Source organism: Asanoa siamensis (genome assembly GCF_016862555.1).
GTDB classification, from domain to species: Bacteria; Actinomycetota; Actinomycetes; order Mycobacteriales; family Micromonosporaceae; genus Asanoa; species Asanoa siamensis.
Map to the genome: position 1 here is coordinate 111,536 of NZ_BONE01000006.1, position 55,754 is coordinate 167,289.

50 protein-coding genes and 3 pseudogenes (2 of these 53 running past the window's edge) are annotated in these 55,754 nt (G+C 73.1%); 28 read left to right on the forward strand and 25 right to left on the reverse strand.

Features of this window, described 5'->3' with window-relative positions; all coding sequences use genetic code 11:
- From Asi02nite_RS05895 to Asi02nite_RS05935, 9 genes and pseudogenes are all read right to left on the reverse strand, one after another.
- Window positions 1-496: the start of an FAD-dependent oxidoreductase gene (locus tag Asi02nite_RS05895; RefSeq protein ID WP_275410273.1), read on the reverse strand. Its footprint begins 1,877 nt before the window's first position; 496 of the gene's 2,373 nt are visible here — the first part of the coding sequence; the start codon lies at window positions 494-496; its stop codon lies beyond the left edge, outside the window.
- Window positions 486-1,685 carry a beta-ketoacyl synthase N-terminal-like domain-containing protein gene (locus Asi02nite_RS05900; RefSeq protein ID WP_203711117.1) on the reverse strand — a complete coding sequence of 400 codons (1,200 nt, stop codon included), beginning with the start codon at window positions 1,683-1,685 and terminating at the stop codon, window positions 486-488. Before Asi02nite_RS05900 ends, Asi02nite_RS05895 begins: the two co-directional genes overlap by 11 nt.
- The gene (locus tag Asi02nite_RS05905) at window positions 1,682-2,941 is read right to left on the reverse strand and encodes a beta-ketoacyl-[acyl-carrier-protein] synthase family protein (RefSeq protein ID WP_203711118.1); all 1,260 of its coding nucleotides are present in this window, start codon (window positions 2,939-2,941) and stop codon (window positions 1,682-1,684) included. The genes Asi02nite_RS05900 and Asi02nite_RS05905 overlap by 4 nt, the downstream gene beginning before the upstream one ends.
- Window positions 2,938-3,315 carry a cupin domain-containing protein gene (locus tag Asi02nite_RS41420; protein WP_239126520.1) on the reverse strand — a complete coding sequence of 126 codons (378 nt, stop codon included), beginning with the start codon at window positions 3,313-3,315 and terminating at the stop codon, window positions 2,938-2,940. Before Asi02nite_RS41420 ends, Asi02nite_RS05905 begins: the two co-directional genes overlap by 4 nt.
- Window positions 3,316-3,348: 33 nt before the next feature.
- Window positions 3,349-4,147: pseudogene (locus Asi02nite_RS42680) on the reverse strand (SRPBCC family protein); the annotation flags it as partial.
- Complete coding sequence (locus Asi02nite_RS05920) at window positions 4,144-5,511, reverse strand: acetyl-CoA carboxylase biotin carboxylase subunit (protein ID WP_203711120.1); 1,368 nt, start codon at window positions 5,509-5,511, stop codon at window positions 4,144-4,146. The pseudogene Asi02nite_RS42680 and the gene Asi02nite_RS05920, both read right to left, overlap by 4 nt.
- Before the next feature lie 9 nt (window positions 5,512-5,520).
- Window positions 5,521-6,006, reverse strand: coding sequence for an acetyl-CoA carboxylase biotin carboxyl carrier protein (locus tag Asi02nite_RS05925; protein ID WP_239126510.1), 486 nt, complete (start codon window positions 6,004-6,006; stop codon window positions 5,521-5,523).
- A complete protein-coding gene (gene accA / locus Asi02nite_RS05930; protein WP_203711121.1) occupies window positions 6,003-7,676 on the reverse strand; it encodes an acetyl-CoA carboxylase carboxyltransferase subunit alpha/beta in 1,674 nt (557 codons plus the stop codon). The genes Asi02nite_RS05925 and accA overlap by 4 nt, the downstream gene beginning before the upstream one ends.
- A complete protein-coding gene (locus Asi02nite_RS05935) occupies window positions 7,673-8,818 on the reverse strand; it encodes a class I adenylate-forming enzyme family protein (protein ID WP_203711122.1) in 1,146 nt (381 codons plus the stop codon). Before Asi02nite_RS05935 ends, accA begins: the two co-directional genes overlap by 4 nt.
- A 186-nt stretch (window positions 8,819-9,004) precedes the next feature.
- Here Asi02nite_RS05935 and Asi02nite_RS05940 point away from each other — a divergent pair, with 186 nt between their 5' ends.
- The 3 genes from Asi02nite_RS05940 (at window position 9,005) to Asi02nite_RS05950 (ending at window position 11,025) form a co-directional block, all read left to right on the forward strand.
- Entirely contained in the window at window positions 9,005-9,802 is a 798-nt protein-coding gene (locus Asi02nite_RS05940; protein ID WP_203711123.1) for an AfsR/SARP family transcriptional regulator, read from the forward strand.
- Between the two features lie 67 nt (window positions 9,803-9,869).
- On the forward strand, window positions 9,870-10,382 hold the full coding sequence (locus Asi02nite_RS05945; RefSeq protein WP_203711124.1) for a sigma-70 family RNA polymerase sigma factor: 513 nt from the start codon (window positions 9,870-9,872) through the stop codon (window positions 10,380-10,382).
- Window positions 10,375-11,025, forward strand: a complete 651-nt coding sequence (locus Asi02nite_RS05950; protein ID WP_203711125.1) for a hypothetical protein — start codon at window positions 10,375-10,377, stop codon at window positions 11,023-11,025. The genes Asi02nite_RS05945 and Asi02nite_RS05950 overlap by 8 nt, the downstream gene beginning before the upstream one ends.
- Here the strand turns inward: Asi02nite_RS05950 and Asi02nite_RS05955 are convergent.
- Window positions 11,022-11,945 carry a LysR family transcriptional regulator gene (locus Asi02nite_RS05955; protein ID WP_203711126.1) on the reverse strand — a complete coding sequence of 308 codons (924 nt, stop codon included), beginning with the start codon at window positions 11,943-11,945 and terminating at the stop codon, window positions 11,022-11,024. The genes Asi02nite_RS05950 and Asi02nite_RS05955 overlap by 4 nt on opposite strands.
- Window positions 11,946-12,006: 61 nt before the next feature.
- Between Asi02nite_RS05955 and Asi02nite_RS05960 the strand changes: the two are divergent.
- Window positions 12,007-12,873, forward strand: a pseudogene (locus Asi02nite_RS05960) (DMT family transporter); the annotation flags it as partial.
- A gap of 23 nt (window positions 12,874-12,896) precedes the next feature.
- Here the strand turns inward: Asi02nite_RS05960 and Asi02nite_RS05965 are convergent.
- Complete coding sequence (locus Asi02nite_RS05965) at window positions 12,897-13,313, reverse strand: hypothetical protein (protein WP_203711127.1); 417 nt, start codon at window positions 13,311-13,313, stop codon at window positions 12,897-12,899.
- 112 nt (window positions 13,314-13,425) lie between these two features.
- Between Asi02nite_RS05965 and Asi02nite_RS05970 the strand changes: the two genes are divergently transcribed.
- Window positions 13,426-13,848 carry a hypothetical protein gene (locus Asi02nite_RS05970; RefSeq protein WP_203711128.1) on the forward strand — a complete coding sequence of 141 codons (423 nt, stop codon included), beginning with the start codon at window positions 13,426-13,428 and terminating at the stop codon, window positions 13,846-13,848.
- Here Asi02nite_RS05970 and Asi02nite_RS05975 read toward each other — a convergent pair.
- Window positions 13,799-14,173, reverse strand: a complete 375-nt coding sequence (locus Asi02nite_RS05975; protein WP_203711129.1) for a nuclear transport factor 2 family protein — start codon at window positions 14,171-14,173, stop codon at window positions 13,799-13,801. The genes Asi02nite_RS05970 and Asi02nite_RS05975 overlap by 50 nt on opposite strands.
- Window positions 14,174-14,250: 77 nt before the next feature.
- On the opposite strand from Asi02nite_RS05975, the gene Asi02nite_RS05980 reads away from it, so the two are divergent.
- Window positions 14,251-15,033, forward strand: a complete 783-nt coding sequence (locus tag Asi02nite_RS05980; RefSeq protein WP_203711173.1) for a helix-turn-helix domain-containing protein — start codon at window positions 14,251-14,253, stop codon at window positions 15,031-15,033.
- A gap of 45 nt (window positions 15,034-15,078) precedes the next feature.
- Here Asi02nite_RS05980 and Asi02nite_RS05985 read toward each other — a convergent pair whose 3' ends face one another.
- Window positions 15,079-17,301, reverse strand: a complete 2,223-nt coding sequence (locus tag Asi02nite_RS05985; RefSeq protein WP_373312165.1) for a glycoside hydrolase family 9 protein — start codon at window positions 17,299-17,301, stop codon at window positions 15,079-15,081.
- Window positions 17,302-17,647: 346 nt separating this feature from the next.
- Between Asi02nite_RS05985 and Asi02nite_RS05990 the strand changes: the two genes are divergently transcribed.
- Window positions 17,648-19,861, forward strand: a complete 2,214-nt coding sequence (locus Asi02nite_RS05990; protein WP_203711131.1) for an ATP-dependent Clp protease ATP-binding subunit — start codon at window positions 17,648-17,650, stop codon at window positions 19,859-19,861.
- Here Asi02nite_RS05990 and Asi02nite_RS05995 read toward each other — a convergent pair.
- Window positions 19,849-20,685: a hypothetical protein gene (locus tag Asi02nite_RS05995; RefSeq protein ID WP_203711132.1), complete on the reverse strand. Its 837-nt coding sequence runs from the start codon at window positions 20,683-20,685 to the stop codon at window positions 19,849-19,851. The two genes, Asi02nite_RS05990 and Asi02nite_RS05995, sit on opposite strands and share 13 nt — an antisense overlap.
- 77 nt (window positions 20,686-20,762) lie before the next feature.
- Between Asi02nite_RS05995 and Asi02nite_RS06000 the strand changes: the two genes are divergently transcribed.
- Entirely contained in the window at window positions 20,763-21,095 is a 333-nt protein-coding gene (locus tag Asi02nite_RS06000; protein WP_239126513.1) for an L-rhamnose mutarotase, read from the forward strand.
- On the opposite strand, the gene Asi02nite_RS06005 is transcribed toward Asi02nite_RS06000, so the two are convergent.
- Window positions 21,088-23,673: an ATP-binding protein gene (locus Asi02nite_RS06005; protein WP_203711133.1), complete on the reverse strand. Its 2,586-nt coding sequence runs from the start codon at window positions 23,671-23,673 to the stop codon at window positions 21,088-21,090. The two genes, Asi02nite_RS06000 and Asi02nite_RS06005, sit on opposite strands and share 8 nt — an antisense overlap.
- 97 nt (window positions 23,674-23,770) lie before the next feature.
- Window positions 23,771-24,865, reverse strand: a complete 1,095-nt coding sequence (locus tag Asi02nite_RS06010) for a threonine aldolase family protein (protein ID WP_239126514.1) — start codon at window positions 24,863-24,865, stop codon at window positions 23,771-23,773.
- A gap of 137 nt (window positions 24,866-25,002) precedes the next feature.
- Here Asi02nite_RS06010 and Asi02nite_RS06015 point away from each other — a divergent pair, with 137 nt between their 5' ends.
- Complete coding sequence (locus Asi02nite_RS06015; RefSeq protein WP_203711134.1) at window positions 25,003-25,842, forward strand: MBL fold metallo-hydrolase; 840 nt, start codon at window positions 25,003-25,005, stop codon at window positions 25,840-25,842.
- A 52-nt stretch (window positions 25,843-25,894) separates the two neighbouring features.
- Here Asi02nite_RS06015 and Asi02nite_RS06020 read toward each other — a convergent pair whose 3' ends face one another.
- Window positions 25,895-27,325, reverse strand: coding sequence for a pectate lyase family protein (locus Asi02nite_RS06020; protein WP_203711135.1), 1,431 nt, complete (start codon window positions 27,323-27,325; stop codon window positions 25,895-25,897).
- Window positions 27,326-27,557: 232 nt separating this feature from the next.
- Between Asi02nite_RS06020 and Asi02nite_RS06025 the strand changes: the two genes are divergently transcribed.
- The 4 genes and pseudogenes from Asi02nite_RS06025 to Asi02nite_RS41425 form a co-directional block, all read left to right on the forward strand.
- Window positions 27,558-28,358, forward strand: a complete 801-nt coding sequence (locus Asi02nite_RS06025) for an alpha/beta hydrolase (protein ID WP_203711136.1) — start codon at window positions 27,558-27,560, stop codon at window positions 28,356-28,358.
- Window positions 28,355-29,146, forward strand: coding sequence for an MBL fold metallo-hydrolase (locus tag Asi02nite_RS06030; protein ID WP_239126515.1), 792 nt, complete (start codon window positions 28,355-28,357; stop codon window positions 29,144-29,146). Before Asi02nite_RS06025 ends, Asi02nite_RS06030 begins: the two co-directional genes overlap by 4 nt.
- Window positions 29,147-29,165: 19 nt before the next feature.
- Window positions 29,166-29,714, forward strand: a complete 549-nt coding sequence (locus tag Asi02nite_RS06035) for a QsdR family transcriptional regulator (protein ID WP_203711137.1) — start codon at window positions 29,166-29,168, stop codon at window positions 29,712-29,714.
- A 65-nt stretch (window positions 29,715-29,779) separates the two neighbouring features.
- Window positions 29,780-31,096: pseudogene (locus Asi02nite_RS41425) on the forward strand (alpha/beta hydrolase domain-containing protein); the annotation flags it as partial.
- Window positions 31,097-31,125: 29 nt separating this feature from the next.
- Here Asi02nite_RS41425 and Asi02nite_RS06040 read toward each other — a convergent pair.
- Window positions 31,126-32,478 carry a type I glutamate--ammonia ligase gene (locus Asi02nite_RS06040; RefSeq protein WP_203711138.1) on the reverse strand — a complete coding sequence of 451 codons (1,353 nt, stop codon included), beginning with the start codon at window positions 32,476-32,478 and terminating at the stop codon, window positions 31,126-31,128.
- A 17-nt stretch (window positions 32,479-32,495) separates the two neighbouring features.
- Here Asi02nite_RS06040 and Asi02nite_RS06045 point away from each other — a divergent pair, with 17 nt between their 5' ends.
- A complete protein-coding gene (locus tag Asi02nite_RS06045) occupies window positions 32,496-33,548 on the forward strand; it encodes an amidohydrolase family protein (RefSeq protein ID WP_203711139.1) in 1,053 nt (350 codons plus the stop codon).
- A 26-nt stretch (window positions 33,549-33,574) separates the two neighbouring features.
- Here Asi02nite_RS06045 and Asi02nite_RS06050 read toward each other — a convergent pair whose 3' ends face one another.
- From Asi02nite_RS06050 to Asi02nite_RS06060, 3 genes are all read right to left on the reverse strand, one after another.
- On the reverse strand, window positions 33,575-34,252 hold the full coding sequence (locus Asi02nite_RS06050; protein ID WP_239126516.1) for a polysaccharide deacetylase family protein: 678 nt from the start codon (window positions 34,250-34,252) through the stop codon (window positions 33,575-33,577).
- The gene (locus tag Asi02nite_RS06055) at window positions 34,252-35,445 is read right to left on the reverse strand and encodes an endo-1,4-beta-xylanase (RefSeq protein WP_203711140.1); all 1,194 of its coding nucleotides are present in this window, start codon (window positions 35,443-35,445) and stop codon (window positions 34,252-34,254) included. The genes Asi02nite_RS06050 and Asi02nite_RS06055 overlap by 1 nt, the downstream gene beginning before the upstream one ends.
- A gap of 160 nt (window positions 35,446-35,605) precedes the next feature.
- The gene (locus Asi02nite_RS06060) at window positions 35,606-37,231 is read right to left on the reverse strand and encodes a glycoside hydrolase family 43 protein (protein ID WP_203711141.1); all 1,626 of its coding nucleotides are present in this window, start codon (window positions 37,229-37,231) and stop codon (window positions 35,606-35,608) included.
- 214 nt (window positions 37,232-37,445) lie between these two features.
- Here Asi02nite_RS06060 and Asi02nite_RS06065 point away from each other — a divergent pair, with 214 nt between their 5' ends.
- From Asi02nite_RS06065 to Asi02nite_RS06075, 3 genes are read left to right on the forward strand one after another with little or no spacing between them, the layout of a single operon-like run.
- Entirely contained in the window at window positions 37,446-38,501 is a 1,056-nt protein-coding gene (locus tag Asi02nite_RS06065; RefSeq protein WP_203711142.1) for a LacI family DNA-binding transcriptional regulator, read from the forward strand.
- Between the two features lie 9 nt (window positions 38,502-38,510).
- Complete coding sequence (locus Asi02nite_RS06070) at window positions 38,511-39,155, forward strand: spermine/spermidine synthase domain-containing protein (protein WP_203711143.1); 645 nt, start codon at window positions 38,511-38,513, stop codon at window positions 39,153-39,155.
- Window positions 39,152-40,261 carry a winged helix DNA-binding domain-containing protein gene (locus Asi02nite_RS06075; protein ID WP_203711144.1) on the forward strand — a complete coding sequence of 370 codons (1,110 nt, stop codon included), beginning with the start codon at window positions 39,152-39,154 and terminating at the stop codon, window positions 40,259-40,261. The genes Asi02nite_RS06070 and Asi02nite_RS06075 overlap by 4 nt, the downstream gene beginning before the upstream one ends.
- Here Asi02nite_RS06075 and Asi02nite_RS42255 read toward each other — a convergent pair.
- Both Asi02nite_RS42255 and Asi02nite_RS06085 read right to left on the reverse strand, forming a co-directional pair.
- Entirely contained in the window at window positions 40,247-40,375 is a 129-nt protein-coding gene (locus Asi02nite_RS42255; protein WP_203711178.1) for an ATP-grasp domain-containing protein, read from the reverse strand. The two genes, Asi02nite_RS06075 and Asi02nite_RS42255, sit on opposite strands and share 15 nt — an antisense overlap.
- A gap of 34 nt (window positions 40,376-40,409) precedes the next feature.
- Window positions 40,410-40,940, reverse strand: a complete 531-nt coding sequence (locus Asi02nite_RS06085) for a TetR/AcrR family transcriptional regulator (RefSeq protein ID WP_275410277.1) — start codon at window positions 40,938-40,940, stop codon at window positions 40,410-40,412.
- Window positions 40,941-41,035: 95 nt separating this feature from the next.
- On the opposite strand from Asi02nite_RS06085, the gene Asi02nite_RS06090 reads away from it, so the two are divergent.
- Window positions 41,036-41,407, forward strand: a complete 372-nt coding sequence (locus tag Asi02nite_RS06090; RefSeq protein ID WP_203711146.1) for an LUD domain-containing protein — start codon at window positions 41,036-41,038, stop codon at window positions 41,405-41,407.
- A 7-nt stretch (window positions 41,408-41,414) separates the two neighbouring features.
- Here the strand turns inward: Asi02nite_RS06090 and Asi02nite_RS06095 are convergent, their stop codons facing one another.
- Window positions 41,415-43,928 carry an ATP-dependent Clp protease ATP-binding subunit gene (locus tag Asi02nite_RS06095; protein WP_203711147.1) on the reverse strand — a complete coding sequence of 838 codons (2,514 nt, stop codon included), beginning with the start codon at window positions 43,926-43,928 and terminating at the stop codon, window positions 41,415-41,417.
- 172 nt (window positions 43,929-44,100) lie between these two features.
- On the opposite strand from Asi02nite_RS06095, the gene Asi02nite_RS06100 reads away from it, so the two are divergent.
- From Asi02nite_RS06100 to Asi02nite_RS06115, 4 genes are all read left to right on the forward strand, one after another.
- A complete protein-coding gene (locus Asi02nite_RS06100; protein WP_203711148.1) occupies window positions 44,101-45,045 on the forward strand; it encodes a 4a-hydroxytetrahydrobiopterin dehydratase in 945 nt (314 codons plus the stop codon).
- A 131-nt stretch (window positions 45,046-45,176) separates the two neighbouring features.
- Window positions 45,177-45,905, forward strand: coding sequence for an NUDIX hydrolase (locus Asi02nite_RS06105; protein ID WP_203711149.1), 729 nt, complete (start codon window positions 45,177-45,179; stop codon window positions 45,903-45,905).
- Window positions 45,902-47,059, forward strand: coding sequence for a 5'-methylthioadenosine/S-adenosylhomocysteine nucleosidase family protein (locus Asi02nite_RS06110; RefSeq protein WP_203711150.1), 1,158 nt, complete (start codon window positions 45,902-45,904; stop codon window positions 47,057-47,059). Before Asi02nite_RS06105 ends, Asi02nite_RS06110 begins: the two co-directional genes overlap by 4 nt.
- On the forward strand, window positions 47,056-49,047 hold the full coding sequence (locus tag Asi02nite_RS06115; protein WP_203711151.1) for a hypothetical protein: 1,992 nt from the start codon (window positions 47,056-47,058) through the stop codon (window positions 49,045-49,047). The genes Asi02nite_RS06110 and Asi02nite_RS06115 overlap by 4 nt, the downstream gene beginning before the upstream one ends.
- Window positions 49,048-49,058: 11 nt before the next feature.
- On the opposite strand, the gene Asi02nite_RS06120 is transcribed toward Asi02nite_RS06115, so the two are convergent.
- Window positions 49,059-50,288: a D-alanyl-D-alanine carboxypeptidase family protein gene (locus Asi02nite_RS06120; RefSeq protein WP_203711152.1), complete on the reverse strand. Its 1,230-nt coding sequence runs from the start codon at window positions 50,286-50,288 to the stop codon at window positions 49,059-49,061.
- A 93-nt stretch (window positions 50,289-50,381) separates the two neighbouring features.
- Between Asi02nite_RS06120 and Asi02nite_RS06125 the strand changes: the two genes are divergently transcribed.
- The 6 genes from Asi02nite_RS06125 to Asi02nite_RS06150 form a co-directional block, all read left to right on the forward strand.
- A complete protein-coding gene (locus Asi02nite_RS06125; RefSeq protein WP_203711153.1) occupies window positions 50,382-51,524 on the forward strand; it encodes a sensor histidine kinase in 1,143 nt (380 codons plus the stop codon).
- Window positions 51,512-52,630 carry a hypothetical protein gene (locus Asi02nite_RS06130; RefSeq protein ID WP_203711154.1) on the forward strand — a complete coding sequence of 373 codons (1,119 nt, stop codon included), beginning with the start codon at window positions 51,512-51,514 and terminating at the stop codon, window positions 52,628-52,630. Before Asi02nite_RS06125 ends, Asi02nite_RS06130 begins: the two co-directional genes overlap by 13 nt.
- A gap of 111 nt (window positions 52,631-52,741) precedes the next feature.
- Window positions 52,742-53,530, forward strand: coding sequence for a S1C family serine protease (locus tag Asi02nite_RS06135; RefSeq protein WP_203711155.1), 789 nt, complete (start codon window positions 52,742-52,744; stop codon window positions 53,528-53,530).
- Window positions 53,531-53,541: 11 nt separating this feature from the next.
- The gene (locus Asi02nite_RS06140; RefSeq protein ID WP_203711156.1) at window positions 53,542-54,510 is read left to right on the forward strand and encodes an AAA family ATPase; all 969 of its coding nucleotides are present in this window, start codon (window positions 53,542-53,544) and stop codon (window positions 54,508-54,510) included.
- Entirely contained in the window at window positions 54,507-55,391 is an 885-nt protein-coding gene (locus Asi02nite_RS06145; protein ID WP_203711157.1) for a DUF58 domain-containing protein, read from the forward strand. Before Asi02nite_RS06140 ends, Asi02nite_RS06145 begins: the two co-directional genes overlap by 4 nt.
- Window positions 55,388-55,754 carry the start of a vWA domain-containing protein gene (locus tag Asi02nite_RS06150; RefSeq protein ID WP_203711158.1) on the forward strand. It continues 590 nt past the right edge of the window, so the window shows 367 of its 957 coding nt (coding positions 1-367); the start codon lies at window positions 55,388-55,390; its stop codon lies off the right edge, out of view. Before Asi02nite_RS06145 ends, Asi02nite_RS06150 begins: the two co-directional genes overlap by 4 nt.

The following is a 55,754-nucleotide window of genomic DNA, read 5'->3' on the forward strand; positions in this document are numbered from 1 at the left end:
ACGCCTCGTCCAGCCACTCCGCGAAGATGTGGTAGGTCCCGGTGCCCGGCTCGCGCAGCAGTTCCTCCCGCACGTGCCCGGGCGTGCCGCGCATCCGCTCGGCCACCTTGCGGTAGGCCTTCTCGTACGCGGCCTCCTCGCCCTCGGCCACGGTCACGGTGACCCGCACCCGGATCCGCGGGCCGTGGCCGATCACGGTCTGCAGCAGGTCGTACGTGCTCTTCTCGCCCGACTCCCGCAAATCCCGCAGCGCCGCGGTGAGCGTCTCCCGGGCCGCGCTGGGCCCGAACGCGTCGAGCGCCTCCTGGTCGCGCCAGTCGCTGATGATCAGGAAGGTCCGCGGGTCCTCCGCGTCCCGGATCAGCTCCTGGCGCAGGCTGCCCGGCACCCGGCTGATCTCGTCTGCGGCGACCCGCCAGGCGGCCTCGAACGCCTCGGCGCAGCCCTCCCGGGCCCGCATCCGTAGAATCGTCCGAACTGGACTGTCATCCGGCATCGCGCAGACCTTCCTCCCGGTGCCGCCGCAGGACGACGGAGCTGTTGAAACCACCGAACCCGCGCGCGTTGACCAGCACCACGTCGGCGTCGAGCCGGCGCGGCTCGCGCACGAGGTCCAGGTCGTGGCCGGGCCGGGCGAGGTTGCCCACCGCCGGCACGACGCCGTCCCGCAGGGCCAGCAGCGCGGTCGCCACGGTCAGCGCCGCACCGCCCGAGCAGAGCCGGCCGACGAACCCCTGCGGCGCGCTGACCGGCACGGGCCGGCCGAACACCGCGCGGATCGCCCGCGCCTCCAGGGCGTCCAGCGCCGGCGTGCCGGCGCCGTCGGCCATCACGAACCCGACCTCGTCGGGCGTGACACCCGCGTCGGCGAGCGCCTTGCGCATCGCCCGCTCCAGTTGCGCGGAGTCCGGCGCGGGCCGGTCCGGGTGGTACGCGTCGTGCGTCGCCGCGTAGCCGGCGATCTCGCCGTAGATCTGTCGCGCTCCGCGCACCGACGCGGTCGTGGCGTCCTCGACCACCAGCACCGCGCCGCCCTCGCCGGGCACCCAGCCGTCGGCGTCGGCGTCGAACGGCCGGTAGCCGCGCTGCGACAGCAGGCCGCTGGTGCGCTGGCATACGATGGCGTACGGCGACAGCGGCGCCTCGGTGCCGCCCGCGATCACGGTCGGCGTCCCGCGCCGGATGACCCGCCGGGCCGCGCCCAGGCTGTCCAGGCCGCCGGCGCCCTCGGAGACCAGCACCTGGTTGGGACCCTTCGTCCCGTGCAGGATCGAGGTCTGCCCGACGCTCGCGGCATAGAACCAGGCGATCGACTGGTACGCGGTGACCGCGCGCCGCCCCTGGCTCCACAGTGCCTGGATCTCCCGCTGGCCGAACTCGTTGCCGCCGGAGCCGCTGGCGAGCACGACCGAGGTGGCGTACGGGTCGTGCGCCGCCGGGTCGTACTTGGCGTCGTCGAGCGCCTGCCGGGTCGCGGCCAGCGACATCCAGGTCCATTTGTCGGTCTGGATGATCAGCCGTGGGTCGACGGCGCCCTCGGCCTGGAAACCGGCCACCCGCCCGGCCAGCGTGCCGTCCCGGCTGTCCACCCGCACCTCACCGGCCAGTGTGGAGCGCCAGTGCTCCTCGGCCGACAGGCCGCTCGGCGCCACGACGCCGATCCCGGTGACCACCGCCCGCGTCATGAGGTCCACCTCTTCAAGACAGCGGCGGACTGGAAGCCGCCGAATCCGCTACCCACGGACAGCGCGACGTCGATCCGCTGCTCCCGCGCGTTCTTGGGCACGTAGTCCAGGTCGCACTCGGGATCCTTGTTCTCCAGGTTCGCGGTCGGCGGGACCACGCCGTAACGGATCGCCAGCACGCAGGCGGCCAGCTCGATCGCGCCGATCGCGCCCAGCGAGTGGCCGACCATCGACTTGATCGAGCTGACCGGGACGTCGTACGCGTGCTGCCCGAGGCTCCGCTTGAACGCCGCCGTCTCGTGCCGGTCGTTCTGCTTCGTCCCGGAGCCGTGCGCGTTGACGTAGCTGACCGCGGTCGGGTCGAGCCGCGCCTGGTCGAGCGCCTCGGTGATCGCCTCCGCCATCTCCAGGCCGTCCGGCCGCAGGCCGGTCATGTGGAAGGCGTTGCTGCGGTTGGCGAACCCGCCGACCTCGCAGAAGATCTCCGCGCCGCGGCGGCGGGCGTGCTCGAGCTCCTCGAGGATCAGCACGGCACCGCCCTCGCCCATCACGAAGCCGTCCCGGGTCGCGTCGAACGGCCGGGACGCGTGCTCCGGGTCGTCGTTGCGCGCCGAGGTGGCCCGGATCGCGTCGAAGCACGCCATCGAGATCGGCGAGATCGGCGCGTCGGCCGCACCCGCGATCACGACGTCGGCGTCGCCGTCCTCGATGAGCTGGTGGCCGTGGCCGATCGCGTCCAGGCCCGAGGTGCACCCGGTCGAGATCACCGCGGCCGGGCCGTGCGCCCCGAACCGGCAGGCGACCTCGGCGGCCGCGCTGCTCGGCACCAGGGCCTGGTAGAGGAACCGGCTGCCGTAGCGCTCCTCGACCTCCCACAGCCGCCCGTGGTCGCTGACGGTGACGTACTCGTCCTCGAGCCGGGTCGTGGCGCCGACCGCGCTGCCGATGCTCACCGCCAGGTTGTCCCGGTCGACGGCCGCGAGGTCCAGCCCGCTCTCGGCGAGGGCCTCGTCGGCCGCCGCCAGGGCGAACTGGGTGAACCGGTCGCTGCGGTGGATCTCCTGCGGGGTCAGCCCGGCCGCCCGCGGGTCGAAGTCGCACTCGGCCGCGATCTGCGAGCGGAACTCGGCGGGGTCGAAGAACGTGATCCGCCGCGTGGCCGTGCGCCCGGCGGTCAGCATGTCCCAGAACGCGCTCCGGGTGACCCCGCCGGGCGCGACCACCCCGACGCCCGTCACGACCGTGCGACGGCTCATGGTGCGCTCCCCGGCAGCACTTCGGTGTCCACGTGCCCGAGCTCCGGCCGGGGCGCCAGCGGGCCCAGCGCGAAGACCAGGAACGCCGGCTCGGGGCCGTCGTTCATCAGCCGGTGCTTGACCCCGAGCGGGATGTGCACGCCCTCGTTGGCGCGCAGCGGCAGCTCCCGCCCGTCGAGCCGGACGGTGATCCCGCCGGAGACACAGAACAGGAACTCCTCCGAGTACGGGTGCCAGTGCTCGGTCACCACCTCGGCCGGCGCGAGCCGCAGCGTGCCCATGAAGCCCGCGGTCGACCCCACGGTGGCCGGCGACAGGATGACGCGGATGTCGCCGCCGCGCCGCCGGTTGCTGGGAACGTCCTCGATGGACACCGTCTTGACCGCGCGCTGCGGCCTGCTCGGCCCGCCGATCCCGTGCAGGGCCAGCCTCTCGACCTTGTCCTTGATGACGTCCATCTGGACCGCGGTGTTGGCGTTGATCCGGTCGGTCATGGCGGCCGTGTCGATCGGGGCGTCGGGGCGCATCCGGAAGTCCTGGATCCAGCGCATCCGGGTGCCCTTGCCCTCGGTCTCGTAGAGCCATTCGATGTTCATGAACTCGAACGGCCCCGGCTCGACCCGGCGGGCGACGACCCGGCGGGCCGCCTTGTCGGGCGTGCGCTCCGAGACCCAGCTCCACACCTTGCCGTTCTCGTCGGGGTGCATCGCGAGCCGGAACCGCACGGTGTCGCCGGACCGCTCGAGGATCTCGGCGGACGCGTACTCGGTGAACAGCTCGGGCCACTTCTCGACGTCGTTGGTCGCGTCCCAGACGACGTCGATCGGCGCCTCGATGAGGACGGAGTTGTCGACGTGTCCGATCGTGGGTGCGCTCATGCCGCCACCTCCCTGCGGTCGGCGGAGCAAGAGCGCCGGCGGCTGAGTTGACTGCGCTCGCTTCGCTCGCTCATGCCGCCGGCTCCCCGTCCCGCTCCAGGCGCTCGTTGATGGCCGTGGTCATCTCGCCGACGGTGAACGCCAGCGGGCGGTCGTCGGGCAGCTCGAAGCCGTACATCGCCTGCAGTTCCGACTGCAGCTGGAGGAAGGCCAGCGAGTCCAGGCCGAGGTCGCCGAACGTCTTGTCCGGGTCGGCCGTACGCATGTCCGACGGCAGCCCGACCTTCGTGACCAGCAGCTGCATCAGGTCGTCGATGGAGTACCTCATGATTCCTCCCGTGGGTGCGATGCGGTGAGCCGGTCGACGAGCGAGGTGTCGTGCGTACCGGCGACGAAGAGCGGGTGGTCCAACGCGGTGAGCAGGAAATCGCGGTTGGTGCTGATGCCCGGGCCCTCGACGGACAGCTCGGCGAGGGCCCGGCGCATCCGCGCCAGGGCCTGGGGGCGGTCCGGCGCCCAGACACAGACCTTGGCGAGCAAGGGGTCGTACGCCGCGGAGATCCGACCGCCGGCGACGGCGGCGGTGTCGACGCGGACGAACGGGCCGCCCGGCAGGTGCAGCCCGGTCAGCGGGCCCGGGGTCGGCAGGAAGCCGCGGGCCGGGTCCTCGGCGTTGATCCGGCACTCGATCGCCCAGCCACGGGCGGCGAGCTCCTCCTGGGACACGTCGAGCCGCTCGCCCGCCGCGATCCGGAGCTGTTCGCGGACGAGGTCGACGCCGTGGGTCAGCTCCGTCACCGGGTGCTCGACCTGGATCCGGCAGTTGACCTCCATGAAGTAGAACCGGCTCTGGTCGTCGACGAGGAACTCGACGGTGCCGGCGCCCACGTACCCGGCCGCCAGCAGGCCCCGTACCGCCGCATGGCCCATCTGCTCGACCAGCCCGCGCGGCAGGCCGGGCGCCGGCGCCTCCTCGATGATCTTCTGGCGGCGGCGCTGCACCGAGCAGTCCCGCTGGCCCAGGTGCACCCCGTTGCCGTGGCTGTCGCAGAGCACCTGGACCTCGACGTGCCGCGCGGCGGGCAGGTAGCGCTCGACGTAGACCCGGTCGTCGCCGAACAGCGACTGCGCCGTGCTGCGGATCTCCCGGTACTGCCGCGGCAGGTCGTCCGGCTCGTGGACCACCTGCATGCCGCGCCCGCCGCCGCCGGCGACCGCCTTGACGATGACCGGGTAGCCGATGTCCGCGGCGACCTTCGCGACCGCCTCCGCGTCGCCGACCGGCTCGATCGTGCCGGGCAGCAGCGGCAGCCCGGCGTCGGCCATCGCCGCGCGGGCGGTGGACTTGTCGCCCAGCCGGTCGATCACAGCCGGGGGAGGGCCGACGAACGTCAGCCCCTCGGCCTCGCACGCCTCGGCGAAGTCGGCCTGCTCCGACAGGAAACCGTAGCCGGGGTGGATCGCCTCGGCGCCGGTCTGGCGGGCGGCCTCCATGATCGCGGGCAGGTAGAGGTAGCTGTGCCGGGCAGGCCCCGGCCCGATGCACACCGCCTGGTCCGCGAAGCGGACGACGGCGCTGTCCCGGTCCTCGGTGGAGTACACGGCGGCCACGCGCAGGCCCATCTCGCGGCACGTACGGGCGACCCGCAGCGCGATCTCGCCCCGGTTGGCGATCAGCACGGTGTTGAACACGGCGACCTCCTAGGCGGCCTCGGGGTCGATGGTCATGAGCCGTTCGCCGAACTCGACGGCGGCGCCGTCGGCGACGTGCAGGGCCACCACCCTGCCGTCGGCGTCGGCCTCGACCGGGATCATCAACTTCATCGCCTCGACGATCCCCACCTGCTGGCCCCGCCGGACCTGGTCCCCTTCGGACACGAAGGGCGTCGCACCGGGTTCCGGGGCACGGTAGAACGTGCCGACGATGGGCGCGCTGACGCCGACGCCGGGCGGGGCGACCGGCGCCTGCTCCACAGGCGCCGGCGGCGGCGCGTCGGCCGCGGGTGCGGGTGCGGCCGACGGTGCCTGCTGCTCCGTCCACTCCATCTCGACGACGACGTCGCCCGCCCGGATCCGCAGCGCGCGGGGCCGGTGGCCGAGGTCGGCGAGGAGCGACTGCGCGCTGCGGCGGACCTCGTCGAGGGCCTCCGCGAGGGGCGCGGTGCCCGGTTCGATCGTTGCCGTCACTGGGATCCTCCTTGGCTGAGCGCGTCCGGTGCGGGTTGCGCGCCGAACCGGCGGAAACGGGCCCGCCGCTCGGCTACCAGGCGCGCGGGGTCGCGCGAGGCGAGGTCCTCGAGCTCGGCCCGGATCGCGGCGCGGACCAGGGCGGCCGCGGCGGTCTGGTCCGACTCGGCACCGCCCGGCGGCTCCGGCACCACGCCGTCGACCACGCCGAGGGACAGCAGCGAGCGGGGGTCGACGCGCAGCGCCCGGGCCGCGGCGGGGGCCGCGGCCGCGTCCTTCCACAGGATCGCCGCGCAGCCCTCCGGGCTGATCACCGTGTAGATCGCGTTCTCCATGATCAGGACCCGGTCGGCGACGGCGATGGCCAGCGCCCCGCCGCTGCACCCCTCGCCGGTGACGACCGTGACCAGCGGGACCGGCAGCGCGCCCATCAGGCGGATCGTCTCCGCGATCACGGTCGCCTGACCCTGCAGCTCGGCGTCCAGCCCCGGGTAGGCGCCCGGCGTGTCCACGAGCGTCACCACCGGCAGCCCCCACTTGGCGGCGAGCCGCATCAGCCGGGCCGCCTTGCGGTAGCCGGCCGGGTTCGGCATGCCGAAGTTGTGTGCCGCCAGGTCGGCGGGCGTGTGGCCCTTCTCGTGCCCGATCACCACGACGGGCTCGCGGCCGAGCCGGCCCACCCCGCCGACGATCGCGGGGCAGTCGCCGCCCACCCGGTCGCCGTGCAGCTCCTCGAAGTCGTCGAGGATCATCCGGATGTAGTCCGATGTGGTTGGTCGCCCAAGGTGCCGGGCCCGGCGCACCGCGTCCCAGGCGTCCTGCTCCGGCACCTGCTCGGGTGCGCGGATCACCACCTGCTCCGCCGGGCAGATGTCGGCGGCCGTGTCCCGGCGCGTGCCGATCGAGAGCAGCCGGCCCAGTCGCTCGCGCAGCTGCCCGCGCGGGCTGACGAGGTCGACGAAGCCGCGCTCCAGCAGGAACTCGGCCGTCTGGAACCCCGGCGGCAGCTCCTGCTTGATGGTCTGCGCGATCACCCGCGGCCCCGCGAAGCCGAACCGCGCGCCGGGCTCCGCGATCACGACATCACCCAGCATCGCGTACGAGGCCGCCACGCCCCCGTACGTCGGGTCGGTGATGACGCAGGCCGTGACCAGACCCGCCTCGTCGAGTTGCTGCATCGCCTGGGCCGTCTTGGCCATCTGCATCAGCCCGACCACGCCCTCCTGCATCCGCACGCCGCCGGAGGCGGTGACGAGCACGAGGGGCAGGCGCTCGGCCAGGGCGGTCTCGGCGGCCCGCGTGATCAGCTCGCCGACGGCGCCGCTCAGGCTGCCGCCCATGAACCGGAAGTCCATCGCCGCCGCCACGGCCGGTGTGTCCGCGATGGACAGTCGAGCGCAGATCACCGCCTCGGGCATCCCGGTGGCCGCGCGGGCCTGGGCCAGCCGGTCCGCGTACGGGCTGCCGTCGCTGAACTCCAGCGGGTCGTCCGACCGGACGTCGATGTCCAGCAACCGCAGCGAGTCCCGGTCGGCGAGCAGGTCGAGCCACTGCTGCGCGGTCAGCGGGAAACAGCCGCCGCACTGCGGGCAGACGCCGTGGTTGCGGGCCAGCCGCTTGGCGTAGACGACGGCGCGGCAGTGCCGGCAGAGCGCCCAGTCCCGGCTCATCGGGCCACCTCTCCCTCGACCAGGAACAGCGCGCCCGCCTCGTCGAGGTAGCCGAGGTCGCCGGTGCGCAGCCAACCGTCCGGGTCGGTCATCGCGGTGGCCACCTGGGGCCCGCGGACCTTCACCTGGCCGGGCTTGCCGCTCTCGCCGACGACGTGGCAGTCGGTGTCGGCCACGGGCCAGCCGACGGAGCCGGCGGTCGGGCCGTCGAGGCGGTCGCAGTGGGTCAGCGGGCCGCCGGCGGGGCCGTACCACTGCACCAGCGGCGCCCCGACCCGGTTGGCCAGACGCAGCGCCGCGGCCGGGGTCAGGCTGGCACCGCTGGCGAGCACCGCGCGGACGGTCGACGTGCGGGGGTGCGTCTCGCGGGGGTCGGCGGCCAGCTTGGCCAGCGGCGCCGGCAGGCCGCAGTAGTGCGTCGCCGCCTCGCGCCCGGCCAGGGTGACGCCACCGGCCGGGTCCGGGTCCGCGCAGAGCACCTGGGTGGCCGCCGCGTGCACGGCGGCGTTGAGGTACACCTGTTCGTACGTCGGCAACTGGTTGACCACGGTGGAGCCCGGCTCGAAGCCGTAGGCCCGGGCGGCCTGTGCGGCACCGACGGTGAGGTTGCGGTGGGTCAGCGGCACCAGGTCGGGGCGCACCCGCAGGCAGGCGACGGCGTCGAGGTCCGGGCCGCCCGCCGCCCGGCGCCCGGTGTGGGCGCGGGCCAGCGCGGCCACGGTCCGGCCGCCGTGCTCGCCCGGCTGGTCCAGGTAGATCACGGTCAGGTCGTCCCGCTCGATCCGCACGCGGCGCAGGCGGTCGGCCATGCCCGCGGTGGCCACCAGCACCGTGATGCCGGCCCGTTCGATCACCTGGTCGAGCGCGTCCTCGGTGGGATCGACGACGGCGCAGACGTGCCCGGCCCGCACGGTGCCGTAGTAGGCGACCGGGAACGCGGGATGCAGGGCGGCGGTGACACCCACGACGGTGCCGGGGCGGTGGCGCCGCAGGGCGGCGGCGAACCCGTCCGCCGCGCGGTCCAGGTCGCCGTAGGACAGCACGTGGGCACCGTGGCGGATCGCGGCCCGCGTGGGTGCGACCGCAGCGGCCCGCCGCAGCAACCCGTCCAGCGGCAGAGCCTGGGGTTTGGCTTCGGGCACGACGGGCTCCTTCAGGCCGGCTGTCTTACGGCCCTCCGACCGTCGCAGTTGTCCACTTGAGCCCGCCTGGAATGTCGCTGGAGTCCGCGAAATGCCTTTCATAATCGTACGATCAAGACCGAAAAGGTGAGTCATGTCGTGTTCGCACTTTAAGGTTCTTCACAGCGACGGTCGTACGGGGGCGCGATGATCTACCACGTTCTTGGTCCGCTGCTGGTGAAACCGGGCCCCGCGGATCAGCTGACCGCGCCGAAGCAACGCAAGGTGCTCGCGCTGCTCCTCCTGCACGCCAACCTGGTCGTGCCGGTCGAGACGCTGATCGCCGAGCTGTGGGGCTGCGAGCCGCCGGCCAGCGCGCAGACGACGCTGCAGACCTACATCCTCAAGATCCGCCGCATGCTCGGGCGTACGCTCTCCGCCTGCCCGGAGCGGGTGGCCAACGAGATCCTGGTGACCGCGTCCGGCGGCTACCGCCTCAACGTCGGGCCGGGGGAGCTGGACCTGCACGAGTACGAGCGGCTGGCCGCCGCCGGCCGGGCCGCGCTCGCCGCCGGCGACGACGTCTCGGGCTCCCGCCTGGTGCGCGAGGCGCTCGCGCTCTGGAAGGGCGGGGCGCTGGTCGACGTGCGCCCGGGCCCGGTGCTCCAGGCCGAGGTGCAGCGCCTGGAGGAGGGCCGGCTCGCGCTCTGGCGCCAGCGGATCGAGGCGGAGCTGCGGCTCGACCGGCACCAGGCGGTGCTGGGGGAGCTGGGCTGGCTGGCGGCCCGGCACCCGCTCAACGAGGACCTGCAGGCGCAGTACATGGTGGCCCTGTACCGGGCGGGCCGGCGCACCGACGCGCTGGAGGCGTTCCACCGGCTGCGCGGCACCCTCCAGGACGACCTGGGCCTCGAGCCGTCCCACCGCGTCCAGCGCCTGCAGCACGCGATCCTGACCGCGGACCCGTCCCTGGACGACCTCGACCTGGCGGTCGCCCGCGCCTGACTTCCCACCCGACGTCGTCCGCAGCAGTTCGCCCGCGGATGACGTAATAGAGGGGGAGGAGGTGCGCGTGGACCGCACGGAGTTCGAGGAGTTCGTGTCGGCGTCCCTGCCGGCGCTGACCCGCTATGCCCGGGCGCTGGCCGGTGATCCGCAGGACGCGCAGGACCTCGTGCAGGACGCGCTGCTGCGGGTCTGGCGGGCGTGGCCGGCCGTACGCCGCGACGGGAACCCGCTGGCGTACGCGAAGACCGTCCTCGTGCGGCTGCACATCGGCGCCCTGCGGCGGCTCCGGCGCCGGCTGGCTCCTGGCCCGGCATTGCCCGCGGCCGTGCCGGCGTCGGCGGTCGAGCGGGTCGACGACCAGCACCACCTGCGCGGCCTGCTGCGCACCCTCCCGCCGGTGCAGCGGGCGGTGCTCGTCCTCACCTACCTCGAAGACTGCGACGACCGGACCATCGCCGCCGCGCTGCGCCGGCAGCCGTCGAGCATCCGGGCCGCCCGCAGCCGCGCCCTCGCCCGGCTGCGCGAGCTGGAGCTCGCCGCGTCGTCCCGAGCGGAAGGGCTGCTTCCCCATGCGTGACCTCGAGGAACGGCTGCGCGCCGAGCTGGGCCGCGACACCCCGGAGCCGGCAGTGGGCGCTTCCGACGTGCTCGCGCACGTCTACGCCCGGCAGCGGGCGAGCATCGTCCGGCGTACCGTCGCCGCCGCGTCCCTGGCTGTCGCGGTGGCGATCGGGGTGCCGGTCGTGGTCGCGGGTACGGGCGACGACCCGGTCAACCTCCCGCCACCGGCGACGCAACCGGCCACGACGCCGCCGGCGAGCACGCCGCACGTGCCGCTCGGCAACCCGCCGCCGCGGACGACGGCCTTCCCGGGCGTGCCGTCCTACCTGACGATCACCGACACCCCACCCGACCCGCCGCACCGGATGCCGACCGGCGCCGCGACCCGGTTCTGGGTGGGCGACGCCGGCAGCCCGGTGGCGGGCTTGGTCTGGGTCCGGCAACCGAGCGAACCGTTCGGCCTGCCGGGGACGGTCGTCGAGTTGCCGCGCGGCATCGGCGGCGACACGCGGGCGCTCGTCACCGACGACCCAGGGAAGGACGTGACGCACATGCGGACCTACGACCCGAGCGGCGACCAGGACTTCGTGCTCGTCCACGGGGGCGACACCAGCGCCCGCCTCCAGGTCATCCGCTCGATCCTGGCCGGACTGCGTTAGGCGCGCCCGCTCCTGAGGCCCTTGGCCTGCGCGGAGACGGCCTCGAGAAGAGCGGTGAGGGCCGGCGCCGGCGGGGTGTCCCGCGTGACCAGGGCCAGGCGGCGCATCAGGCGCGTCTCGGCGACGTCGCGGACGGCGATCGCCGGGTCGTCCCGGGGCAGCGTCAGAGGCGGCAGCAGGGCGACGGCCGCGCCGGCCCGGACGAGCTCGAGCTGGACGTCGGCGTCGTTGGAGCGGTGCCGCAGGTCGGGCTCGTAGCCACCGAGGGAGCGGCAGGTGCCGATGACCATCGCCTGGTGGCCGGTGCCGTCGGCCGACGCCGTCCAGATCTCGTCGCGGAGCCGGGCGATCGCGACCGGTCGCCCGGTGAGCCCCGCCAGCGGATGCCGCCTCGGCAGCACCAGCTTGAGCGGCTCCTCGTGCAGCGGCGCGAAGCGCAGCCCGGCGGGGCGCGGGCGGGGGTGGCCGTCGTACTCGTCGCCGATCACCACGTCGACCGCGCCCAGCCGCAGGCCCGGCAGCGCCTGTTCGAGCTCGAGCTCGAAGATCTCCACCCGGACCCGGGGGTGGGCCGTCATCATGCCCGCCACGGCCGGGATCAGCAGGCGGCGGGCGGCCGACTGCAGCCCGCCGGCCCGGACCGTGCCGCGGACGTCGCCGCCCAGCGCGGCCAGGTCGGCCTCGGCCGCCTCGGCGGCGGCCAGCAGCACGCGGGAGTGGTGGGCGAGGAGGCGGCCGGCGTCGGTCAGGCGTACGCCCCGCCCGGCCTTCTCGAACAGCGGCGTGCCGGCGTCCTTCTCGAGCAGGGTGAGCTGCTGCGAGACCGCCGACGGGCTGTAGCCGAGCGCCGTGGCGACCGCGGCCAGGGTGCCGCGCTCCTCGAGCTCGCGCAGGAAGCGCAGGCGGCGCAGGTCGAACATGCGGAAATGCTAACGGGTACACTCCATAAACCGTCACTGGACCTGACGAGTCGCGTACCCGATGCTCGACGGTGTGGGTCCGCTTCTGTGTCTGCTCTCGGCCGCCTGCTTCGGCGCCATGTCCATCTTCGGCACGTTCGCCTACGACGAGGGCGTCTCGACCGGCGCGCTGCTGCTGGTGCGGTTCGGTCTCGCGGCGGCGGTGCTGGTGGCGCTGCTGATCGCGCGGCCGTCGCTGCGTCGACTGCCCGACGCTCCCGCGGCGCCCTCGATGTCGCGCCGGCGCGCGGTGGCGATCGCCTTCGGTCTCGGCGCCATCGGGTACGCGGCCCAGGCCGGCCTGTTCTTCTCGGCGCTGCACCGCCTGGACGCGTCGCTGCTCTCGCTGATCCTCTACACATTCCCGGTCCTGGTCACCGTGACCGCGGTGCTGCTGGGCCGGGAACGCCTGACGGGCCCGCGCCTGCTGGCGCTGACGGCGGCCTCGGGCGGCACGCTGCTGGTGCTGCTCGGGGCCGGTGGCGGCAGCTTCGACGCGCTGGGGGCGCTGCTGGCCTTCGGCGCCGCTGTCGTCTACACCGTGTACATCCTGGTCTCCGACACCGTCGTGCACCGGCTGCCGCCGCTCGTGCTGGCCGCGCTGGTGATGACCGGGGCCGCGGTCACGATCGGGGTGTACGCCGCGGTCACCGGCGGGGTCGACCTCAGCTTCCCGCCGGCCGGCTGGTTCTGGCTGGCCTGCATCGCGGTCGTCTCGACGGTGCTGGCGATGCTGCTGTTCTTCGCGGGCCTGCGCCGCACAGGCCCGTCGACGACGGCGATCCTGTCGACCTTCGAGCCGGTGGTGACAACGGCCTTGGCGGCGCTGACGCTGGGGGAGTTCCTGCGGCCGATCCAGTTGGCGGGCGGGGTGCTGGTGCTGTCGTCGGTGGTGATCCTGCGGATGCGCCGTCAGGACCCGTCGAGGCGGCGCCGGAGCAGGTCGCGCAGGGGGATCGAGTCGCCGTCGCGGCCGCCCTCGCCCACGACCAGCGGCGCCGGACCCGGTTCGGGGCGCACGCCGGACAGCCTCGACCGGACCGAGTTGGACGTGGTGAGCAGGTAGAACAGGCCGTCGGTGCCGACGGCGACGCTGCGCCGCCGGTCGAGGTACCAGCCCCGCAGGCCGGTGCGGTAGCGGACGTTGCCGCGGTGGGCGGGCGCGGTCAACGCCTCGGGCGCGATCCCGCGGGCCTCGGCGTCGGCGACGAACCGCGCGATCAGTGCGGCGGCCTGCTCCGCCTCGCGCGCCTTGCGGTCACGCTGAGCCCGGTCGTGCGCCTCGATGGCCAGCCGGCGCTGCTCGCGCCAGTCCTCGTCCGTACCCACGCGTCGGACCCTATATCGGTCGCGTGCCGCGACGGCGGGCCGCGAGAATCGCCGACGTGGTTCCGGTGCTCTGGCTCTACGGCCCGCCCGGGGTCGGCAAGGGGCGCGGTGCGTGGTGGTGCCGGGGGTGGTCGACGCGGCCCGCGGGGTCCCGTCCCTGCGGCACGGCGCCGTCACGGCGGTCCGGCTGCGCGCCGAGCCGGCCGACCTGCGGCGCCGGATCGCCGCCCGGCACCGGCCGCTCGACCGGCTCGACCCGGTGCTGCGCGAGGCGGCGGACGCCCGCCTCAGGGCGGCCAACCTGGCCGCGCTGTGGTCGACCTTCCACGCCCGCGGTGCGCGCCGGACGGTGGTCGTCGGTCACGTCGTCGACGTCCCGGCCTATCGGGCGGCCGCCGAGGCCGAAGCGCTGGAACGCGCCGGTCTCGGCGACCACCGCGTCGACACCGGCGGCCGCCCCGTGCCGGAGATCGTCGACGAGATCCTCAGGAGGTGGCCGACGGGACCCGGTCCAGGAAGCCCAGCACCTGGGTGAGCCGGCCGGTGTCGTCCGTGGTCACCACGTCGAAGCCCGCGATCGGGGCCTGCCCGCCTTCCGGGCCCAGCTCCCAGGTGAAGCGGGCCTGGTCGTGGTGGCCGTCGACCGGGCCCGCCAGCCGGAACGTCATGCCCGGGAACTGGCCCTGGACCGCGGCGACCGTGGCGTCGATCGCGTCCCGGCCCTCGGCGACCGCCAGCGGGTCGACGTAGCGGGCGTCGGGCGCCCACAGCTCGTCGATGCGCGCGCGGCGCTCCGCCGGGTCGGTCTCGTTCCAGATCGCGATGTAGCGCTCCGCCAAGGTGTCGTACGTCGTGGTCATCGTGCTCTCCTTCGTCGCTGTCTGATGGGAGAGATGGTTGCCGGCGGCAGGTCATGGTGTCGATTACCTCGCAGGTAATGGCCGCCGGGCCGGATCGGTCATTAAGGTCGGTGGGTGTGACGACCGCTGGGCACCTGCTGCGTGACTGGCGCCGCACCCGCCGGATGAGCCAGTTGGACCTGTCCATCGAGGCGGGGATATCGACGCGGCACCTGAGCTTCGTCGAGACCGGCCGGTCCCGGCCCAGCCCCGAGATGATCCTGCGGCTCGCCGAGCGGCTCGACATCCCGCTGGCCGAGCGCAACACGATCCTGCTCGCGGGCGGCCACGCGCCCGCCTTCCCCGGCCACGACGTCGACGATCCCGCGCTCGCGCAGGTGCGAGCCGCGGCGCGGCAGATCCTCGACGGGCACAGCCCCAACCCGGCCGCGCTGATCGACCGGCACTGGCACCTCGTCGAGGCCAACGCGGCCATCGCGCTCTTCACCGCGGGCGCCGCGCCGGAGCTGTTGGCGCCGCCGGTCAACGTGCTGCGGCTCAGCCTGCACCCGGACGGCATGGCACCGCGGATCGGCAACCTGCCCGAGTGGCGGGCGCATCTGCTCGACCGGTTGCGGCGACAGGCGGCGGCGACCAACGACTCCACATTGTACGACCTGCACGCGGAGCTGAGCGGCTATCCCGGCGGCGGCGCCGAGGTCGTGACCGGGCCGAGCGTGGTCGTGCCGCTGCGCTACCGGGAGCTGTCCTTCCTCAGCACCACGACGCTGTTCGGCACGCCACTGGACGTGACGGTCGCGGGCCTGGCCGTCGAGTCCTTCTTCCCGGCGGACGCCGCGACCGCCCGCGCGCTGGCCTGACCCCGGCCGCGGGTGCCGTCGCGGCCGGGGGTCAGGTGCGCGTCGCTAGCGGTCGCCCCGGTCGGCGACGAAGGCCGCGATCCAGGCCAGCGGCGCGTTCCAGTTGATGGTCAGCTCGTTGGTCGACCACGACTCGATGTCGTCGATGTAGCAGAACTGCGGCGCGCAGCCCTGCAGCTTCTGCTGGGCCACCGGGTCCTGGATGGACGAGTTCGGGCCGCCGGACAGCGTGCCCCGCGGCGGGTTCGGCAGGTCGGGGTTGAGCTGGTTCGCGTACCACCGGCTGTGCTGGTTCTCCGACGCCACCTCGCCGTAACCGGTCACATAGGACTGGTTGAGCGCGTTGCGGCCGAGGATGTAGTCCATCGTCTCCAGCACGCCGTCGCGGTACCGGTCCTTGTGGGTGAGGTCGTACGCCGCCGCCAGGACGACCGCGTTGTTGAGGATCAGGTTGTTCGAGCCCCAGTCGTAGGTGTTCTCGGCGGGGGCGTACGGAATCCCGTACGGGTGGGCCCGCTGCGTCGCGAGGTAGCGGTCGGCGCCCGCGACCACCGATGCGCGCACCCGGTGCCGGTCGGGCAGCTTGTTCGGCAGCATCGCCAGTTGCAGCCGGCCGAGCTGCGCAGTGTGGCCCCAGTCGAACCCGCGGTCGCGCCAGATGTCGCCGGTGTGGTGCGGCGAGGCGAGGATCGCGTCCCTGAACTCCCGCTCGCCCGTCGTGATGTACAGCTCGGCGGCCGCCCAGTAGAACTCGTCGGTCACGTCGTCGTCGTTGTAGGCACCGCCACCGACGCCGTCGGCCGGGTCGGCATAGCGCGCCGGGTCGGCCTTCGCCGCCGCCCAGGCCGCCTTCGCCGCGGCCAGGTTCCGCTGCGCGAAGCGCTTGTCGAACGGCTTGAACACCCGCGCCGCCTGCGCGGCCGTCGCGGCCAGGTTGAGCGTCGCCGCGGTCGAGACCGGGTGCAGCTCACGCGGCTGCGGGTCCAGGTGCGGCAGCAGCGGCAGGCCCGTCCACGCGGCGTCGTGGATCTTGTGGTGCGCCATCCCCGCGTGCGGGCGGCCCGCCGGCACCTGCATCCTCAGCAGGAACTCCTGCTCCCACCGGGCCTCGTCGAGGATGTCCGGCACCCGGTTGCCAGTCTCCGGGATGGACAGTGAGCCGGCGGTGCGGGACCGCTCGTACGTGCTCATCAGCTGGTGCACGGAGATGCCGCCGTTGACGACGTACTTGCCGTGGTCGCCGGCGTCGTACCAGCCGCCGGAGACGTCGAGCCGGTAGTCACAGACGCCCGGTTGGCAGGGCACACTGGTGTCGCCCTGGTTGGGCGCGACACCGACGTGCCCGGCGGGTCGCCCGTAGCCGGGCCGCAACGCGTCGTCGATCGCGATCCCGCTGCGCTGCGTGTAGTAGAACTTCAACGCGTCGAGCCGCAGCCGCTCGTAGAAGTCGCTGCCGATGTCGAACGGCCGGCTCGTCTCGCCGTCGGCGACGAGCGCGAATCCGCTGCCTTTCCGCGCGTACCCGCTGAAGTCGATCGTCTGTACATTCTGGCCGGACGACACGTCGACCCCGCGCGGCGTGGAGGTGCCCGCTGCCACGGTGCGGCCCGCGGCGTTCTTCAACTGCCACGGCAGGGCGGTGGTGGCGTCGGTGACGACGGTCGCCTTCTTGGGCCCGTGCAGCAGGTAGCCCACCTGGTTGACCCGCACCCGCGGCCCGGTGTCGGGTTCGTACACCTCGGGCTCGGCGCCGCCGCGCAACGAGATGTTGTCGAGACAGATCCGCCAGGGGTCGGCGCTGCCACCGATCTGGAAGGCGACCTGCGCGTTGGGCAGACTGACGGACGAGGTGAACGTGTACGTGTAGTCGTTGCCCGACACACTCAACTCGGGACTGGCGGACAGATACTGGGTGTACGGATCGACGGGAAGCTGGATGAGGGCCTTGCCGACCTTGGCCGGGGTGGCGGTGCCGAAGAACCGGAACGCGTAGGTCTCACCGGCGACCAGGGGCACGTTGTCGTAGCCGATGATGGCGTCCCAGGGGTTGACGGTCCCGCCGGGAACATCGGCACAGAGCTGCCCGCTGCTGGAGTCGAGGGTGAGATTGCCGGTCGCCCACCAGGGCGCGTGCCCGCTGTCGAACGTGCCGTTGGAGATCTGCTCGGGCCCTTCGGCCCCGGCCGGCGCGCCGGCCAACAAGGTGCCACCCAACACGACGACACCGACGGCCGCTGTCCGCCGCCGCCAGGAACGAGACGAAACCACAACAGTCCTTCCGATGGAGGGGGACGGAACATCGAAGGATATGAGATCACTGGGAGCGCTCCCAATGCCTCGGATGCTGGCACCCGGTGCGCCATATGTCAATGCCTCGATCACGGATCCCCGACCGCTGCGCTCGTGGTTCGCTGTCGGCGAACGATCTCCGCTAGGCCCCACGACCGCGCGGGCGTTACCGTCGACGTGGGCAGTGCGCCTGCCCGCGCCACGTGCGGCCGCCCACGCCGGTCGTCGACCATGGCCAAGAGGCTTCGACTCAGCGCCCTCGTTCCGCGCGGCTTCGTCGCGTCCTGGATCGGGGCGCGTGGGGCCCCGCGATGGGCGGCAAGCGATGTTCGAACGGTTCACTGACCGGTCCCGGCGGGTGGTCATCCTGGCGCAGGAAGAGGCCCGGGTCTTCAACCACGCGTCGATCGGCACCGAGCACCTCCTGCTCGGCATCCTCAAGGAGGGCGAGAACGCCGGCGCGCGGGCGCTGACCCGGATCGGCCTCTCGCTGGTCAGCGTGCGGCAGCAGGTCGAGGAGGTCGTCGGCGCCGGCGGGCAGCCGGCCGGCGGGCACATCCCGTTCACGCCGCGGGCCCGGCGGGTGCTGGAGCTCGCCCTGCGCGAGGCGCTGCAGCTCGGGCACGGGCACATCGGGCCCGAGCACCTGCTGCTCGGCCTGGTCCGCGACGGCGGCGGCGTGGGCGCCCAGGTGCTCGCGGGCCTCGGCGCCGACGCGCCGGCGGTGCGGCGGGCCGTGATCGAGGTGCTCGCGGTCAAGGACGACGACGGCCCGCCGCCGGGCAGCGCCGTGCTCGACCAGTTCGGCACCAACCTCACCGACGCCGCCCGCGGCGGCACGCTCGACCCCGTCGTCGGCCGCGCGAGCGAGATCCAGCGGATCATCCGCGTGCTCTGCCGCCGCACCAAGAACAACCCGGTGCTGCTCGGCGAGCCCGGCGTCGGCAAGACCGCGGCCGTCGAAGGGCTCGCCCAGCTCGTCGCCGCCGGGGACGTGCCGAACCGGCTGCGCGGCAAGCAGCTCTACACGCTGGACCTCGGCGCCCTGGTCGCCGGCTCGCGGTACCGCGGCGACTTCGAGGAGCGGCTCCGCAAGGTGATCAAGGAGGTACGCGGCCGCGACGACATCATCCTGTTCGTCGACGAGATCCACACGATCGTCGGCGCCGGGGCGGCCGAGGGGGCGTCGGACGCCGCGTCCATCCTGAAGCCGTTGCTCGCCCGGGGCGACCTGCAGCTCATCGGCGCGACGACGACCGACGAGTACCGGCGAATCCTGACCCGCGACCCCGCCCTCGAGCGCCGCTTCCAGCCGGTGGCGCTCGGCGAGCCGACCGTCGCACAGACCGTCGACATCCTCGTCGGGCTGCGGCGCCACTACGAGGCGCACCACGGGGTCGCCTTCACGGACGCCGCCCTGAGCGCGGCCGCTACGCTGGCCGACCGTTATGTCGCCGACCGGTTCCTGCCGGACAAGGCGATCGACCTGATCGACGAGGCGGGCGTCCGAACCCAGTTGCGCGGGGGTACGGAGGTCGGGGAGGACGACGTCGCCGAGGTGCTGGCCGACTGGGTGGGCGTGCCGGTGCGGCCGCTTTCCGCGGGCGAGACCGCCCGCCTCACCGCGATGGAGGCTCAGCTGTGCCGGCGGGTGGTCGGGCAGGACGAGGCGGTCGGTGCGGTCGCGCGCGCGGTGCGCCGTACCCGTGCGGGTCTGCAGGATCCCCGCCGGCCCGCCGGATCGCTCGTGTTCGCCGGACCCACCGGCGTCGGCAAGACGGACCTGTGCCGGGCCCTCGCGGAGTTCCTGTTCGGCAGCGACGACGCGCTGATCCAGCTCGACATGTCGGAGTTCCACGACCGGCACACCGTGGCCCGGCTGGTCGGCGCGCCGCCCGGCTACGTCGGCCACGACGAGGGCGGGCAGCTCACCGAGCGGGTCCGCCGCCGGCCGTTCTCGGTCGTGCTCTTCGACGAGGTGGAGAAGGCGCACCCGGACGTGCTGCTGACCCTGCTGCAGATCCTGGAGGACGGCGCGCTGACCGACGGTCAGGGCCGCAAGGTGGACTTCCGGAACACGGTGGTCATCCTCACGACCAACCTCGGCACGCGGGGCGGCGGCCCGCTCGGCTTCGGCGGATCCATGGTGGACGATCAGCGGGTACGCGCGGAGCTGCGCCGCCATTTCCCGCCGGAGCTGCTCAACCGGATCGACGAGACCGTCGTCTTCCGGCACCTGGGTGATTGCGACCTACTGGCGATCGCCGACCTCATGCTGGACCGGGTGGCGCGCCGCCTGGCCGCCCGCGAGATGACGCTGGTGGTCACCGACGCGGCGACGGCGCACCTGGTGCGGCAGGGATCCGACCCGGAGTACGGCGCGCGGCCGCTGCGGCGGGCGATCCAGACCTCGGTGGAGGACGCGTTGTCGGAGCGGATCCTGCTGGAGGAGCTGCGGCCCGGCCAGACGGTGGTGGTCGACCTCGGCGACGCGGACCTGTCGTTCCGGGTCGAGGAGCCGGTCGGTCAGGCGGGGTAAGGGCTTTCCTGCCGGGGCGGCACCACCATGTCGCCGGGCCGCACCCGCCGCGGCCCGGCGGCACCGTCCAGCCAGACGTCGTAGCCGACGGGCGGCCCGGTCCGCGCGGCCCAGCACAGCCCGACCACGGACCCGGCGGCGCCGCCGACCCGGACCCGGGTGCCGGGCGCGTGCCCGTCGTCGGCGACGACGAGCAGGGCGTCGAGGATCTGCCGTACGCCGGTCCAGGGTGCGCCGGCCTCGTCGCGGAAGGCGCGGAAGGCCTTCCGCAGGCCGGCCTGGCCGGTCGCGGTCAGTGCGCCGTCGACGCGGTCCCAGAGGATCGTCCAGTCGCCGTCCAGCAGCCGGCGGGCGGCCCGGTCGAGGTCGGCGCAGACCAGGTCGACGGCGGTCTCCTCGGCGGTCTCGGCGGCCCAGGCGCGCTCGCCGGCGACCGGCGCGCCGTCGGCGGCGACGAGGTAGAGCATGGCCAGCAGGGCGACCCGGCCGCGACCGCCGTAGAAGCCGGCGGAGGGTGGGAACCGCTCCGCGAGATGCCGTGCGCGGCCGCCGGGTAGGCGGGCGGCCCGCCGCGCGTCGGACAGCCGCACGGTGACCGGTCGGGCGGCGCGGGCGCCGAGCGACCAGCGGCCGTCGCCGCGGATCGCGAGTGGATAGACGGTGCGCCCGAAGTCGCCGCGCAGCTCGCCGGCGCCGAGCCCGGCCGCGGCGACCTGCCGGGCGGCGACCGAGTAGGCCACACCGGCGTGCGCGGCGTGGGCCCGGACCAGGCGCTTGCGCGCCCGCCCGGAACGGGGACGCCGGCGCGACAGCTCCTCGGTCATGGCGCTCCTTCCCGGGCCTGCCCTCCGACCGTAGCCCGCGACGACCACCCCGGGTACGGTGGGGCTCCGCTTCGCGAGTGGAGGGTGACGTGCGCCGGATCTGTTTCACGCTGCAGGTGCGGCCGGACCGACTCGACGAGTACCGCCGCCGGCACGCGGCCGTCTGGCCCGACATGCTGGCCGCCCTCCGCACCGCGGGCTGGCACGACTACTCGCTGTTCCTCCGCGACGACGGCCTGCTGGTCGGCTACTTCCTGACGGAGGACCTGGACGCGTCCCTGGACGCGATGGAGGCCACGGAGGTCAACGCCCGCTGGCAGGCGGAGATGGCCCCGTTCTTCGCGGACCTCCCGGGCGGCCGCCCGGACCGCGGCTTCCTGGTCCTGGAGGAGGTCTTCCACCTCAGCTAGGCGGCGCGTCGCGTTCGTGGGCCGCGGCGACCGCCTGGGGGCGGGTGAGGCCCGCACCCTCCGCGAAAGCGCCGTCGAAGCCGCCCGCGCCGAGGGCCTCGCGCAGGCGGCCCGCCAGGGCCTCCTCCGGCCGGCGCAGCGACGGGTAGACCCGCAATCCGGCCCGGCGGCGCAGGCCGTCCGCCGCGCCGAGGAGCAGGGCCGCGCGGGCCGGGCTGCCCTCCACCGCGGCCAGTTGGGCGAACGTCGCCAGGCAGAGCGTGACGAGCTGGGTGCTGTAGGCCGACAGGCTCAGGTCGAGCGCCTCGTCGAGCAGTGCCCGGGCCTCGTCGGGCCGGCCGCGGACCAGCGCCAGCGTGCCGAGCAGCACCAGCGAGGTGGCGGCCAGCCAGGCGTTGTCGAGGCGTACCCCGATGTCGTGGGCGTCCCGCAGGTGGTGCAGCGCCTCCTCGTACCGGCCGGTCGTGGTTTCCAACGACCCTGCCGTCAGCGCCGCCGAGGCCGTACCCAGGAACTCGTCCTGTTGGGTCCGGAACTCCGCCAGCGCCGCCAGGGCCTCCCGCAGCGCGCCGTCGAGGTCGCCGACCATCGTAGAGGTCCAGGCCATCGCGAGCAGCGACGCCGCGTGCAGGTACGGCTCGTCGAGGTCGGGCAGCAGCGGCTCGAGCCGGTCGCGGGCCGCCAGCGCCGCCCGGTCGTCGCCGATCTCCCGCGCCGTGACCGCCGCCGTCCACAACAGCTCCGCGCGCGGGTGCGGCGCCAGTGTGTCGGCGGTGGGCAGGAGCTGGTCGACGAACGCGCGGGCCTCGTTGAGGTGGTCGCGCTGCGACCAGAACGGCCACAGCACGCGGAACAGGTGCGGCAGCGGCGTCGGGTCGTGGGCGAGGTACCAGCGGACGGCCGCGGCGATGTTGCCCGCCTCCGCCTGCAGCCGGTCGACCCACTCGAGCTGGCGGGCGCCGCGCAGCGGCCGGTCGGCCTGCCGGGCCAGCGCCTGGAAGTGGTCGGCGTGCCGGCGACGGATCCCGTCGGCGTCGGGGCTCGCCGCGAGCCGCTCGGCGATGAACGTGCGGACCGTCTCCAGCATCCGGCACCGGATGCCCAGCTCGGTGTGGTCGAGCAGGATCAGGCTGTGCCGCACCAGGGCGTCGGTCAGGTCGAGCGTCTCGTCCTCGTTGAGCCCGGCGACGTCGCCCGCCGCGGCGATCGTCCAGCCGTCGACGAAGACCGCCGTCGCCTCCAGCAGCGACCGCTCCTGGTCGTCGAGCAGGTCGACGCTCCACTCGACCGTGGCGCGCAGGGTGCGCTGCCGCTCGGGCAGATCGAGCGCGCCGGTGCCGAGCGAGTCCAGCGAGGTGGTCAGGCGGTCCAACAGGGCCGCCGGATCCAGCAACCGGGTACGGGCGGCGGCCAGCTCGATGGCGAGCGGCAGCCCTTCGAGGCGCCGGCACAGCTCCGCCACCGCCCCGGCGTTGCGCTGCGTGAGGGCGAAGTCGTAGCGCACCGCGCGGGCCCGGTCGACGAAGAGCGCGACGGCCGGCGTGTCCGCGATCTCGGCCAGCGACGCGCCGGCGGGCAGCGACAGCGGCGGCACGGGATACTCCCGCTCGGCCCGCAGCTCCAACACCGTCCGGCTGGTGGCCAGGATCGTCACGCCGGGGCACCGGACGAGCAGCTCACCGACGTCGGCGGCGGCGCCGACGACCTGCTCCAGGTTGTCGAGGACCAGCAGCCACTGCTCGTCGCCGAGCTGGCCGGCCACCGCGGTCACGGGCTCGGCCGTGCCGCCCAGGTCGGCACCCACCTGCCGGGCGATGCCGTTCATCACCTGCTCGGGCTCGGTGGCGGCGGCGAGCGGCACGAACGCGACGCGCCCCGCGAGCTCCTCCTGGCACCGCCCGGCGGCGGCGATCGCGAGGCGGGTCTTGCCGACCCCGCCGGGCCCGGTCAGGGTGACCAGCCGCACGTCGGGCCGCGCGAGGAGGCCGGTCACCTCGGCGATGGCCTGCTCGCGGCCGACCAGCGAGGTCCGGCCGACGGGCAGCGGCTGCGGGCCGCGCGTGCTGGGCTCGGGCGCTGCTGACCCCCCGGCCGCGAACCGCCGGCTCAGCAGGGAGGCGAGATCGTCGCGGACGAGCTGGCTGAGCTCGGCGACGTCGCGGAAAAGACGGAACGAGACGGGGGCGGCGGCCCCGATCCGGTCGACCAGATCGGCGAGCCGCGGTTCCCGCTCGGGCGCGGGGTCCTTGACGTACACGAGCCGCGGAAGCGGCCCGGCGAGCGCGAACTCGTCCTCGAGGCCCGAAATGTCCATCCCGGTGCCGATCCAGCCGTACTGCTGCCAGTACAGGCCGACGAAGATGTCACTCTGCGCGAGATAGGCGCGATAGACCTCACGCGGCGGATGGGGCCGGGCGCCCGTTTCGAACATCACCGGCGTGAGCCGGAGGGCCTCGATCGCCTGGGCGACCGCGGCCCGCTCGGGGGCGAGCTCACCCAGCGTCGAACTGACAAAGACCCGCAAACGCTGATCCGGGGTACGGATCACCGAACCGGACCACTCCTCCGTACGCCCCACGGCCCCAGTCTCGTAGTTACCCGCCGGTGCTGCGCCGTCTTGACCGATGTGTCATCGATCATGCAATCGATTGAAGCGACTGTTTGCCCCGCCGGGTTCACAGGAGAGCGAGGAACCGCGACCCGGCGTCGGCGACGTCGTCGGCCGTCCAGTCCAAGGCCGGAGCGGTGACCGTGACCTCGGCCAGCGCCATGCCCGGCACCTCCGCGTCGCGCCAGCCGCCGACGAAGCAGATGCCGGCCGACTCCGCCAGCCTGAGCGCCGCGTCGTTGAGCGCGTCCGCCGGATGCGGCATCCAGAGCCGGAACTGGTGCGTGTGCGGCGGCGCCGGGAACACCCGCGCTCCCGGCAGCCCGGCCAGCGCCGTCGCCACCGTCGGGGCGTGCCGCACGTAGGACGGGACCCGGGGCAGCTCGCGGTCGAGACCGGCCAGCGCGCTCAGCGCGAACGGCCACTGCTGGAACACCTGCCCGCCGTGCCGGTGACGCCAGGCGCGGGCGTACGCGGCCAGGTCGGCGGTGCCCGCCAGCGCCGCGCCGCCGAGGCCGCCGAGGGTCTTGTAGAAGGAGACGTACGTGCTGTCCGCGAGCCCGGCGACCGCGTCGAGACCGTGGCCGAGGTGCGGCGTCGACTCCCAGAGCCGGGCGCCGTCGATGTGCACGCGCGCGCCGCGCGTCCGCGCCGCCCCGGTCACGGCGACCAGCGCGTCCCAGGTCGGCAGCACGAACCCGGCGTCCCGCATGGGCAGCTCCACGACCACGGTGCTCACCGGCTCGGCCAGCGCCAGGATCTCCGCCGCGGTCGGGTTGCGCGGCTCGGTCGTGGGCCAGACCGCGCGCAGGCCACTGAGCTGGGCGTACGCGAGCCGCTCGTGCATCTCCAGGTGACCCAGCGGGTGCAGCGCGACCGCCCCGGTGCCGCCGAACCGCAGCGCGACCTGCTGCGCCATCGTGCCCGTCGGGAAGAAGACCGCGGCCTCCGTGCCGAGCAGCCCCGCGACGCGCGCCTCCAGCTCGGCCACCGGCCCGTCGCTGCCGTAGTAGTCGGGCATCCCGTCCAGACCGTCCAGGCCGGCGAGCCGCTCCCGCATGGTCAGCGGCCGCTCGCCGGAGAGGATCCGCCCACACGCACGCACGGCGGCAACGCGACGCTGCCTCAGGTTGTCGGACACGAAGCCGATCTTCGCAGGCACCCGGCGAACCACCACCGGCGGCCGCGGCGACGGGGGCGCCGCCGCGACCGGTTCCGGAGAGATCAGCGCCCTGAATCGCCACGACCCGCGGTGATCGGTGCGAGCCTGGCGGAGAGGCACGAGCACGGGGAGTCGTCATGCCAGGACTCGCGTACGCGACGTATGTCGCGCCTGAGGCGCCGGTGGTCTCGGACGACCTGCCCGCCGGGGAGCGGCAGGAGGTGTGGTCGCCGACCACCGCCACCCTGATCCAGGGTGAGCGGGAGGCGGTGCTCGTCGACGCGCTGCTCACCGACCGGCAGGGGCACGACCTGGCCGACTGGGTCGAGGCGTCGGGGAAGGACCTGACGACGATCTACGTCACGCACGGGCACGGCGACCACTTCTTCGGTGCCGCCGCCGTCCTCGAACGGTTCCCCGAGGCGCGGCTCGTGGCCACGCCCGAGGTGGTCGAGGTGATGGCCGCGCACGTCGCCCCGGCGTTGCTGGACGGGTTCTGGCGGCCGCGGTTCCCGGACCAGATCGGCGATCCGGTGGTGGCCGAGCGGCTCGACGGCGACACGATCGGGATCGAGGGGGAGGAGCTGGTCGTGGTCCCGCTGGGGCACAGCGACACCGACCACACCACCGCCCTGCACGCGCTCTCGATCGGCCTGGTGGTGGCCGGCGACAGCGTCTACAACGGCGTACACCTCTATCTCGGGGAGGCCGGCCAGGACGGCCTCCACGACTGGTTCGGCGCCCTGGACACGGTCGACGGGCTGCGGCCGCGCGCGGTGGTGGCGGGCCACCAGGCGCCCGGCGCCGGCGACGACCCCGGGGCCATCGACGCCACCCGCGACTACCTGCGCGACTGGGAGGAGGCCGTGCGCCGCAGCACCGACGCGCAGGGCCTCTACGACACGATGATCGAGCGCTACCCGGACCGGATCAACCGGACCCTGGTCTGGCACAACGCCGAGGCGGCCAAGCCCTGAGGCGGGCCGGCGCGGCGGCGATCTCGCCGCCGCGCCGGGTCGTCCCTGCCGGTCAGACGGATATCCGTCCGGCGCCGGCCCCCGCGGTCACGCTTCCCTTGACGTTGCTCGCGCTCTCCAGGGAGTACGAGTACGGGATGCTCGCCACCGAGCCGCCGCCGCTCTCCGGTGAGCCGGAGCCGGTGAAGTAGTTGTTGCGCTGGACGACGGCGCCGTCGTCGGAGTCCGCGTAACCGACCAGGGTCGGCTCGTCGACGCCCTCGAAGTAGTTGCCTTCGACCAGCACGCCGGCGCCCATGGTGGACGCGACGCCGTACTCGTTGTTGTGGTAGTAGTTGTTGTAGACGTGCACCGGGTTGCCGAAGCGCACCCGCGGGTGCCGGGTCCCGGAGCCGTCGAACCAGTTGTGGTGATAGGTGACCCGCAGCCGGCCGCGGTCCTCGCTCGCGTTGTCGTCGCTGTGACCGAGCAACATGGACTTGTCGTGGCCGTAGACCCGGTTCCACGAGATCGTCACGTAGTCCGAGGCCCGCTTCACGTCCACCGCGCCGTCGTACCCATTCGTGAAGCTGTTGTGGTCGACCCAGACGCGCGTCGAATATTGCACGTTGATCGCGTCGTCGTCCCAGTCCCGGAACGAGATGTTGCGGATGATCACGTTGCTGGCGTTGGACACGTTGAGCCCGCAGCCGTCGACAACCGCCCCGGAGTTGCCCAGGATGGTCTTGTTGGACCCGACCGAGATCATGCCGGAGCAGGAGATCGTGCCGGAGATCCGGACCACCCGCGCGGTCGTGCCGGAGACCGCGCTGGACAGCGCCGACGAGCTGGTCACGGTCGTCGCGGCGGCGCTGCCGCCCCCGGACGTGCCGCCACCCTGGGTCGCCCAGCCGACGAGGCCGGTCTGCGGCGTGCCGCCGCCACCACCGCCACCGCCGCCGCTGCCGACCCGGTTCAGCGACCACTGCTGGTTGAAGCCGCCGAGGTCGGCGTACTGCGCGATCCGGCCGCCGTCGGCGGTGGACCATTCCCAGACGTCCAGGGCCTTGCCGCTGTGCCGGTTGAGGAACTTCACGAAGCCGCTGTCGGTGTCGCGGACCGCGAAGTGCTGGCGGGTCGTGCCGTTGTCGGAGTTCGCGACGAGCTGCGTGCCGTCCGTCGCGTTGGGCAGCTCCAGGAACTTGCCGCTGTGCCGCGAGCGGAGCTTGTAGTAGCCGTTGCCGGCGTCGACGAACTGCCACTGCTGCGCGTTGTTGTCGTTGCGGGCCCACTGCACGATGGGCGCGCCGTCGGCCGTGTTGAAGTTGTAGAGGTCGACGGCCTTGCCGCTGTGCCGGGAGACCAGCACGTAATAGGCACCGGTGTCGATGGTCGCCGCATGCGCGGGTGCGGCCACCACCTGCGTGACCGCGACGGCCGCGAGCAGGCCGAGGGCGGCCGCCAGCAGCGCGCGTACGCGGCGCGCGGGAGCGGAGTGTCGCATTTCGAAAGAACCTCCATGTGCCGATGCGCCGGCGGGGCTGGTCGCCGGCGTGCCGAGATCGGATAGGAAAGCGCTTTCCTCGGGCAACGTAGGGCTTAACAACTATGTTCGTCAATGCTTTGACGTGTGCAGGAAGTTTGCAGTGCGTTCGGTCGAGGACACGTGCGGTGTCCGGGTGCGATGATGTCGCCGTCCGCCGGCGCCCGACTCGACCTTTCCGGAGAGCCTGAGCATGAGCGAAAAGCCCGACACGATCGTTCTCATCCATGGTTTCTGGGTCACCCCACGCAGCTGGGAAAACTGGAAGACGCACTACGAGGCCAAGGGCTTCACGGTCCTGACGCCCGGCTACCCGGGGTTCGAGGTCGAGGTCGAGGCGCTCAACGCCGACCCGTCCCCGATCGCCGCGCTGACCGCGCCGCAGGTGATCGCGCACCTGTCCGAGGTGGTCGGGGCGCTGCCCAGGCCGCCGATCCTGATCGGCCACTCGGCGGGCGGCGCGTTCACGCAGGTGCTGCTCGACCGCGGCTACGGCGCCAGCGCGGTGGCCCTCAACTCCGCACCGACCGAGGGCGTCCGGGTCACGCCGCTCTCGCAGCTCAAGTCCACGTTCCCGGTGCTGAAGAACCCGGCCAACCGGCACCGCGCGGTCGGCTTCGACTTCGAGCAGTGGAACTACGCCTTCACCAACACCTTCGCGCAGGACGAGGCAAGGGCGCTCTACGAGCGCTACGCGATCCCCGCCTCGGGCGGCATCCTCTGGAACAGCGTGCTGGCCAACCTGATGCCCGGCCCGCAGGACATCGCCGTCGACTACCACAACGAGAAGCGGGCGCCGCTGCTGTTCATCTCGGGCACCGAGGACCACATCATGCCCCCGAGCGTGCAGCGCTCCAACGCCGCGCACTACAAGGGCGAAACCATCACCGAGGTGAAGGTCTACGAGGGGTACGCGCACCTGCTGCCCGCCCAGGAGGGCTGGGAGGAGATCGCCGACTACGCCCTGGACTGGGCGCTCGAGCACGCCCGGTGACCGAGGTTCGCATCACGCACGTCGGCGGCCCGACCACCCTGGTCGAGGCCGCCGGCTGGCGGTTGCTCACCGACCCGACCTTCGACCCACCGGGCCGGCGGTACGGGTTCGGCCTGGGCACCTCGTCGCGCAAGCTGACCGGCCCGGCCGTCGACCTCGACGCGCTCGGGCCGATCGACGCGGTGCTGCTGACCCACGACCACCACGCCGACAACCTCGACGACGCGGGCCGCGAGCTGCTGTCCACCGTGGACGAGATCGTCACCACGGAGTCCGGCGCCCGGCGGCTGGGCGGCCGGGCGCGCGGGCTGCGGCCGTGGCAGGCGCTGACCCTGTCCCGGCCGGGGCGCCCCGCCGTCGAGGTGACCGCCACGCCGTGCCGGCACGGCCCGCCGCTGAGCCACCCCCTGGTCGGCGACGTGATCGGGTTCGCGCTGACCTGGCCGGGGCAGCGGCACGGCGCGCTCTGGTTCACCGGCGACACCGTCCTCTACGGCGGTGTCCGCGAGGTCGCCGCCCGGATCGACGTCGGCACCGCGGTGCTGCACCTCGGCGGGGTGCGGTTCCCGATCACCGGTCCGGTCCGCTACTCGATGACGGGCCGCGACGCGGTCGAGCTCTGCGAGCTGGTGCGGCCACAGATCGCGATCCCGGTCCACTACGAGGGCTGGAGCCACTTCGCGGATCCCCGGCCGGAGGTCGAACGCGCGTTCGCCTCCGCGCCGGCGCCGGTCCGTGCCGCCGTGCGCTGGCTGCCGATCGGCACATCGGTGGAGATCTCCGTCTGACCGTCCTATCGTCACCGGTATGCGAGTGGTCAGCCAGGAACGCGTCGTGCGTGGCGGCTGCGCGTTCTTCCTGCGGCACGCCACTGTGGACATGGCCGCGCTGGCCGAAACCCTTTCGGTCAGCCGCGCCACGCTCTACCGCGTGGTCCCCGGGCGGGATCCGCTGCTCGGCGACGTGCTGTGGCGGTTCGGTGGCCGGATGCTGGCCCGCGCCCGCGCACAGACGTCGAGCCCCGGCATCGAGGGCGTCCTGGAGACCACCCGGCGGTTCGCCGACGGCGTCCGGCAGGCCGAGGCGTTCGTCGCCTTCCTGCGCGCGGAGCCGGCGACCGCGGCCCGGGTGCTGTTCACCCCGGCCGGCGACGTGCACGCCCGGGTGGTGCGGGCACAGCGCGACATCCTGGCCGAGGCCGCCGACCCGACCTGGACGCCCGGCGACCTCGACGGCGCCGCGTTCCTCTACGTGCGGGTCATCGAGTCGGCTCTCTACGCGGAGCTGCTCCGCGGCCGCCCCGCCGACCCCGACACCGCCGAACGCGCCGCCCGCGCCGTGCTGGAGGCCTGCTGAGACGGCCGTCGCAGCTTCGCCGCGGTCCGTAGCCGCCCGCATCGACGGCTGCTTATGGTGCCGGCATGAGCCGTCCCTGGCGCCGTGCCGCGCTCGCCCTCGTCCTGCTCTGCGCGTCGCTGACCGCGGCGCCGGCGGCCGCCTCGACCTCGACCGGGCGGGAGCCGGTGGCCCGGCCCACGGTGCGCGGACCGATCCCCGGGACGGCGCCGGGCGACCCGCGCTCGCCCGACCTCGCCGACACGTACCCGTTCTTCTCGACGCCTTTCGACCTGGCCCGGCACGGCTACGTCGAGCAGGAGTTCTACCTCTCCGGCGTCGCCGACGGGTGGGACACCGCCGGGACCCGGGTGGCCACGGACGTGCCCTACCAGACCCGGCTGGTCGTGCGCCGGCCGGCGAGCGCCCGGCAGTTCAGCGGCACCGTGCTGGTCGAGTGGCAGAACGTCACCGCCGGCTACGACCTCGACGCCCTGTGGAACGCCGAGGCGACCACCCGCGCCGGGCACGCCTGGGTCGGCGTCTCCGCGCAGCGCGTCGGCGTCGACCAGCTCCGCGGCTGGAGCCCCACGCGGTACGGCGCGCTGGACGTCACGGGCGGCGGGCGGTTCGTCGGCGACGAGCTCTCGTACGACATCTTCGCCCAGGCCGGCACGGCACTCACGGACGGCCCGCTCGGCCGCCTGAAGCCCCGCACCGTGCTCGCGATCGGGGCCTCGCAGTCCGCGTCGCGGATGACCGTCTACTACGACAAGGTGCTGCCGCAGGTGCGGCCGGTCTACGACGGGTACAGCTTCATCGTGGGGTCGGCGCCGACCCGCGCCGGCGCCGAGCCGGTGTTCCAGGTGCTCTCCGAGACCGACGTGCGCACGCCGGTGCGGCCCGCCGACACCGACCGGTTCCGGCGCTGGGAGGTGGCCGGTGGTGCGCACAGCGGCTGGAACGGAAAGGTCTACCGGGCGCCGATCCAGGAACGCAACCTCGGCGCCGCGCCCGTCTACACCTGCGCGCAGCCGCCGTTCAGCCGGATCCCGGTGCAGCACGTGACCGCCGCCGCGTACGCGCACCTCGAGCGCTGGGTGGAGCGCGGCACGCCGCCGCCGACCGCGGCGCCGATCGCGTTCAACGCCGACGGCACCAAGGCCCGCGACGCGCTCGGCCTCGTCCGCGGCGGGATCCGGCTGTCGCAGATCGACGTGCCGCGGGCGCTCAACACGGGCGACAACGCCGGCGAGTCGTTCTGCTTCCTGTTCGGCACGCACCAGCCGTTCGACGAGGCCACACTGGACGGTCTCTACCGGACCCACCTGGGCTATGTCGCCCGCGTGGTGGCCACGGACCTGCGCAACATCCGGGCCGGCTACCTCCAGCCGGCGGACGCCGCGCAGAACCTGCGCGAGGCGGTGCGGGCTCAGTGGCGCCAGCGGGTCGCGGCCACCACGGCTTCGTCGTCGGCGCCGTCGAACAGCGCGATCTCGCCCCGGCGGACCGCGGCGACCGTGTCGACGACGGCCGGGCCCAGCGCCTCCGCCAGCACCTCGTCGGACTCGAAGGCGACCACGGCCGCGGTCAGCGTCTCCGGCAGGCGGTCGATGCCCCGGTCGGCGCGCTCGTCGGGCGCCAGCACCGACGGGTCGACAGGCACGGGGTCGGGCAGCCGCGCGCCCGCCGCGAGCCCCGCCCGGCCCGCCGCCAGCAGGCCGGCGAGCAGCAGGTAGGGGTTGGCGGCCGCGTCGACGCACTTGACCTCGAGGTTCGCGGTGGGGCCGGCGATCAGCCGCAGGGCCGCCTCGCGGTTCTCCAGACCCCAGCACGCGTACGCGCCGGCCCAGCGCGCCGGCACGAGCCGCAGGTAGGAGGCGACCGACGGGGCGCCGAGCGCGAGCAGAGCGGGCAGCCGGGCCAGGATGCCGGCCGCGAACGCCTCGCCGTCGCGGTCGAGCCCGTAGGGCCCGGTGCCGCCGGACATCCCGCTCGCGCCGGCGCGCAGCACGCTGAGGTGCACGTGCCGGCCGTTGCCCACCTGGCCGGCGACCACCACGGGCGCGAACGTCGGGCGCAGCCCGTGCGCGGCGCTGACCGCGCGCACGGTCTCCTGGACCAGCACCACGGTGTCGGCCGCGCCGACCGGGTCCTGCGGCGCCACCGAGACCTCGAACTGGCCCTGGGCGTACTCGGGATGGATCTGCTCCACCAGCACGCCCTGTGCGGTCAGCGCCGCGAGCACCGCACGCAGGTAGGGCGCCAGCTCCACCAGCCGGATCATCCCGTACGCGGGGCCGGTGGTGGCCGGGACGAACTCGTCACCGATGCCGGCGGACACGCACCACTCGACCTCGAAGCCGCAGCGGACCTCCAGCCCGGCCAGGCGGGCCATCTCGCGGCGCAGCAGGAAGCGGGCGTCCAGCGGGTGCGGCTCGCCGGCCTGGTCGAACCTGTCGGCGGGCGACCAGGCCCAGCCGGGCGAGGCGGCCAGCGGCACCAGCCGGTCGAGGTCGGGGTGCAGCCGCAGGTCGCCGACCGGGCCGCCGGCGTACGCGCCCAGCACCGAGCCGTCGTCGACCAGGAACGTGTCGAACACCGGCGACGCGCCGGCGCCCCAGGCGGCGGCGTGCGGGAGGCGGGCCAGCGGCACCGCCTTGACCCGGGTCACCCCGCTGGTGTCCACCCAGGTCAGCGCGACGCCGTCGATGCCCTCGGCGGCGAGCCGGTCGGCGGCGTCGCGGGCCCGCTCGGCCCGGCGGTCGCGGTCGGTGGCGTCCACCGACCTAGGTTAGGACGATGGAGCTGCTGGTGGACCATCATTGCCACGGCGTCGTGCGGCGGGATCTCGATCGGGCGACGTTCGAGTCATGGCTCACCGAGGCGGACGGCCCGGCGCCGGGCACCACGCTGTTCGACTCCGCGCTGGGGGAGGCCCTGCGGGAGCACTGCTTCCCGCTGCTGGGCGCGGCGACGCCGGCCGAGTATCTCGGGCGGCGGGCGGAGCTGGGGCACGCCGAGGTGGCCCGGCGGCTGCTGCGGGCCGCCGGGCTCGCGGCCGTGCTGGTCGACACCGGGTTCGCGCCGGAGCCGCTGACCGCGCCCGCCGAGCTGGGCGCGCTGGCCGGGGCGGCGTCCTACGAGGTGGTCCGCCTGGAGGCCGTGGCCGAAGGGTTGGCACCCGGTGTCACGGCGAGCGGGTTCGGCGCCGCCGTCCGCGACGCACTGGCCACGGCGGCCGCCCGACCCGCCACGGTGGCGTTCAAGTCGGTCGCCGCCTACCGGGTGGGGCTCGCGCTGCGTCCCGAGCGGCCGTCGGTCCGGGACGTCGCGGTGGCCGCCGGGCGGTGGCTGGCCGGCGGTGGTGGGCGGTTGGCCGACGAGACGCTGCACCGGTTCCTCGCGTTCGCGGCCGTGGACACCGGGCTCCCGGTGCAGTTCCACACCGGACTCGGCGACCGCGACGTCGACCTGCGCGCCTGCGACCCGCTGCTGCTGGCACCGTGGCTGCGGGCCGTCGAGCTGGCCGGGGTGCCGGTGCTGCTGCTGCACTGCTACCCCTACCAGCGCAACGCCGGTTATCTGGCCCAGGTCTTCCCGGCCGTACACCTGGATCTGGGGCTGGCCACCCACAACGTCGGCGCGCGGGCGGGCGCCGTGCTCGCCGAGGCGCTGGAGCTGTGCCCCTACGGCAAGTTCCTCTACTCCTCCGACGGGTTCGCCCTGCCGGAGCTGCACTTCCTGGGTGCGGCCCTGTTCCGCGCGGCGGCCGGCGCCGACCTGGCCCGCCGGACGACGGAGAACGCGCACCGCGTCTATCCCGCGGTGGGCGGAAGGGGCCCCGGCCGATAGGGTCCCTTCCGCCTCCTTACCGCGGTTCAGCAGCCTCGCGGCAGCGTGAACCGCCAGCGCTGTGCCTTCAGCACCGGGATCACCCGGTCGACGGCCGCGACGGTCTGACTCCGGTCGCCGCCCCCGTCGTGCGCCAGGACGACCGCGCCCGGCGTGAGCCGGTCCAGGAGGCGCTGGACCAGCACGTCCGTGCCGGGCGGTTCCCAGTCGGCGATGTCGTACCGCCAGCCCAGCGGCCGCATCCCGAGCGACGCCGCCACGTCCGCGCTCGCTCCCCAGGCACCGTACGGCGCGCGGAAGAAGGGAATCCGGGCGTGTGGCACCGCCCGCCGGATCGCGGCGCTGGTCGCGCGCAGGTCGGCCGCGATCTGTTCCGGCGTCAGGGCGGTCAGGTCGTCGTGGTGCATGCTGTGGTTGCACAGCGTGTGCCCCGCCCGGGCGATCGCCCGGACCACCTCGGGATGCGCGACCACGTGGTCGCCCCAGAGGCAGAACACGGCCTTGACGCGGTGCCGCCGCAGCACGTCGAGCAGGGCCGGCGTGTCGGGCGGGTTCGGCCCGTCGTCGAACGTGAGGCTGACGACGTTGCCGCGCCCGCTCGCGGTGTCGACGATGTCGGGGCTGACCCGGCCGTGCGCGCCGGCCGGCGCCGCGGCGCCGAGCAGGAGACCGACCGCCGCCACCATCGTGACCAGGCTCCGCATCAGCGGCGTGGCTTCTGCGGGACGCGCGGCAGCACGTACGGCGGTCCACTGTGGATCAGGTCCGCCTTCATCAGGTTGTACGCCCGCTTGGGCTGGTAGTTCTCGTCCATGATGGTGGCGAGGCCCTCGGGCGGGTCACTGAACCAGCCGGGCACCCACGAGTGCCGGTCGGTGAAACCCCAGACGGTGTACGAGAGGCAGTGGCGGTCGGCCAGGCACGCCTGCAGCAGCACGCTGTAGTTGGCCGCCGAGGCCTGCAGGCGCGGGTTGATCTCGTTGCTGTCGCCCGCCTGCACGCCGGCCGTCAGCTGGCTGCGCACGTCGACCTCGGTGAACGCGGTCGCGAGCCCCAGCCCGGCGAACTGCTTCAGCGCGGCCGTCACCTGGAGGGTGTCGTAGTTGCCGTACTGGGTGCCGAGGTGGCCCTGGCTGCCGATGCCGTCGATCGGCACGCCGTCGCGCAACAGTTGCTTGGCCATGTCGTAGACGAACTGCGTCTTGTCGTTGGCCGGGTCACCCGAGCCGAACGCCTCGATGTTGTAGTCGTTGTAGAACAGCAGCGCCTTGGGGTCGGCGGCGCGGGCCCAGCGGAACGCGTCGGCGACGTAGCCCGGGCCGAGGTGCTGGGCCCAGAAACCCTTGTAGTGCAACGTCGGCGGGTTGTCCCACGGGTCGCTGACGGCCTCGTTGACGACGTCCCACTGCCAGATCTTGCCCTTGTAGCGCTTGACCACGGTGGTGATGTGGTTCTTCAGGATGTCGCGGAGCTCGGCCTTGCTGATCGTGCCGTCGTTGGCGCCGGTGGTGAGCCAGGTCGGCAGCTGGTTGTGCCAGACCAGCACGTGGCCGCGGACCTTCTGGTTGTTGCGCTTCGCTGCGGCGATCAGCTCGTCGGCCGGCGCCCAGTTGTAGGTGCCGCGGGTCGGCTCGAGCTCGCCCCACTTCATCACGTTCTCGGCGGTGACCGAGTTGAACTCGCGGGAGACGATCTGCCGGTACTGCGGGTCGGCCGGGTCCGCCAGGGCGGCCATGTCGACCGCGGTGCCGATATACAGGTCGTGCCGCATGCCCAGCTGGCGCAGGCTCTGCTGGGACGGGTCGACCGGGTGGCTCGCCGTGGCGGGCACCGCGCCCGCCACCGCACCGGTCGCGAGCACGACCGCGCCGGCGGCAAGCCATCGTTTCAGCTGCATGTGCGCTCCTCTCGGGGTGATCGGCCACAGTGCCGATCGCGAGCGACGCCGATAGTTACGGATCGAGTTCCGTAACTTTGCCGAAACGTAACGGCCGAGATTGCCCCGCGTCAATCCAAAAGAGTTCCGGAAATCGGGCACAGCCTCAGCGCTTGCCGGTTTATCGCTCCCGGTAGGTGGCCTCGTCGAAGTCGGCGTGAATGCCGTCCGCGCCGAGGTCCTGCACCCAGAGGCCGAGGAACGCGCCCGTGAACCCCCACGCGGCGGGCTCCCCGTCGACGATCAGCGCGGCGTGCTCGTCGGAGAGGATCGTGGCGTCCAGCGCGATCGGCAGCTCCCGCCAGCCCGAGCCCAGGTCGTAGCCGAAGCGGACCACCGGGCCGTCGAACTCCGCGCGCAGCCCGACCCGGGTCGCGCCGCCGGTGTCGACGGTCAGCCCCGGGTGGGCCGTGCGCCGGCCGCGGTCGCTGCTCAGCAGCTCGAGCACGACGCGGCCGTCGTCGGACCGGGTCACGTAGAGGAAGTGCCAGTTGAGGGTGTTGTAGTAGGCCGTGACGCCGGCGAGCTGGCGGTGGTCGGCCGGGTCGAACTCGACCACGGTGGACAGCTCGCAGCCCGGCGCCCCGACCCGGTGTGCGACCAGGCTCGGCGCTTGCCGGCCGACCGGCGACTGCCCGCCGCGGACGCGCAGGTGCGACGGGCGGGTGGTCAGGTCGATCCACTCCGGACCGGCCGGTCGGCGCAGCGTCGCCCATCGCGACCCCAGCACCGGCTCGTCGAAGTGGTCGGTCGCCGGCTCGTCCGGCCAGGGGTGGTCGGGCAGGCCGGGCGCCGCGACCTCGTCGGCCGGGACGCCACCGGCGATCCGCGGCCAGCCGCCGTCGGGCCAGTCGACGCGCTGGATGGCGGTCTCCCGGCCGAGCACGCAGTTGCCCAGCGGGGTGGCGGGCCGGGCCGCCAGGTGGGCCAGGTACCAGCCGCCGTCCGGCGTGCGGACCAGGCTGCCGTGCCCGGCCTTCTGCAGGCGCAGGTCGGGCCGGCCGGCCGAGGTGAGCAGGGGACCGGCCGGGTCCGCCTCGTACGGCCCGAACAGCTCCCGTGCCCGCGCGACGGTGACCTGGTGCTCCCAGCTCGTCCCGCCCTCCGCGGTCACGAGCCAGTACCAGCCCTCGTGGCGGTAGAGGTGCGGGCCCTCGGTGAGCCCGGCGGCCGTGCCGGTGAAGATGATCCGTGGCGCGCCGACGAGCTCCCGTGCCGCCAGGTCGTACCGCTGGATCTCGATGCCGCCGAAGCGGTCGCGGCCGGGCCGCCAGTCGGTGCTCAGGTTGAGCAGCCAGGTGCTGCCGTCCTCGTCGTGGAACAGCGACGCGTCGAAGCCCCGGCCGTGCAGCGGTGTCGGGTCGTCCCACGGCCCGTCGACGCTCGGCGCGCTGGTGTGGAAGTTCCGCGGGTCCCAGTAGCCGCTGGCGAAGCTGGCCACGTCGCTGTAGATCAGGTGGAACCGACCGTCGTGATAGGTCAGGTCGGGTGCCCAGACGCCGTTGGAGTCGCCGGCGCCGCGCAGGTCGAGCAGCCGCCGGTCGGTGATGACGCCGCCGCGTGGCCGCCAGTGCACGAGGTCCCGGGAGTGGTGCAACCGGACGCCTGGATACCACTCGAACGTCGAGGTGGCCACGTAGTAGTCGTCGCCGACGCGCAGGATCGACGGGTCCGGATGGAAGCCGGGCAGGACCGGGTTCTGGATCGACCGGGCGGCGGTGGCGGTGGCTGCGGTCTCGATCGACATGGGCAGCTCCCCTTCGGGTCCGCGCTTCCGGCCATTTCCGGAAGCCGCTCGGCCTCGGGATCGGCGAGCGTTCCGAACAAGGTACCGATTCACATCGAGATTCGACAGTTCCTTGACCGGCCGTTGCGCACGTCGTAACGTCGCTGCATACCGGAAATCGACCTGAAAGTTTCGGCGGGTGTGCTGGACTGATCGACGGGCCTAGGCTCCACCCATGACGAAAGGGCGAACCGTGGCCTCGCAGGAGTCGGCCTCCGAGGACAAGAGGACAGTGACCATCGCGGCGATCGCACGCCTGGCGGGAGTGTCGGTGCCGACCGTGTCGCGGGTCCTCAACGGCCGCGCCGACGTCTCGCCGCACACCCGCAAACGGGTGGAGGACCTGCTCAGCCAGCACGGCTACCGGCGCCGCCCGCCGAGCATGCGGGCCAACTCCGGCCTGGTCGACCTGGTCTTCAACGACCTCGACAGCCCGTGGGCCGTCGAGATCATCCGTGGCGTCGAGGACGTCGCACACTCCTCCGGCGTCGGCACCGTCGTGTCGGCCATCCACCGCCGCACCTCGTCGGCCAAGCAGTGGCTCGACAACATCCGCACCCGGTCGACCGAGGGCGTCATCTTCGTGACGTCCACGTTGGAGCCGCCGCTGCAGAGCGAGCTGCGCCGGCTCAACATCCCGGTCGTGATCGTCGACCCGGCCGGCGTGCCACCGCAGGAGGCCCCGACGATCGGCGCGACCAACTGGGTCGGCAGCCTGCACGCCACCGAATACCTGATCGGTCTCGGCCACCGGCGGATCGGCTTCATCGGTGGCCCGCCACACCTGATGTGCAGCCGGGCCCGGCTCGACGGCTACCGGGCGGCGCTCGAGTCGGCCGGCATCGCGCTCGACGACGCGCTGGTGCGGCCGGGCAACTTCTACCACGAGGCGGGCTTCGCCGGGGGCACCGAGCTGCTCGCGCTCGACGCGCCGCCGACGGCGATCTTCGCCTCCAGCGACCAGATGGCGCTCGGCGTCTACGAGGCGGTGCGGCAGCGCCAGTTGCGGGTGCCCGACGACGTCAGCGTGGTGGGCTTCGACGACCTGCCCGAGGTGCGCTGGTGCTCGCCGCCGCTGACCACGGTGCGGCAGCCGCTGGCAGAGATGGGGCTGCTGGCCGCGCGTACCGTCCTGCGGTTGGCCCGTGGCGAGCAGATCGAGAGCCCGCGGGTCGAGCTCGCGACGGAGCTGATCGTCCGCGACAGCGCGGTGCCTCCGTCGAAACAATAGGCTCGGGGGATGGAGATCCTCGAGCGGGTCGTGACCGACCGCGGCGAGCTGGTCCTGCGCGGCGACGCGGGTCACTACGAGCTGATCAGCAACGGCGTGTTCCTGATGGACACCCGGTCCGGAGCGTCCGAGCGCGCCCTGGTGCGCGCCGCCGCGGGCGCGGTCGAGCCGGGGGCGCGCCTGCTCATCGCCGGCCTCGGCGTGGGCTTCTCGCTCGCGGAGGCGGTGCGTGACGACCGGTGGTCGCAGATCGTGGTGGTCGAGATCGAGCCGGCCGTCGTCGCCTGGCACGCCACCCACCTGGCGGCGTTCAGCGGGTCGGCGCTGCGGGACCCGCGGGTGCGGGTGGTGACGGCCGACCTGGGGGAGTGGCTGGTGTCCACCGACGAGCTGTTCGACGCCATCTGCGTCGACGTCGACAACGGTCCCGACTGGACGGTGTTCGACACCAACGCCGCCCTGTACGGCGACGCCGGCACGGCCCTGCTCCGCGCCCGCCTGGCGCCCGGCGGCGTGCTGGCGGTCTGGAGCGCGGCGGCGTCGCAGGCGTACGAGGCCCGCCTGGCGGCGACGATCGGGCCGGTGTCCACGGTGCTCACCGAGGTCGACCGCGGCGAGCCCGACGTCGTGTTCGTGGCCCACCTGCGCGCGTGACGATCAGCCCGCGCCAACTCAACAGGGCGACGCTCGCCCGGCAGTCGCTGCTGGAGCGGTCGCGGCTGCCGGTGCCCGAGGCCGTACGGCGGCTGCTGGCATTGCAGGCGCAGGAGCCGGCGTCGCCGTATCTCGCGCTCTGGAACCGGCTCGCGGACCTCGACGCCGCCGACGTGGACCGCGCGTTCGCGACCGGCACGGTCGTGCGGTCGACGCTGCTGCGGGTCACGCTGCACGCGGTGCACGGCGACGACTGGGCGGTGCTGCACGCGGCGATGACACCGCTGCTGCGGGCGTCGCGGCTGGCCGACTACCGCTGGCTGGAGAGCGACCTGACCAACGCGGAGGCGCTCTCGGCGCTGGCGGACGTCGCGGCGTTCACGGCGGACGGGCCGCGCTCGGGCGACGAGATCAAGGCGATGCTCGCGGGCCGGGTCGGCGACCCGGCCCAGATGTGGTGGGCGCTGCGCACGTTCGCGCCGCTGCGCCACGTGCCGACGGGCGGCCCGTGGTCGTTCCGCCACCCGGCGTCGTTCGAGGCGGCGTCCGGCGGGGCCTCGCACGAGCCCTCGGTCGCCACGCTGGTGCACCGCTACCTGTCCGCGTACGGCCCGGCCTCCACATCGGACATCATGCGCTTCACGATGCTCAACAGCGCCCGCGTGAAGGCGGCGGTGGCGGCCCTGGACCTGACGCGCGTCGACGGCCTGCTGGACGTGCCGGACGCACCACCGCTACCGCCGGACGACACGCCGGCCCCACCCCGCCTGCTGCCGATGTGGGACAACGTCCTGCTGGCGTACGCGGACCGCACGCGCCTGATCCCCGCGGCCTACCGCCCACTGGTCGTCCGCCGCAACGGCGACGTGCTCCCGACGCTGCTGGTCGACGGCTACGTGGCAGGCGTCTGGCGCCCGACCGACGACGGCATCGAGGCCAGCGCCTTCCACCGGCTGGACGACGGGACGTGGGCCGCGCTCGCCGCCGAGGCGGCGGCCCTCACGGCCTTCCTGGCGGACCGCGACCCGGCCGTCTACAGCCGCTTCCGCCACTGGTGGACCAAGGGCATCCCGGCGGCCGAGGTCCGCGTCCTACCGGCGGGCTGACTGCCCGCTCAACGCCGCGAGCAGCGCCTCCGGGGCGACGGTGGGCGGGCGGTCGCTGACCTGGCCGTCGCCGAGCTCGATGACGCGCCACGCACCGTCCGCGCGCAGGGCCAGGCATCGTGCCCGACCCGCGAGGCGTGACGCAGCCCTATAACGGCCGGCAGACGCGTTCGACCAGGTCCTGCCAGCCGCGGGCCAGGGACTGCTCGGCGGCGCCCACGTCGGCGGCCGAGACCCAGAGCAGGAGCGGGCCGTCCAGGGCCGCCGTCAGCTGGACCGACAGCATGTCGAGGTCGACCGGGCCCATGGGGATCAGGCCCAGCAGCATCCGGATGTGCGACCGGGACATCGGCGACTCGGCCCCGGCCGGGATCGGCTGCCGGGCGTCGAGGGCCGCCCGGGCCAGCTCGTGGTGCTCGACGAGGAAGCGCACCCGAGCCCGGCCGTACGCGACCAGCCGGTCCAGCGGTGGTGCGCCCGGGCCCAGCGGTGGCGGGCCCGCGAGCACCCGCTGCTGGAACTCGTGCTCGCCGTCGTCGAGCAGTGCCTGGAAGATGCCGGCGCGCGTGCCGAAGCGGCGGAAGACGGTGCCCTTGCCGAGGCCCGACCGCTCCGCGAGCGAGTCCATGGTCAGCCGCTCGGGGTCCTCGGCCAGCATCTCGCGCGCGGTCGTGAGCAGATGCCGCCGGTTTCGCGCGGCATCGGCGCGTTCGACCGGTCGGGCTCGACGCCGCCGTCAACGAGAGCGGGTCCTACGACTCCGCCCGCCGCCGGATGGCCGCGCTCGACTTCCGGACCCAGGCGCAGGAGATGAAGATCGTCTCCGGCCAGACCGACTACGCGCTGGGCAGCGTGCACGCCGTCACCCAGGACGGCGCGCTCGTCATCGCGTCGGCGTCCGGCAGCCAGATGGCCAGCTACGCATGGGGCGCGGCCAACGTCGTCTTCGTCGTCGGCGCGCACAAGATCGTGCCGGACCTGGCCGTCGCGCACGAGCGGATCCGCCGGCACAGCCTGCCGCTCGAGGACGTCCGGGCCCGGGCCGCGTACGGCATCCACAGCAGCGTCGGCAAGGTCCTGGAGATCCACCAGGAGCAGCCCAGTCGGATCCACGTCATCCTGATCCGCCAGGTCGTCGGTTTCTGACCTTGTCCTACGCCGTCACCGGTGACTCGACCTCGAACGTCAACTGGCCGTCGCGCTCGTCCACCCGTACCTTCTGGCCCGGCGAGACGCGGCCGTCCAGCAGCATCTCCGACAGGCGGTTGTCGACCTCGCGCTGGATCGTCCGGCGCATCGGGCGCGCCCCGTACGCCGGCTCGTAGCCCCGATCGACCAGCCACCGGATCGCCGCCGGCGTGAACTCCGTCGCGATGTCCTGTGCGTGCAGCCGCCGCCGCGTCTGCTCCAGCATCAGGTCGGTGATCCGCACGAGCTGCTCGGGCTCCAGTCGCCGGAAGATGACGACCTCGTCGATCCGGTTGATGAACTCCGGCCGCAGCTCCTCGCGCAGCCGGCGGGTGATCCGGTCCCGCAGGTCGCGGTCGGCGTCGCCGCTGCCCGCGGTCGCGAAACCGACCGACGGCTGCTCCGCGGTGATCAGCTCGGAGCCCAGGTTGCTCGTCATGATCAGCACGGTGTTCTTGAAGCTGACGGTACGGCCCTGGCTGTCGGTCAGGCGCCCGTCGTCGAGCACCTGCAGCAGCAGGTTGAACACGTCCGGATGCGCCTTCTCGATCTCGTCCAACAGGATCACCGAGTACGGCGCGCGGCGCACCGCCTCCGTGAGCTGGCCGGCCTCCTCGTACCCGACGTAGCCGGGAGGGGCCCCGACCAGCCGGCTGACCGTGTGCCGCTCCTGGAACTCGCTCATGTCCAGCCGGATCATCCGGTCCTGGTTGCCGAACAGCGTCTCCGCCAGCGCCCGGGCCAGCTCGGTCTTGCCGACGCCGGTCGGGCCGAGGAACAGGAAGCTGCCGATCGGCCGGTTCGGGTCGCCGAGCCCGGTGCGGGACCGCCGGATCGCCTGCGCGACCACGCGTACCGCCTCGTCCTGGCCCACGAGCCGTTCGTGCAGGCGCTGCTCCAGATTGGTCAGTCGCTCCTTCTCCTCTTCGGACAGTTGCCGGGCCGGGATGCCGGTCGCCCGCGAGACGACCTCGGCGATGTCCTCGGCGGTCACCTCCTGCACGTCACCGTGCCCGTCTGCGTTGCGGTCGTCCAACTGCTTGCGCAGCTCGGAGGCCTGGTCGCGGAGCTCGCTTGCCCGCTCGTACAGCTCCGCCGCGACGGCCTGGTCCTTGTCCCGGCAGATCTGGTCGATCCGCTGCTCGATCTCGCGCTCGTCCTTGGCGACGGACCGGCTGCGCAGCTGCACCCGGGCGCCCGCCTGGTCGATCAGGTCGATCGCCTTGTCGGGCAGGAAGCGGTCGGTCAGGTAGCGGTCCGACAGCTCCGCCGCACCGATCAGCGACTCGTCGGTGTAGCGCACGCCGTGGTGCGCCTCGTAGCGGTCGCGCAGTCCACGCAGGATCTCGACGGTGTCCTCGACGCTCGGCTCCGGCACCAGGATCGGCTGGAACCGCCGTTCCAGCGCGGCGTCCTTCTCGATGTACCGACGATATTCGTCCAATGTGGTCGCACCCACCGCGTGCAGCTCGCCGCGGGACAGCGCCGGCTTGAGGATGTTGGCCGCGTCGGTCGCGCCCTCGCCGGCTCCGGCGCCCACCACGGTGTGGATCTCGTCGATGAACACGACCAGGTCGTCGGCGTGCGTACGCGCCTCGTCCAGCAGGTTCTTGAGCCGTTCCTCGAAGTCGCCCCGGTAACGGGTGCCGGCGACCAGGCCCGTCACGTCGATCTGCACGAGCCGCTTACCGGCCAGCGTGCGCGGCACCTCACCGTCGACGATCCGCTGCGCCAGCCCTTCGACGATGGCCGTCTTGCCGACGCCGGCCTCGCCGATCAGCACCGGGTTGTTCTTGGTGCGCCGGGCCAGGATCTCCACGCACTGCTCGATCTCATTCGCCCGGCCGACCACGGGGTCGATCCGGCCCTCGCGGGCCATCGCGGTCAGGTCACGCCCGTACTGGTCGAGGGTCGGTGTGCCCGTCTCCGGTTGCGGCGGCGCTGTCCGCGGTGCGGTGGCGCCGCCGGGCCGGGCCGCCGCCTGCAGCGACTCGGGGTTGATGCCGTGCATGGCCAGCAGCCGCCCGGCCTCGGTCTCCTGGTTGAGGGTCAGGGCGAGCAGGATGTGCTCGGGACCGAGGTACGAGGAGCCCAGCCGCCGGGAGATCTGGTGTGCTTGCAACAGCGCGCGCTTGGCGGCCGGGGTCAGCGCCGGCGGGCCCTGCACCGCCCCGCCGCGCCGGTCGCGTTGCTCGATCTCGCCGGCCAGCGTGGCGGGATCGGCGCCGGCCCGGGACAGCAACTCGTTGAGCGGCGGCCGCTGGGTCATCGCCCAGAGCAGGTGCTCGGTGTCGAGATCGGTACTGCCGAGCTCGGTCGCCTCACTGGCGGCGGCCTGGAGCAGGTCACGGGCGTCCTGGCTCATCACCTTGCCCAGGTCGAGCCGCGCCCGAGGCTGGCCGGGGGAAAGAAACTGGGCCATGAACTCGTCGAACGGGTCGCCGCCGAATGGCCCATTTCCCCAGTAACCGGTTGACATATCCCCACTCCTCCGGACGAAACGGCACTTCGCGGCGCCTACCCGTTCACCGGGCGGGCAAACCGTCGCGCGCGTCACCCGGGACCGGCGGTACGGCTGAGCCGAAAGCGCGTTCTCTTTGGTGGTGTAGGCCCGGGCGCAGCGGGCAACCCGGTTCATGGCCCCGAAAGAGATGGAAGGCGACAACCGGCGCCGTCGCCAACTGGCCCGCGAGGCCCGCCGCGCCGACCGCTCACCCAGCGCGGAGGGTGTGACGCTGGGTTCCTCGAAGCAACAGGAGCACCAGGAGCAGAAACGCCGGTCGGGGCCGCCCGCCGCGGGCCACAACAAGCCGCCGGTGGGCGGGGAGCAGATCTCCGCACCGGGTACGCCGTCGCCGACGTGGCCCCGGCGCACGCCTGCTGATCGCTCGACGGATGCGGGGGCTGGTCCCCGGTTGCGCTACCGGGAGATGGTCACGGAGATCGCGACGCTGACGGGTTCGGAGTTCGCCGAGGCACGGACGCTGACCCAGGCGGTGGTGGGCGTGACGGCCCGCTCCCTGGACGACCCGGACGGCAAGCGCCTCCTGGCGAGCCTGCCCGCGGACCTGGAGGTGCCACGGGCGATGGCGGGGCCGCCGGAGCGAGACCTGACCATGTTCCTGCGCGAGGTGGGGCGCCTGGTGGAGCAACGCCCGGAGCAGATAAGGGTGAAGGTGCAGGCGGTCTTCGCGGTCCTCGGCGACGCGGGCCTGGACCTGCCGCTGCCGCCGCCGCTGGCGTCGCTCGCGGACCCGCTGCCACCGGAGGAGCGGACGACCCCGGGCCGGCCCTTGCCCTTGAGCGACGCGGACGTGGTGGCGGCGCTGCGGGATCTGCCGGAGTGGTCGGGTGACGCGCACGCGATCAGCCGGACGATCGAGTTGCCGCCGGACAACCTCGACCGGGTGCTGCCCCGGATCGAACGGCTGAGGGCGGAAACGGGCCGCTCACCCCACATCGCCCGCCCGTCAGCGGGCACGGCGACACTGACGGCCTGGACGTCGTCGACGGGCACGGTAACGGAGTCCGATGTAGACCTGGCCCACCGCGTCGACACGGCCATCGACGAAGCCGCCGGCGGCATGGCGGGCTAGCCCGCGACCTCGCCGGCTATTCGAGACGACGGAGCGGCGACGACGGCAGCCGTCCCCAGCGCCAGGCAGGTGATGGAATCCGACACTTGCCGGGCTTACTGTCAATATGACAGTAAGCCTACGATGCATTCATGCCTGACGATCGCTGGGTTCCGCCGACCGTTCTCCTCGCGGTGGATCTCGTCATCCTCACGCTGCGCCAATCCCGGCTGCAGGTACTGCTGATCCAACGCGGCATCGAGCCCTACCGGGGTGCCTTGGCCTTGCCCGGCGGTTTTCTCAGCCATGACAAGGAGGACCTCTCGGCCGCCGCCCATCGAGAGTTGTCCGAAGAGGCCGGCTTGGGGCCGGACGAGTTGCACCTCGAACAACTCGGCTTTTACGGCGCACCGGAGCGCGACCCCAGGGGGCGGGTCGTCTCCGCGGCCTACCTGGCCGTCGCCCCACGTCTACCGGAACCGGTTCCCGGCACAGACGCGTCCCGGGCTTGTTGGATGCCGGTGACGCAGGCGTTGGCCGGTGAGTCGAATCTTGCCTTCGACCATGCCGAGATCTTGACCGATGGCATCCACCGGGCACGGGAAAAATTGGAGCGGTCGGCGCTCGCGACGGCCTTCTGCGGGCCCACGTTCACGATCTCTGAGCTTCAGGACGTCTACGAAGCGGTGTGGGGGGTGACGCTCGACGCACGGAATTTCTATCGGAAAGTGCAGAGTGTGGATGGCTTCATCGTCGCCGCCGGTCCTACTCGTAAGAACGTCGGCGGGCGGCCCGCTCGGCTGTTTCGACCAGGCCCCCGCACGATCCTGCATCCTCCGATGTCCCGACCTCAGGGGCCGACCAGCCAGGAGGCAACGTGAGCCCGAGCAGTCGTCTCGTCGTGTTTCTTACGGCGCTGAACCTCGAGTACGAAGCGGTCCGCAGCCAACTGTCCGACCTGCGAGTGCGGCGACACCCGGCCGGCACGCGTTTCGAGCTTGGCAGGATCGACCAAACTGACTGCCGGGTCGCGCTCGGACTGGTTGGCAAAGGCAACCATCCTGCGGCTGTGCTGGCGGAACGGGCGATCGCCGAGTTCTCGCCGGTCGCCGTGCTGTTCGTCGGTGTGGCTGGTGGTCTCTGGCCCGACATCCAGCTCGGTGATGTCGTCGTCGCCAGCAAGATCTACGCCTATCACGGCGGCACCAGCGAGGACGACGGTTTGAAGGCCCGTCCGAAAGCCTGGGAGATACCGCACGAGGCCGACCAGATAGCCCACCACGTCGCCCGGTCCACCACGTGGCATGGTGCTCTTCGGACAGGCTTGGCGCCTGCTGTCCACTTCGGGCCGATCGCCGCAGGAGAGATTGTGCAGGACTCGGCGATCTCCGAGCAGGCCCGTTGGATACGCAAGCACTATAACGACGCGGTAGCGATCGAGATGGAAGCAGCAGGTGTGGCCCAAGCGGGACACCTCAACCGTGCCCTGCCCGTCGTGGTGATACGTGGCATCAGCGACCACGCGGACGGCAGCAAGCTAGCCAGCGACGGACAGCGCTGGCAGCCGAAGGCCGCACGGAACGCCGCAACATTCGCGATCGCATTGGCGCGAGAACTGACCAACGACGGTCCGGCCGGCCAACCGGGCGTTCCGGACGGTGACAGAAGCCCAGCGATGCCCGTGGGCACCCGGAATCTTGCTACGGGGAACGCGTCGGTCGGCGTACAGGCGGGCCAGATCTACGGCAACGTCACGATCGGCGCCGACGCCGAGCAACCGGTGGACCTGATGGCGAGCATCGCCGACCTGCGGACCCGTCTTCGGCTGGCCCATCGCGACGGTCGGCTGGACGAAGCGACCTATGCTGCTGCTGAGTCGGAACTGGATGCCGCAACACGGTGCGTCTCCGCGAACGCCCCTAGGACGGGTGGCCTCCTGGTCGCACTGAAGCGGTTGCGGGGCCTGACGTCCGACGTAGCCGACTTGGCGGGGCGGGTCGCGTCGACTATGGCGGTCGTTCGGCGAATGTCATGACGATTCCGGGTGCGACCAACCTCGCCCAAGGGGATGCCCACGTCGACGTGCAAGCAGGAGTGGTCCACGGTGATATCAACTTCTACCGGCTTCCGCCGAACGCAAGTCCACAGGAGCAGTTCGGCTTCGCGCTGAGATACCTCGACGCACGGGTTCGCGATGAGGCGCGCACGCTCATCGAAGAGGCGATCGCAGGCGGTTATGTGACCACCCAGGTCCACTTCTATCGACTCATCGCTCTCTTGAGTGGGCGCACGCTGCGTCAACTCGCCCCGGAGGAACTCGATCGGCTCGCTGCCATCTGCGCGGGTCTGCCCTACCTTGACAGCCGTGACGAATGGGCCGCGGGGCTGAAGGTGGTTCTTCGCCTCCTCGGATCGGTCCGTAACGCCGACGCGGAACTGGTGGTCAAGGAGATCGACGCCCTGAACCAACGCCAACGCGACGGGATCTACGGGCATCTGGAGGCGCTGCTCGAAGGTGCGATGCAGGACGAGATGTGGCGAAGGTCCGTCGCACTCGCGATGTCGCAGCGCACGGAAGGGGACCGCTTTGGCCGAGTTTGGAAATTCTTCCACCCCGCACCAGCCAAGCCTCGAACCCTTCCGGTGCAGCCCGCCACCGTGCCTCTGTGGGAGTGGCTGCGCGTTGGCGTCGGCGCCGCCGTCTTCAGCCTCGCATCGGTGCAGTTGATCGTGTTGGCCGCAGTCGGCGGCTCGCTTGATCCGTTCCTCGGCGGATTCCTCGGTCTGGTCGGGCTGGCCGCCTTCTGTGTAGGCGGCGCGGACCGGTACTACCGCGGCACGCGCCTTCGCGCGAAGGAACGCCAGATTCGCCTTCCCCAGCAGCGGCGACGAGAAGCACCATCGGGAGGTTTCGCCCGGAAGGTGGACCGGCTGTTCGACCGATACTTCGGCCAATACGTCCCTCAAGGAACCGACAGGGTCTACTGGCTCGCGCAGACGGCGGGGATCCGGCGACGTCTCCGCGATGAGGTCGTCGACCTCTACCGGGAGCAACGGGTCGAGGCTGCACGGGTCGCATGGCTCGTCCGGCACATGGTGAGCGATGTCCGTGCGAAGTGGGAACAGGACACCTTGACGGCGTACCGCCGGAAATTGCGCCCTCCGGCCAGGACCAAGGCCCTGCACATCGGCGGTCTGGCTTTCGTCGCCGCGGGGAGCCTTTGGGCGGTTCCCGCCATTGTGATCGACGCACCGTTGTCCGGCGCCGGATGGTTCATGCTCGCGGTGGCGTCCGCGGTCGCGGCGGTGCGCTCGTCGTTCCGGATCATCGCGGAACGACGCAGAGTCGTCGACGACGAAGCTGAACGAGCCGAGATGGAGACAGCCCGCTGGGCGGCATACCGCCGCTGGTGCCACAAGTTGTCCGACAAGCCCACGGACACCGAGATGGCCGGCTGGCTCGAAGGCGACCGCAAGGTTCTGGTCGACCAGGCCATGCGGCAGTACAGGGTCCGCCCCAGCCATGTGATCGCACACGCGTTCATCGAGGCGCCTGGGCCTTCCTGCAAGAAGGCGCGCTACCCGCGGGGTCCTTGGCGGTACTCCACGTATCGCCTCCTCTTGTTCCTCTTGACCGACGACGGCGTCCGGCAGTCCAACATCGACCTCAATTTCGAGATGGGCGCGGCGCGCACCACGCAGCGGCTCAACTACCGTTTCGACGCCGTCGCCGCGGTCCGCATCGACGGCATCTCGACCCAACAGCAGACGTTCGAGTTGACGCTGGTCAACGGAGATCCCATCTCCATCCGGGTGAGCGACCCTGACGATGAATCACTCCAACGCGACGAGGATCCAACGAAGATCGCTGAGTTGTCGCTCGACGCCGCTGGGCTCAGTCACACGCTGCACGTTCTCGAAGGTGTCGCCGCCGAGGGCAAGGAATGGGTGAAGCACCGACGCCATCGTGCCGACGAAAAGCTCACCCACCTTGCGGACTCCATACATCGGCTTTCTGGCTGATCGCCAGGGTCTTACTGCCTGCCCTGCACTCCGCGCCGCCGAAACGTCCAGAGCGTCAGGACGAGGACGAGGAGAATGGTGGCGGATACGCCCGCGGTCACGAGGCTGCGCCGGTCTCGCTCGGGTGACGGCTGCGCGACCTCCGCGGCTCGGACCGGGGTCTTGCGCGCCGCGGGTGTCGGGGTCGGGGTCGGGGCGGCCTCGCCGGGCGCGACCAGGCGGCCGACCGCGGCGCCGGACGGCTGGGCGAACCCCCAGTCCAGCAGGGCCGCGCCCTGTTGCCAGCCGCGCAGCGGGCGGGACTCCGCGCCCAGCAGCGTCACCACGAGGCGGCGCCCGCCACGATCGGCCGCGCCGACGTACGTGTGCCGGGCCAGTGACGTGAAGCCCGTCTTGCCGCCGATCGCGCCGTCGTACGCGAAGATGAGCTGGTTCTCGTTCTGGATCTGGAAACCCCGCGGATCCGGTGGCTTGGCCCGCGGCTGGCGCGGCACCTGCACCCGTTCGACGAGCGTGTAGCGGCGGAAGGCGGGCAGGGCGAAGCAGGCCCGGGCGATCAGGGCCAGGTCGTACGCGCTGGTGAACTGGCCCTTTCCGTCGAGGCCCGACGGCGTCACGGCCGTGGTCTGGTAGGCGCCCAGGCGGCGCGCCTCCGCGTTCATCGCGCGCACGCCGCCGGCCGCGCCCTCGGCCCCGCCGCCGAGCCGCGCGAGGACGTTGGCCGCGTCGTTGCCCGACTGCAGCAGGAGGCCGAGCCAGAGCAGCTCGACCGAGTAGACACCGTCGAGCAGGAGCCCGACCGCCGAGCTGCCGCGCTCGAAGTTCAGGTCCTCCCTGGTCACCCGGACCTGGGTCGCCGGGTCCAGCCGCGGGATGAGCGTGGCGGAGAGCAGCAGCTTCTGGACGCTGGCGGGGGTGCCGTACTCGTGGGCTCCGCAGGCGCCGAGCACCTCGCCGGTATCCAGGTCGGCGACCAGCCACGACGACGCGGTGATGGCCGGTGGCCGCTTGGCGCCGGCCGGGAGCACCAGGCCGGGCGTCGCCAAAGCGGCGCCGCCGACGGTCTTGAGCTCGGGGACGTCGGGCGGTGGCGCGGGCTTCGGCGGGCGGCTGGGTTGCGGCGTGACGCGCACGGTCGGGCACGGCACGGCCGCCGCGGCGGCGGCGGAGACGGGCCACACCGCGGCGACCACGGTGACGGAGGCCGCGGTCAGCGCGTGCACCCAACGCCGACCACCCATCGACAAGAGGCTACTCGATGCCGCCTCCTTTCGTCGGGCAGCCGACAGCGGCCCGGGGTTGGCTACCGCGCGGTACTGCCGGAGGCTGGCGCGGTGGACGCCACCCTCCCGGCGCGCCGCAACCTCGACCGGGTCACCGCGCGGGTCAGCGGCGGGCTGCGGCTGACCAGCGCCGTCTGGTGCGGTCTCGGCTCCGTCCTCGCGTTCGGGCCGCCGGCGCGACGGGACGCCGTCGGCGTCGCGGTGACGCTGTTCCTGCTCTGGTCCGCCGGCTACTGCGTCGTCGCGTGGCGCGGTGCGCTCGGGCGGGCCTGGCTCCTCGGCGACGCCGCCGTCGTGGCGGCTCTCTGCCTCGCCCAGCCGTGGCTCGTGGCGGCGGACCGCCTGCCGGAAGGGGTGGGCTGGGTGACCCCGGTGACCACCGTGACGATCGTCGCCCTGCAGCTCTGCGCCCCCGCCGCCGTCGCCGTCCCGGTCGCCGCGGCGCTCGCCGTGGCGCACCTGGCCGGTGCGGCACAGCTCGTCGGCTGGGCGCCGCTGCCGGGGCTGGCGTTCACGCTGGTACTCCAGATCGTCCTGACCGCGTTGATGACGACGCTCCTGCGGCGGGCGGCGTCGAGCGCCGACAAGGCGATGGCCCGGGCGTCCCACGGCACCGCGAAAGCGGAGGCGGCCCGGCGGCTGCTCCGCGACGGACGCGAGTTCCACCGGACGATCCACGACACCGCGCTCGCCACCTTGACCATGGTCGGCAGCGGGTCGGTCGGCGGCGACACCACGGTGCTGCGGGGCCAGTGCGTCAAGGACCTGGCCGAGGTACGCAAGCTGGGCGGCGCCGGGATGGTCGGCCGGGCACCGGTCGACGTCGTCGCGGCCCTGCGCGGCGCCGCCGACGACCTGGCCGCCTCCCGGTTCGCCGTCGAGCTGAGCGCGCCGGGCACCCTGGTCGTGCCGGGCGACGTCGCCGACGCGCTGGTCCGCTCCACCCGCCAGGCGCTGGTCAACGCGCGGCAGCACGCCCGCACCGACCGGGCCGTCGTCACCGTGGCGGCCGGTGACGCCGTCTCGGTGCGCATCGTCGACCGCGGCGCGGGCTTCGACACCCGGCACAGCCCCGGCGACCGGTTGGGCGTCCGGTACTCCATCCACGACCGGATGTCCGACGCCGGCGGTCGGGCGACGATCCGCAGCGTCGCCGGCGCCGGCACCGAGGTGGAGCTGCGATGGCCCGCCTGACCGGTCGGTTCGCCCGCCGCGTCGTGGAACGCCACCGCCAGGCGCTCGAGGTCGGCGTCTTCGTCCTCGCGGCCGGCTGGCACCTCGGCAACGACCTGCCGATGCTGCTGGCCAACCGGCACCTCTACACGTCGTTCACCACGGCCGCGGTCGCGTGGGTGGCGCTGACGGCCGTCATCTGCCACGTCGGCCGCCGCCTGTTGGTCTCCCCGGAGCCGCCGCGCGGGGCGCTGCCGCTGGCCGCGCTCGTGCTGGCCCTGGGCACCGCGGTCGTCCTCGTCTGCCCGCCCGGCCAGCTCGTCTCGATGGCCAACTGGGCGTTCGGGACGGTCGGCTGGACGACGCTGCTGGTGCTGGTACGCGAGCCGCGGCACACGGTCGCGGTCATCGCGCTCGGCCCGGTCGCCACGCTCGGCGCGCTGCTCTGGCACCAGGCGTACGACCAGCTACCGGCCTTCGTCATCGCCGGCTACGGGATCTGCGCGCTGCAGGTCGCCGTCGCCGTCGGGGCACACCTCGTCCGGGTCAACGCGGAGATCGCCGTCGAGCAGGCCCGGATCGCCGTCGAGCGCGAGATCGAGAAGCTGTACGCCGAGGACGCGCTCACGGACCGCGTCCGGCGCTACCTGGCCGTGCGACCGACCACCGAGGCGCTGCTCGTCGGGCTGGCCGACGGGACGCTCTCGCCGGACCACCCCGAGGTGCGGGCGAGGTGCGCGCTGGAGGCCGCGACGCTGCGCCGGCTCTGCCTCGAGGGCAACGAGGTGCTCCACCCTCTGCTGCGCGACCTGCACGACTGCGCCGACCGCGCGCGCGACCGCGGCGTCCGCGTCGACCTGCACACCGCCGGCGAGGTCGGCGACGTCCCCGACGACGTGCGGGCCGGGCTCGTCGAGATCACCCGGCTGTGCTGCACGCGGGCCCGGGCCGGCGTGCGGCTGACCGTGCTCGCGACGGCGACGGATCTCGTCCTCGGCGGTGTCGCGGACGGCCCGCTGCCCGGGGACGGTTCCCCGCTTCCACCGGACGTGACGACGCGCTACGGCGACACGGCGGACGGCTACTGGTGGGAGGCGCGATGGCACAACCGATCCGCGTACTCGTGACAGCCCAGGCCCCGTGATCCCGAAAGGATGGACAATGGCCGTTCCCGGGACGCGCGGTTAGGGTGGCGCTATGCGCCGCGCCGGAGTGGTTCGCGTGGGTCGCGGGTCGCGATGAGCGTGCCCGACGAGGTCGCGGGCGTGCCGCCGCCCCGCCGGCGACGGCGGGGCTGGCTGATCGCCGCGGGTGTCGTCGTGCTCCTGGTCGTCACCGCGGTCGTCGCGTTCCGGGCCGGACGCGGTGGCGGGGAAAACCCCACCGCGCAGCCCAGCCCCTCGCCGACCGCCGAACCTCCGCTGACCACCGCCGAGGTCTACCAGGTGCTCGCACCCTCCGTCGTCAGCATCGAGGGCGCCGGCAACGGCACCGGTGTCGTGGCCAACGCCGACGGCCTGATCGTCACCGCCTTCCACGTCGTGGACGGCGCCCGGCGGATCACCGTCACCTTCCCGGACGGCACGGAGATCCCCGCCACCCTCGCCGGCGAGGACAAGGAGAACGACATCGCGCTGCTGATGCCGCAGCGGCCCCCGACCATCCTCGTGCCCGCCGTGCTCGGCAGCGCCGCCCGGCTGAGCATCGGTGACGACGTCGTCGCCATCGGCAACCAGCTCGGGCTCGTGCACAGCACCACCGCCGGCGTGGTGTCCGGCCTGGAGAGGCAGGCCAACGGCACCGACGGCACCCGGCTGCGCGGCCTCATCCAGTTCGACGCCGCCGTCAACCCCGGCAGCTCCGGCGGGCCGCTCGTCAACACCCGCGGCGAGCTCGTCGGCATCGTCGTGGCCCTGCTCAACCCCACCCCGGCCGGCACCTTCGTCGGTGTCGGCTTCGCGGTGCCGATCGGCGCCGCGCTCGGCGGTGGGGCCGACGGCCCCGGCCCGCCAGGTCCCTTGCAATAGGAGCGTCGCCCATGGACACCGAGCCCATCCTGTACGAGGTCAAGAAGACCATCGTCGGCCAGGACGCGCTCCTCGAACGGCTGCTGGTGGCCCTGCTCGCCCGCGGGCACATCCTCGTCGAGGGCGTCCCCGGTCTCGCCAAGACCCTGGCCGTCAAGGCGCTCGCCGGCGCGATCGGTGGCCAGTTCCACCGCGTGCAGTTCACGCCCGACCTCGTACCCGCGGACATCGTCGGCACCCGCGTCTACCACCAGCACAGCGGCGAGTTCCAGGTCTCGCTCGGCCCGGTGTTCACCAACCTCCTGCTCGCCGACGAGATCAACCGCGCCCCGGCCAAGGTGCAGAGCGCGCTGCTCGAGGTCATGCAGGAGCAGCAGGTCACGATCGGCCGCGAGACCCATCAGGTGCCGAAGCCCTTCCTGGTCATGGCGACGCAGAACCCGATCGAGTCCGAGGGCACCTATCCGCTGCCCGAGGCCCAGGTCGACCGGTTCATGATGAAGGTGCTGGTCGGCTACCCGAGCCCGACCGAGGAGTTCGTGATCGTCGAGCGCGCGATCGTCACCGCGGCCGCCGGGCAGGCCGTGGCCGATCCGGAGCGGCTGGTCGCGATGCAGGAACAGGTCGACCGGGTGTACGTGGACCCGGCGCTGATCGAGTACGCCGTGCGCCTGGCCAACACCACGCGCGACCCCGCCGCGGCCGGCCTGGGCGAGCTGGCCCGCTACGTCAGCTTCGGTGCCAGCCCCCGCGCCTCGATCAACCTGATCCTGGCCGGCCGGGCTCTGGCGTTCATCCGGGGCCGCGACTACGTGGTGCCGGCCGACGTCACCGACCTCGTCCTCGACGTCTTCCGGCACCGGCTGGTGCTCTCGTACGAGGCCCTCTCCGACGACGTCACCGCCGACCACATCCTGACGAAGGTCATGGCGAGCGTGCCCGTTCCCGACGCGCCGCTGCAGCGGGCCGCGCGCCCATGACCACCACCCCGGACCGCCTGCTGCGCCGCCTGGAGTGGCGGGTCCTGCGCCGCCTCGACGGCCGGCTGCAGGGCAACTACCGCACGGCGTTCCGCGGCACCGGGATCGACTTCGACAGCCTCCGCGAATACCTGCCGGACGACGACGTGCGACACATCGACTGGAACGTCACCGCCCGGCTCGACCAGCCGCACGTCCGGCAGTATGCCGAGGACCGCGAGCTGACCGCCTGGCTCGTGCTCGACCAGTCGGCGTCGATGCGGTTCGGCGAGACGCCGCAGGGCAAGGACTCGATGCTCACGGACCTCGCGGTCTGCCTGGCCCGGCTGTTCACCCGGGGCGGCAACCGGGTCGGCGCCGTCCTCTACGACAACCGCCGCCACCGGGTCGTGCCGCCGCGGACGGGCCGCGACCACGTGCTGCGCCTCACCGATCTGGTCACCGCGCCGACCCCGGACCGCGGCGGCGGCAGCACCGACCTCGCCGCCATGCTCCGCGTCGCCGACCGCGCGGCGCGCAGGCGCGGCCTGCTCTTCGTGGTCTCCGACTTCATCGGCGCGGGCGACTGGGCGGGCGGGCTGACCCGGCTCGCGATCCGCCACGAGGTCGTCGCGATCCGGGTCGTCCACCCGGTCGAGCTCGAGCTGCCCGACCTCGGGCTGGTGCTGGTCGAGGACGCGGAGACGGGCGAGCAGGTGCTGGCCGACACCGGTGACCCGCTGTTCCGGGAGCGGCTGCGCGCGGAGGTCGAGGCGCGCGAGGCCCAGGTCGACGCGGCGATGGCCCGGACGGGCGTGGCCGCGCACCGGGTACGCACCGACGAGGACCTCGTCGAGGTGCTGGTCGAGATGGTCCGCCGGACGGGACGCGTGCGGCGATGAGCGTCCAGCATCCCGTGATGCTCGCGGTCGCCGTGCTGGTGGGCGTGGCCTGCGCGCTCGGGCTGCGCCGCCTGCAGCGGGACCGCGCCCGCGCCTACCGGGCCGCCGGCGTGGCCCGGGGCGGCGGGGTGCGCCACTACCTGCCGCCGATCCTGTTCCTCGCCGCGCTCGTCTTCCTGCTGCTGAGCGTCGCGCGTCCACAGGCGACACTGGGCGTGCCGCGTACGTCCGGCACCGTGGTCCTCGCCTTCGACGTCTCCAACAGCATGGGTGCCGACGACATCGCGCCCAACCGCCTGGCCGCCGCCCAGTCCGCGGCCATCGCGTTCGTCGAGGCGCAACCGGACACCGTGGACATCGGCG

Excerpts from the sequence above, each read along its gene's own strand:
- Asi02nite_RS06070 (WP_203711143.1), top strand. The coding sequence starts at position 38,511 with ATGGAGATCCTCGAGCGGGTCGTGACCGACCGCGGCGAGCTGGTCCTG.
- Asi02nite_RS06140 (WP_203711156.1), top strand. The coding sequence starts at position 53,542 with ATGGACACCGAGCCCATCCTGTACGAGGTCAAGAAGACCATCGTCGGC.
- Asi02nite_RS06045 (WP_203711139.1), top strand. The coding sequence starts at position 32,496 with ATGGAGCTGCTGGTGGACCATCATTGCCACGGCGTCGTGCGGCGGGAT.
- Asi02nite_RS06145 (WP_203711157.1), top strand. The coding sequence starts at position 54,507 with ATGACCACCACCCCGGACCGCCTGCTGCGCCGCCTGGAGTGGCGGGTC.
- Asi02nite_RS05955 (WP_203711126.1), bottom strand. The coding sequence starts at position 11,945 with ATGTTCGACCTGCGCCGCCTGCGCTTCCTGCGCGAGCTCGAGGAGCGC.
- Asi02nite_RS05990 (WP_203711131.1), top strand. The coding sequence starts at position 17,648 with ATGTTCGAACGGTTCACTGACCGGTCCCGGCGGGTGGTCATCCTGGCG.
- Asi02nite_RS06020 (WP_203711135.1), bottom strand. The coding sequence starts at position 27,325 with ATGCGACACTCCGCTCCCGCGCGCCGCGTACGCGCGCTGCTGGCGGCC.
- Asi02nite_RS05905 (WP_203711118.1), bottom strand. The coding sequence starts at position 2,941 with ATGAGCCGTCGCACGGTCGTGACGGGCGTCGGGGTGGTCGCGCCCGGC.
- accA (WP_203711121.1), bottom strand. The coding sequence starts at position 7,676 with ATGAGCCGGGACTGGGCGCTCTGCCGGCACTGCCGCGCCGTCGTCTAC.
- Asi02nite_RS06090 (WP_203711146.1), top strand. The coding sequence starts at position 41,036 with ATGGCCGCGCTCGACTTCCGGACCCAGGCGCAGGAGATGAAGATCGTC.
- Asi02nite_RS06120 (WP_203711152.1), bottom strand. The coding sequence starts at position 50,288 with ATGGGTGGTCGGCGTTGGGTGCACGCGCTGACCGCGGCCTCCGTCACC.
- Asi02nite_RS06060 (WP_203711141.1), bottom strand. The coding sequence starts at position 37,231 with ATGTCGATCGAGACCGCAGCCACCGCCACCGCCGCCCGGTCGATCCAG.
- Asi02nite_RS05940 (WP_203711123.1), top strand. The coding sequence starts at position 9,005 with ATGATCTACCACGTTCTTGGTCCGCTGCTGGTGAAACCGGGCCCCGCG.
- Asi02nite_RS06130 (WP_203711154.1), top strand. The coding sequence starts at position 51,512 with ATGGCCCGCCTGACCGGTCGGTTCGCCCGCCGCGTCGTGGAACGCCAC.
- Asi02nite_RS05995 (WP_203711132.1), bottom strand. The coding sequence starts at position 20,685 with ATGACCGAGGAGCTGTCGCGCCGGCGTCCCCGTTCCGGGCGGGCGCGC.
- Asi02nite_RS05975 (WP_203711129.1), bottom strand. The coding sequence starts at position 14,173 with ATGACCACGACGTACGACACCTTGGCGGAGCGCTACATCGCGATCTGG.
- Asi02nite_RS05900 (WP_203711117.1), bottom strand. The coding sequence starts at position 1,685 with ATGACGCGGGCGGTGGTCACCGGGATCGGCGTCGTGGCGCCGAGCGGC.
- Asi02nite_RS06135 (WP_203711155.1), top strand. The coding sequence starts at position 52,742 with ATGAGCGTGCCCGACGAGGTCGCGGGCGTGCCGCCGCCCCGCCGGCGA.
- Asi02nite_RS06115 (WP_203711151.1), top strand. The coding sequence starts at position 47,056 with ATGACGATTCCGGGTGCGACCAACCTCGCCCAAGGGGATGCCCACGTC.
- Asi02nite_RS06100 (WP_203711148.1), top strand. The coding sequence starts at position 44,101 with ATGGAAGGCGACAACCGGCGCCGTCGCCAACTGGCCCGCGAGGCCCGC.
- Asi02nite_RS06105 (WP_203711149.1), top strand. The coding sequence starts at position 45,177 with ATGCCTGACGATCGCTGGGTTCCGCCGACCGTTCTCCTCGCGGTGGAT.
- Asi02nite_RS05980 (WP_203711173.1), top strand. The coding sequence starts at position 14,251 with ATGGCCGCCGGGCCGGATCGGTCATTAAGGTCGGTGGGTGTGACGACC.
- Asi02nite_RS06035 (WP_203711137.1), top strand. The coding sequence starts at position 29,166 with ATGCGAGTGGTCAGCCAGGAACGCGTCGTGCGTGGCGGCTGCGCGTTC.
- Asi02nite_RS06055 (WP_203711140.1), bottom strand. The coding sequence starts at position 35,445 with ATGCAGCTGAAACGATGGCTTGCCGCCGGCGCGGTCGTGCTCGCGACC.
- Asi02nite_RS06095 (WP_203711147.1), bottom strand. The coding sequence starts at position 43,928 with ATGTCAACCGGTTACTGGGGAAATGGGCCATTCGGCGGCGACCCGTTC.
- Asi02nite_RS05950 (WP_203711125.1), top strand. The coding sequence starts at position 10,375 with ATGCGTGACCTCGAGGAACGGCTGCGCGCCGAGCTGGGCCGCGACACC.
- Asi02nite_RS06025 (WP_203711136.1), top strand. The coding sequence starts at position 27,558 with ATGAGCGAAAAGCCCGACACGATCGTTCTCATCCATGGTTTCTGGGTC.
- Asi02nite_RS06015 (WP_203711134.1), top strand. The coding sequence starts at position 25,003 with ATGCCAGGACTCGCGTACGCGACGTATGTCGCGCCTGAGGCGCCGGTG.
- Asi02nite_RS06065 (WP_203711142.1), top strand. The coding sequence starts at position 37,446 with ATGACGAAAGGGCGAACCGTGGCCTCGCAGGAGTCGGCCTCCGAGGAC.
- Asi02nite_RS06050 (WP_239126516.1), bottom strand. The coding sequence starts at position 34,252 with ATGCGGAGCCTGGTCACGATGGTGGCGGCGGTCGGTCTCCTGCTCGGC.